59 protein-coding genes (1 of these 59 running past the window's edge) are annotated in these 57,671 nt (G+C 35.2%); 29 read left to right on the top strand and 30 right to left on the bottom strand.

What is annotated here, in order from left to right; all coding sequences use genetic code 11:
• Positions 1-413: the 5' portion of a DUF924 family protein gene (locus ACTJFD_RS08330; protein WP_442260883.1), read on the bottom strand. The gene continues 127 nt to the left of window position 1, outside the view; only the first 413 of its 540 coding nucleotides appear in the window; its start codon is at positions 411-413; the stop codon falls past the left edge of the window.
• A gap of 162 nt (positions 414-575) precedes the next feature.
• Here ACTJFD_RS08330 and ACTJFD_RS08325 point away from each other — a divergent pair, with 162 nt between their 5' ends.
• Positions 576-1,052 carry an RNA polymerase sigma factor gene (locus ACTJFD_RS08325; RefSeq protein WP_442260882.1) on the top strand — a complete coding sequence of 159 codons (477 nt, stop codon included), beginning with the start codon at positions 576-578 and terminating at the stop codon, positions 1,050-1,052.
• A gap of 1 nt (position 1,053) precedes the next feature.
• Complete coding sequence (locus ACTJFD_RS08320) at positions 1,054-2,028, top strand: sigma factor regulator N-terminal domain-containing protein (RefSeq protein ID WP_442260881.1); 975 nt, start codon at positions 1,054-1,056, stop codon at positions 2,026-2,028.
• 49 nt (positions 2,029-2,077) lie between these two features.
• Here ACTJFD_RS08320 and ACTJFD_RS08315 read toward each other — a convergent pair whose 3' ends face one another.
• On the bottom strand, positions 2,078-2,518 hold the full coding sequence (locus ACTJFD_RS08315; RefSeq protein ID WP_442260880.1) for a hypothetical protein: 441 nt from the start codon (positions 2,516-2,518) through the stop codon (positions 2,078-2,080).
• 201 nt (positions 2,519-2,719) lie between these two features.
• Here ACTJFD_RS08315 and mdlC point away from each other — a divergent pair, with 201 nt between their 5' ends.
• On the top strand, positions 2,720-4,339 hold the full coding sequence (gene mdlC, locus ACTJFD_RS08310; protein ID WP_442260879.1) for a benzoylformate decarboxylase: 1,620 nt from the start codon (positions 2,720-2,722) through the stop codon (positions 4,337-4,339).
• Positions 4,340-4,507: 168 nt separating this feature from the next.
• Here mdlC and ACTJFD_RS08305 read toward each other — a convergent pair whose 3' ends face one another.
• Positions 4,508-5,029: a hypothetical protein gene (locus ACTJFD_RS08305; protein WP_442260878.1), complete on the bottom strand. Its 522-nt coding sequence runs from the start codon at positions 5,027-5,029 to the stop codon at positions 4,508-4,510.
• An 88-nt stretch (positions 5,030-5,117) separates the two neighbouring features.
• On the opposite strand from ACTJFD_RS08305, the gene ACTJFD_RS08300 reads away from it, so the two are divergent.
• The 9 genes from ACTJFD_RS08300 to ACTJFD_RS08260 all read left to right on the top strand — a co-directional run bounded on the left by ACTJFD_RS08300 (position 5,118) and on the right by ACTJFD_RS08260 (position 11,476).
• Entirely contained in the window at positions 5,118-5,795 is a 678-nt protein-coding gene (locus ACTJFD_RS08300; protein WP_442260877.1) for a response regulator transcription factor, read from the top strand.
• A complete protein-coding gene (locus ACTJFD_RS08295; protein WP_442260876.1) occupies positions 5,792-7,309 on the top strand; it encodes an ATP-binding protein in 1,518 nt (505 codons plus the stop codon). The genes ACTJFD_RS08300 and ACTJFD_RS08295 overlap by 4 nt, the downstream gene beginning before the upstream one ends.
• A 113-nt stretch (positions 7,310-7,422) precedes the next feature.
• On the top strand, positions 7,423-7,662 hold the full coding sequence (locus ACTJFD_RS08290) for a DUF3955 domain-containing protein (protein ID WP_442260875.1): 240 nt from the start codon (positions 7,423-7,425) through the stop codon (positions 7,660-7,662).
• Positions 7,663-7,735: 73 nt separating this feature from the next.
• Complete coding sequence (locus ACTJFD_RS08285; protein WP_442260874.1) at positions 7,736-8,200, top strand: DUF2975 domain-containing protein; 465 nt, start codon at positions 7,736-7,738, stop codon at positions 8,198-8,200.
• A gap of 14 nt (positions 8,201-8,214) precedes the next feature.
• Positions 8,215-8,427 (top strand): helix-turn-helix domain-containing protein, encoded by a 213-nt coding sequence (locus ACTJFD_RS08280; RefSeq protein WP_442260873.1) that lies wholly within the window; start codon positions 8,215-8,217, stop codon positions 8,425-8,427.
• A 58-nt stretch (positions 8,428-8,485) separates the two neighbouring features.
• The gene (locus tag ACTJFD_RS08275) at positions 8,486-8,977 is read left to right on the top strand and encodes an arginine repressor (protein ID WP_442260872.1); all 492 of its coding nucleotides are present in this window, start codon (positions 8,486-8,488) and stop codon (positions 8,975-8,977) included.
• A 140-nt stretch (positions 8,978-9,117) separates the two neighbouring features.
• Positions 9,118-10,635 carry a helix-turn-helix domain-containing protein gene (locus ACTJFD_RS08270; RefSeq protein WP_442260871.1) on the top strand — a complete coding sequence of 506 codons (1,518 nt, stop codon included), beginning with the start codon at positions 9,118-9,120 and terminating at the stop codon, positions 10,633-10,635.
• Positions 10,636-10,718: 83 nt separating this feature from the next.
• Positions 10,719-11,105 carry a hypothetical protein gene (locus tag ACTJFD_RS08265; protein ID WP_442260870.1) on the top strand — a complete coding sequence of 129 codons (387 nt, stop codon included), beginning with the start codon at positions 10,719-10,721 and terminating at the stop codon, positions 11,103-11,105.
• A complete protein-coding gene (locus ACTJFD_RS08260; protein WP_442260869.1) occupies positions 11,102-11,476 on the top strand; it encodes an LPXTG cell wall anchor domain-containing protein in 375 nt (124 codons plus the stop codon). The genes ACTJFD_RS08265 and ACTJFD_RS08260 overlap by 4 nt, the downstream gene beginning before the upstream one ends.
• A gap of 46 nt (positions 11,477-11,522) precedes the next feature.
• On the opposite strand, the gene ACTJFD_RS08255 is transcribed toward ACTJFD_RS08260, so the two are convergent.
• From ACTJFD_RS08255 to ACTJFD_RS08195, 13 genes are all read right to left on the bottom strand, one after another.
• Positions 11,523-12,980, bottom strand: coding sequence for a C69 family dipeptidase (locus ACTJFD_RS08255; protein ID WP_442260868.1), 1,458 nt, complete (start codon positions 12,978-12,980; stop codon positions 11,523-11,525).
• A 348-nt stretch (positions 12,981-13,328) separates the two neighbouring features.
• Positions 13,329-13,760 (bottom strand): hypothetical protein, encoded by a 432-nt coding sequence (locus ACTJFD_RS08250; RefSeq protein WP_442260867.1) that lies wholly within the window; start codon positions 13,758-13,760, stop codon positions 13,329-13,331.
• Between the two features lie 117 nt (positions 13,761-13,877).
• Positions 13,878-14,585, bottom strand: a complete 708-nt coding sequence (deoD, locus tag ACTJFD_RS08245; RefSeq protein WP_442260866.1) for a purine-nucleoside phosphorylase — start codon at positions 14,583-14,585, stop codon at positions 13,878-13,880.
• 13 nt (positions 14,586-14,598) lie between these two features.
• On the bottom strand, positions 14,599-15,414 hold the full coding sequence (locus ACTJFD_RS08240) for a purine-nucleoside phosphorylase (protein ID WP_442260865.1): 816 nt from the start codon (positions 15,412-15,414) through the stop codon (positions 14,599-14,601).
• A gap of 14 nt (positions 15,415-15,428) precedes the next feature.
• On the bottom strand, positions 15,429-16,601 hold the full coding sequence (deoB, locus tag ACTJFD_RS08235) for a phosphopentomutase (protein WP_442260864.1): 1,173 nt from the start codon (positions 16,599-16,601) through the stop codon (positions 15,429-15,431).
• Positions 16,602-16,666: 65 nt separating this feature from the next.
• Entirely contained in the window at positions 16,667-17,629 is a 963-nt protein-coding gene (locus tag ACTJFD_RS08230; protein ID WP_442260863.1) for an ABC transporter permease, read from the bottom strand.
• Positions 17,629-18,660: an ABC transporter permease gene (locus ACTJFD_RS08225; RefSeq protein WP_442260936.1), complete on the bottom strand. Its 1,032-nt coding sequence runs from the start codon at positions 18,658-18,660 to the stop codon at positions 17,629-17,631. The genes ACTJFD_RS08230 and ACTJFD_RS08225 overlap by 1 nt, the downstream gene beginning before the upstream one ends.
• Positions 18,661-18,712: 52 nt before the next feature.
• Complete coding sequence (locus tag ACTJFD_RS08220; protein WP_442260862.1) at positions 18,713-20,278, bottom strand: ABC transporter ATP-binding protein; 1,566 nt, start codon at positions 20,276-20,278, stop codon at positions 18,713-18,715.
• A 194-nt stretch (positions 20,279-20,472) separates the two neighbouring features.
• Entirely contained in the window at positions 20,473-21,576 is a 1,104-nt protein-coding gene (locus ACTJFD_RS08215; protein ID WP_442260861.1) for a BMP family lipoprotein, read from the bottom strand.
• Positions 21,577-21,602: 26 nt separating this feature from the next.
• The gene (locus ACTJFD_RS08210; RefSeq protein WP_442260860.1) at positions 21,603-22,001 is read right to left on the bottom strand and encodes a cytidine deaminase; all 399 of its coding nucleotides are present in this window, start codon (positions 21,999-22,001) and stop codon (positions 21,603-21,605) included.
• A gap of 352 nt (positions 22,002-22,353) precedes the next feature.
• Entirely contained in the window at positions 22,354-23,655 is a 1,302-nt protein-coding gene (locus ACTJFD_RS08205; protein WP_442260859.1) for a pyrimidine-nucleoside phosphorylase, read from the bottom strand.
• 130 nt (positions 23,656-23,785) lie between these two features.
• The gene (locus ACTJFD_RS08200; RefSeq protein WP_442260858.1) at positions 23,786-24,787 is read right to left on the bottom strand and encodes a LacI family DNA-binding transcriptional regulator; all 1,002 of its coding nucleotides are present in this window, start codon (positions 24,785-24,787) and stop codon (positions 23,786-23,788) included.
• 118 nt (positions 24,788-24,905) lie between these two features.
• Entirely contained in the window at positions 24,906-25,121 is a 216-nt protein-coding gene (locus ACTJFD_RS08195) for a zinc ribbon domain-containing protein (RefSeq protein WP_442260857.1), read from the bottom strand.
• Positions 25,122-25,314: 193 nt separating this feature from the next.
• Between ACTJFD_RS08195 and ACTJFD_RS08190 the strand changes: the two genes are divergently transcribed.
• Complete coding sequence (locus tag ACTJFD_RS08190; protein ID WP_442260856.1) at positions 25,315-26,937, top strand: ABC-F family ATP-binding cassette domain-containing protein; 1,623 nt, start codon at positions 25,315-25,317, stop codon at positions 26,935-26,937.
• 49 nt (positions 26,938-26,986) lie between these two features.
• Here the strand turns inward: ACTJFD_RS08190 and ACTJFD_RS08185 are convergent, their stop codons facing one another.
• From ACTJFD_RS08185 to dnaA, 14 genes are all read right to left on the bottom strand, one after another.
• The gene (locus ACTJFD_RS08185) at positions 26,987-27,859 is read right to left on the bottom strand and encodes a DegV family protein (RefSeq protein WP_442260855.1); all 873 of its coding nucleotides are present in this window, start codon (positions 27,857-27,859) and stop codon (positions 26,987-26,989) included.
• A gap of 67 nt (positions 27,860-27,926) precedes the next feature.
• Complete coding sequence (locus tag ACTJFD_RS08180; protein ID WP_442260854.1) at positions 27,927-29,219, bottom strand: adenylosuccinate synthase; 1,293 nt, start codon at positions 29,217-29,219, stop codon at positions 27,927-27,929.
• A 120-nt stretch (positions 29,220-29,339) separates the two neighbouring features.
• Positions 29,340-30,704, bottom strand: coding sequence for a replicative DNA helicase (gene dnaB, locus ACTJFD_RS08175; RefSeq protein WP_442260853.1), 1,365 nt, complete (start codon positions 30,702-30,704; stop codon positions 29,340-29,342).
• 21 nt (positions 30,705-30,725) lie between these two features.
• A complete protein-coding gene (gene rplI, locus ACTJFD_RS08170) occupies positions 30,726-31,178 on the bottom strand; it encodes a 50S ribosomal protein L9 (protein ID WP_442260852.1) in 453 nt (150 codons plus the stop codon).
• A 122-nt stretch (positions 31,179-31,300) separates the two neighbouring features.
• On the bottom strand, positions 31,301-31,543 hold the full coding sequence (gene rpsR, locus ACTJFD_RS08165; RefSeq protein WP_442260851.1) for a 30S ribosomal protein S18: 243 nt from the start codon (positions 31,541-31,543) through the stop codon (positions 31,301-31,303).
• A gap of 23 nt (positions 31,544-31,566) precedes the next feature.
• Positions 31,567-32,073 carry a single-stranded DNA-binding protein gene (gene ssb, locus ACTJFD_RS08160; protein WP_442260850.1) on the bottom strand — a complete coding sequence of 169 codons (507 nt, stop codon included), beginning with the start codon at positions 32,071-32,073 and terminating at the stop codon, positions 31,567-31,569.
• Between the two features lie 43 nt (positions 32,074-32,116).
• Positions 32,117-32,416: a 30S ribosomal protein S6 gene (gene rpsF, locus ACTJFD_RS08155; protein WP_442260849.1), complete on the bottom strand. Its 300-nt coding sequence runs from the start codon at positions 32,414-32,416 to the stop codon at positions 32,117-32,119.
• A 484-nt stretch (positions 32,417-32,900) separates the two neighbouring features.
• Complete coding sequence (locus ACTJFD_RS08150) at positions 32,901-33,266, bottom strand: hypothetical protein (RefSeq protein ID WP_442260848.1); 366 nt, start codon at positions 33,264-33,266, stop codon at positions 32,901-32,903.
• A 126-nt stretch (positions 33,267-33,392) separates the two neighbouring features.
• Positions 33,393-35,903 (bottom strand): DNA gyrase subunit A, encoded by a 2,511-nt coding sequence (gyrA, locus tag ACTJFD_RS08145; RefSeq protein ID WP_442260847.1) that lies wholly within the window; start codon positions 35,901-35,903, stop codon positions 33,393-33,395.
• 25 nt (positions 35,904-35,928) lie between these two features.
• The gene (gene gyrB, locus ACTJFD_RS08140) at positions 35,929-37,875 is read right to left on the bottom strand and encodes a DNA topoisomerase (ATP-hydrolyzing) subunit B (protein ID WP_442260846.1); all 1,947 of its coding nucleotides are present in this window, start codon (positions 37,873-37,875) and stop codon (positions 35,929-35,931) included.
• Between the two features lie 2 nt (positions 37,876-37,877).
• Positions 37,878-38,999, bottom strand: a complete 1,122-nt coding sequence (recF, locus tag ACTJFD_RS08135) for a DNA replication/repair protein RecF (RefSeq protein WP_442260845.1) — start codon at positions 38,997-38,999, stop codon at positions 37,878-37,880.
• The gene (yaaA, locus tag ACTJFD_RS08130) at positions 38,999-39,244 is read right to left on the bottom strand and encodes a S4 domain-containing protein YaaA (protein WP_442260844.1); all 246 of its coding nucleotides are present in this window, start codon (positions 39,242-39,244) and stop codon (positions 38,999-39,001) included. The genes recF and yaaA overlap by 1 nt, the downstream gene beginning before the upstream one ends.
• 302 nt (positions 39,245-39,546) lie before the next feature.
• Positions 39,547-40,677 (bottom strand): DNA polymerase III subunit beta, encoded by a 1,131-nt coding sequence (gene dnaN / locus ACTJFD_RS08125; protein ID WP_442260843.1) that lies wholly within the window; start codon positions 40,675-40,677, stop codon positions 39,547-39,549.
• 168 nt (positions 40,678-40,845) lie between these two features.
• Entirely contained in the window at positions 40,846-42,189 is a 1,344-nt protein-coding gene (gene dnaA / locus ACTJFD_RS08120; protein WP_442260842.1) for a chromosomal replication initiator protein DnaA, read from the bottom strand.
• Positions 42,190-42,670: 481 nt separating this feature from the next.
• On the opposite strand from dnaA, the gene rpmH reads away from it, so the two are divergent.
• The 16 genes from rpmH (at position 42,671) to guaB (ending at position 57,552) form a co-directional block, all read left to right on the top strand.
• Positions 42,671-42,805, top strand: a complete 135-nt coding sequence (gene rpmH / locus ACTJFD_RS08115) for a 50S ribosomal protein L34 (RefSeq protein ID WP_442260841.1) — start codon at positions 42,671-42,673, stop codon at positions 42,803-42,805.
• A gap of 131 nt (positions 42,806-42,936) precedes the next feature.
• The gene (gene rnpA, locus ACTJFD_RS08110; RefSeq protein ID WP_442260840.1) at positions 42,937-43,275 is read left to right on the top strand and encodes a ribonuclease P protein component; all 339 of its coding nucleotides are present in this window, start codon (positions 42,937-42,939) and stop codon (positions 43,273-43,275) included.
• A gap of 14 nt (positions 43,276-43,289) precedes the next feature.
• Entirely contained in the window at positions 43,290-44,114 is an 825-nt protein-coding gene (locus ACTJFD_RS08105; protein WP_442260839.1) for a YidC/Oxa1 family membrane protein insertase, read from the top strand.
• 33 nt (positions 44,115-44,147) lie between these two features.
• On the top strand, positions 44,148-44,891 hold the full coding sequence (gene jag / locus ACTJFD_RS08100) for an RNA-binding cell elongation regulator Jag/EloR (protein ID WP_442260838.1): 744 nt from the start codon (positions 44,148-44,150) through the stop codon (positions 44,889-44,891).
• Between the two features lie 73 nt (positions 44,892-44,964).
• A complete protein-coding gene (locus tag ACTJFD_RS08095) occupies positions 44,965-45,546 on the top strand; it encodes a histidine phosphatase family protein (protein ID WP_442260837.1) in 582 nt (193 codons plus the stop codon).
• A 145-nt stretch (positions 45,547-45,691) separates the two neighbouring features.
• Complete coding sequence (mnmE, locus tag ACTJFD_RS08090) at positions 45,692-47,089, top strand: tRNA uridine-5-carboxymethylaminomethyl(34) synthesis GTPase MnmE (RefSeq protein ID WP_442260836.1); 1,398 nt, start codon at positions 45,692-45,694, stop codon at positions 47,087-47,089.
• A gap of 15 nt (positions 47,090-47,104) precedes the next feature.
• Complete coding sequence (mnmG, locus tag ACTJFD_RS08085) at positions 47,105-49,003, top strand: tRNA uridine-5-carboxymethylaminomethyl(34) synthesis enzyme MnmG (RefSeq protein WP_442260835.1); 1,899 nt, start codon at positions 47,105-47,107, stop codon at positions 49,001-49,003.
• 372 nt (positions 49,004-49,375) lie between these two features.
• Positions 49,376-49,819: a hypothetical protein gene (locus tag ACTJFD_RS08080; protein ID WP_442260834.1), complete on the top strand. Its 444-nt coding sequence runs from the start codon at positions 49,376-49,378 to the stop codon at positions 49,817-49,819.
• Between the two features lie 146 nt (positions 49,820-49,965).
• Positions 49,966-50,772, top strand: a complete 807-nt coding sequence (locus ACTJFD_RS08075) for a prohibitin family protein (RefSeq protein WP_442260833.1) — start codon at positions 49,966-49,968, stop codon at positions 50,770-50,772.
• 563 nt (positions 50,773-51,335) lie between these two features.
• Positions 51,336-52,055 carry a 16S rRNA (guanine(527)-N(7))-methyltransferase RsmG gene (gene rsmG, locus ACTJFD_RS08070; protein WP_442260832.1) on the top strand — a complete coding sequence of 240 codons (720 nt, stop codon included), beginning with the start codon at positions 51,336-51,338 and terminating at the stop codon, positions 52,053-52,055.
• Between the two features lie 89 nt (positions 52,056-52,144).
• On the top strand, positions 52,145-52,915 hold the full coding sequence (locus tag ACTJFD_RS08065; RefSeq protein WP_442260831.1) for a ParA family protein: 771 nt from the start codon (positions 52,145-52,147) through the stop codon (positions 52,913-52,915).
• Positions 52,899-53,789: a ParB/RepB/Spo0J family partition protein gene (locus ACTJFD_RS08060; RefSeq protein ID WP_442260830.1), complete on the top strand. Its 891-nt coding sequence runs from the start codon at positions 52,899-52,901 to the stop codon at positions 53,787-53,789. Before ACTJFD_RS08065 ends, ACTJFD_RS08060 begins: the two co-directional genes overlap by 17 nt.
• Positions 53,790-53,867: 78 nt before the next feature.
• Positions 53,868-54,053 (top strand): DUF951 domain-containing protein, encoded by a 186-nt coding sequence (locus tag ACTJFD_RS08055; protein ID WP_442260829.1) that lies wholly within the window; start codon positions 53,868-53,870, stop codon positions 54,051-54,053.
• Between the two features lie 44 nt (positions 54,054-54,097).
• Entirely contained in the window at positions 54,098-55,198 is a 1,101-nt protein-coding gene (gene ychF / locus ACTJFD_RS08050; RefSeq protein WP_442260828.1) for a redox-regulated ATPase YchF, read from the top strand.
• 16 nt (positions 55,199-55,214) lie between these two features.
• Positions 55,215-55,937: a DUF1129 domain-containing protein gene (locus ACTJFD_RS08045; protein ID WP_442260827.1), complete on the top strand. Its 723-nt coding sequence runs from the start codon at positions 55,215-55,217 to the stop codon at positions 55,935-55,937.
• 130 nt (positions 55,938-56,067) lie between these two features.
• Positions 56,068-57,552: an IMP dehydrogenase gene (gene guaB / locus ACTJFD_RS08040; RefSeq protein WP_442260826.1), complete on the top strand. Its 1,485-nt coding sequence runs from the start codon at positions 56,068-56,070 to the stop codon at positions 57,550-57,552.
• The last annotated feature ends 119 nt before the right edge of the window (positions 57,553-57,671 follow it).

Raw genomic sequence — 57,671 nt, 5'->3', positions numbered from 1 at the left:
TCTAGAGAAAATTCTAAACCAGGTTGATCAAACAGACGAACTGCCTCTTTATGAATCACCTCTGACTCTGAATGCATATAAGGCATATAAATAAATGCCCGCTCTTCGACACTCAACTCTTGATCCGCCCCACATAAAACCGCTTCTTGTGCTAGGATTAAAGCAAGAATGTCAAAAGCGAAAGATTGAGCTGTCCCCCGAAACATATTTCTTGAGAATTGATCTAAAACAATAATTTCCGCCAAACGTCCCTGTGCTGTCTGACGCCACTCAAACGTTTCACCTTTAGCTACTTGCTGATGGATTGCTAAAAAACGAGTCCTTATTTCAGTATCTAATGCCTCATTTTTTTCAAAGTGTTGTTGCGGTGTTAACTCTTTAAACCAAAAATCTAAAACAGTTTGTGCCTTCATTTCAAGACCTCCTCTTTTACTTAACTCTAGCATATTTCTTTTAAAAATTCTCCCTTCCCCTTCTTCTTTAATTCTTTTATGACAGACTAAAGATAAAAGAATAAAATAGTTGTAACCAATCGTTTAGCTTATTCGTTATATTAGTGAAAGGAGTTGAACAAGGTGCGATTGAATCGCTATGAAGAAACGCTCATTCAATTATCACAAGAATTAGCTTACTATTTAATTAAAACAGGGGCTTCTAAAGAAGATGCTCAAGATATTGTCCAAGATACTTTTGTTAAAATGTTAGAAGCAGATCTCATCCTGCCTTATAAAGAAACGCGTGCTTGGATGTATCGCGTCACCTTGCGCACTTATATTGATCGCTATCGTCGAAAAAAAAGGTATCAAGAATTGCTTGATTTAAATTTCAAAGAAACACAAGTTTGGGAATTCCCAGAAGAAAAAAGAACGGATCTTTACTCTGCTTTACAGCAGCTCAACGTTGAAGAGGCTTCTTTGCTCATCATGAAATATGAACAAGATTTATCAATTAAAGACATCGCTACTATCCTGAATGCGAGCGAAAGTAAAATTAAAACAGCACTTTTTCGTGCTCGTAAAAAAATAAAAAACACTCTTGAAAGGGGTCTATGAAATGGAAAACTTACCTAATTTAGATAATCAATTCAAAAAAATTGCCAAAAAAAACCGAAGAAATCGTTGGTTAATTCCAATAATTGTCACTATAATCACCTTTTTTATCGTCTTTGTCGGTGGCTGGAAGATCACCCAGTTTTTTGCAACCAAACAATATCAAACTTTAAATGAACAACTTATTTTAATTGAAGATATCCAGTCTCCCAATATTCATGCCGATTCCCGTTATATTGAGTATAGTAATTTCTTTGGAGGTACCATCGTGAGTAATCGCTATCGAAACATTGACGGTTATCCCCTTCCTATCGAAGACGCACGTGGAAAATATACCATTTTCCATCATCACCTCCTTAATTTTAACCACTCCCCGACCTTTTTAACTAATGATAAAGGAGAATACGTTGCTAATATCTCTCGTGAAAGTCGACAACTCGTCCCTACTTTTTACAATAGGAATCAGAATACTCCGCGCATTCCTTTAAAAAATGATTTAGCTGTTGTTAATCAACTTAAAGGAAAACTAGCCGAAGTTAGCATTACTTTTGACCAACCTTATACTCAAGCTGAAATCAAAAAAATGATCCCAGATAACCTCTTAATCAATTGGTTTTGGATTGGAACTTATTCCAAATTTGATACGTCTGATTTAGGGCTTTACTTAGGCTTAAATTCAGATCAAAAAACGAATTCTTTTCTAAAAGAAGATTTTGAAGCATTTACAGAAAGTTTAAAAAAAGCAAATCAAGACTTTGGCTATACTATCGAAGACGACAAACAAGAATACTCACTTTATAAAGATGGCGCCCTTTATGCTAAGAAACAAGCAAAATTTGAAGAGGCAAAATTTGGAGGTATTATCATTAGTGGACGAACTAGTGACTTGGCAAAATTAGCAAATGCTAAGTGGATTTACGGTGCCTCAATTGGTGAAAGCGTGGATGAACTCCCTCAAATCCCACCAACTAAGAAATAATAAAATAAAAACAGAGGCTAATTTTTTAAAATCAGTCTCTGTTTTCATTTTATTTAGCAAGTTTAATACTTTCTGCGGTTACTTGTGGTGGTAAAGATTGAGTGACGGGTGCTCCTTCAAGGATTCCCATTTGAACTCGATCACCCTTTTTAAAAGAACTCATATCTAAATTAGCTGTTTCTAAAACTTCAGCTGTTAATTTAACAATAACCCCATCTGTTTGGAACATATTAGCAACATCTTCAGGATCTGTCACGCCTTCAATCGCCGTCAATGTCAATGACTGCTCGCCAACACTTTCGATGGTTCCTTCTAAAATTGAAACCTTTCTTTCTTTGTCTTCACTAGAAGAAGTGCTATCGCTTAATGGTTTAACGTCACTTGTTGATGTTTCAGTCTGAGAGGGAGTGGTCTCTTTCTTTTGATTACCACAGGCTCCAAGCGCAACCATTAATAACCCTAGACTAACGATACTTATTATTTTTTTCATCATCTTTCACTTCTTTCCTCATTATATTATTACCCCCTTTATTATACCACTTCTTTCTTTATTTAACGATTTTAGACTCCTTGTTTTAAGAGTTCCTTATTAATAAAAAAACTGGAAAATAAATCCAACGCGATGATAGCTAATAAATTGAATTAACTTTACAAAAAACGTATAATTCTTATAACAAAAGGAGGAATAATTATGACTACTATCCGAACTGCCACATTTGAACTCTTAAGAAAGTTAAATATCCAAACGATTTTTGGTAATCCTGGTTCGACAGAAGAAACTTTTCTACAGGATTTTCCTACAGATTTTCAATACATCCAAACCTTACACGAAAGCTCAGCTGTTGGAGCTGCAGATGGATATGCTCAAGCAACCAAAACCGTTGGGCTAGTGAATATTCACACTTCGGCAGGACTTAGTAATGCGATGAGTAACATCTTAACTGCCTCGATGAATCAAACTCCATTAATTATTACTGCTGGTAACCAAACACGGGAAATGTTACTTTTAGAACCTTGGCTCACCAATATTCAAGCGGAAGAAGTACCCAAACCCTTTGTCAAATGGAGCTACGAACCCAAAAGAGCAGAAGATGTTCCAGGTGCTTTTATGCGTGCCTATGCCATGGCTGTTCAAGAGCCCGCGGGACCGGTCTTTCTATCTATTCCCTTAGATGATTGGGATAAACCATTTCATGGTGAACTCTCTCAGCGTGACATCGGTCAACGATTTGGTCCAGATCCAGAACGCTTACTAAGTTTTGCTAAAAAACTAAATGAAGCGCAAACACCGGCTTTGATTTTGGGTGCAGACATCGCACGTGACGAAGCTTGGACAGAAGTTGTTCAACTTGCTGAGCAGTTAAATATTCCAGTCTATGCTGCTCCAGCTTCTGAAAGGACACCTTTTCCAGAAAATCATCCATTGTATGTCGGAGGACTTCCTTTTGCGATTAAGCCACTTGCTGATAAATTAAAAGGACATGATGTTGCTCTAATAATTGGTGCTCCCGTTTTCCGTTACTACCCTTACCTTCCAGGGGATTACTTACCAAAAGGTTTAGAATTGTTACACATTACCAATAACCCTGACCTTGCCGCAAAAGCACCTGTCGGGAACAGCTTATTGAGCAATGCTCAGTTAGCGATGCAACAATTAATTCCCTTCGTCAAAAAACATGAACCTCTTCAAATAATAGAAAAAGTACCACACAACATGGCACCACACCCTGTCGCTGTTACGACCCAAGATCGAGGATATCTTGAAGCTCGTGAGGTATTTGCTACGCTTCGAGAAGTCATGCCACAAAACACGATTTTAGTTGAAGAAACACCATCCAATCTAGCAGACTTACATGCGGAATGGCCGATTACTACTTTAGATAGTTTTTATACTTTTGCTAGTGGCTCCTTAGGCTGGGGATTACCTGCTTCTGTTGGGATTGCTTTAGGTGAAAGAGTGAAAAAAAGCCAACGACCTATCCTTTCAGTGATTGGGGATGGTTCCCTCCAGTATGCTATTCAGGGATTATGGACCGCGAGCCAACATCAATTACCCATCATTTATATTGTTCCAATCAATCAAGAGTATGGTATTTTAAAATCTTTCTCAATTGCTCAAAACACCCTACATGTCCCTGGTTTAAATATTCCTGATTTAGACATTGTTTCTTTAGCAAAAGGTTATGGGTGTCATGGTGTTGAAGCACGGTCGTTGTCTGAACTAACCATTCACTGTCAAGAAGCTATTCTTCGACAACAACCCACTGTGATTGCTGTTCCAATTAACCCCAGTATTCCACCTTTGATTTAAAGGACGAAAACCACCATCAAATCCAATCACTGGATTTGAACTTGTGCAAAGTCAAATTGCTCTGCTTTCAGCAATTTCTTTAAAAATAAATATAAAAAGGTAAGCTTAACAACTGCTAAGCTTACCTTTTATTACTTTTTTAATTCCACTCTTTAAAAGTCTCAACTTTTATTCTTGCGTCCATCTTCCTTGACCTGCTCCACGGCCTCCGCCACCATTCATGTGACGACCACCATGACCACGTCCCTCACCATTCATGTGACGACCTTGACCTTCACCATGACAGTAACCAGGTCCATCATAATACTCTTGTGTTTGTTCTGCTTCTTGAGTAGTCGTTTGTGTCGTTTCCTTTTGACTGCTAGTACTTAATTGTTGTTGAGCCTCTGTTTGAGCTACTTCTTGCGTCGCAGCTTCCTTTTCTACAGCTTCTTGACGAGCTGCTCGATGCTCTTCTCTTTGCTTAGCATCTCCAAAACGTTGATTTGCATGTCGTGGAACTTCTTCAATTGTTTCTCTCAATGCAGTGCCACGTTTTGTTTGAGCTACTTTTTGAGTCGTACTCACTTCCCAATCATTCAATGTATTATCCGTCATTGCCGTTGCTGACAACCCCGGTCTAGTAAATACAAAGAGACCACCCAAGACAACAAATGATACCAAAGCACCAATTCCAATTTTTTTCTTCATTCCTTATTTCCTCCTCTATTTATTTGTTATACTTAGTATATAAGACAGATATGGCAAAAGTGTGACATTTTTAATAGGAGGTTTTTAAATGAAAGTTTTAATTATTGAAGATAATTTGCAACTTAGAACGATCTTAGTTAATTATCTAAAACATCAAAATTATCAGGTTAGTGAAGCAAGTTCTGGGGAAGAAGGTCTCGTCCTTTTTGATTCAGAAGCTTTTGACTTGGTTTTGCTAGACATCATGTTACCAGGGATGGACGGTTTTGATGTTTGTCGCCATATTCGATTGACTTCGATGGTCCCTGTCATCATGATTACAGCCAAAAGTGAAGATCACGATAAAATTTTAGGCTTAGATGTCGGTGCAGATGATTATATCGTTAAACCTTTTTCTAACAAAGAAATGGGTGCTAGAATTCGAGCGATTATGCGTCGTTTAGAGGTAACCGAACAGAAAAACATTTCAAATTTAACTGGTTTAGAAATCGATTCTCTTGCACGACAGGTTACGTTAAATCAAAAAGATATTCATCTAACTAAAAAAGAATTTGATTTGCTTTCGCATTTCATACAATATCCTAATCAAGTTTTTACTCGTGATCATCTCTTAGATAGTATCTGGGGATATGATTACCTTGGTGATTTTAGAACAGTGGATAGTCATATCAAGCGCTTGCGCGAAAAAATCAAACGAGAAGAACCAACAAATTGGGAGATTAAAACAATTTGGGGTCAGGGTTACATGTTTGAGGTTAACTTATGAGGAAGTCAATCACACATCGACTCGTTCGAAACTTCTCCTTTATCTTAATTCTTTTTTCAATTGTGGTCTTTTCTGTTTTTGTAATCCTTTTTAATCAACAATCCATGAAAATTTACCAAGAACAAATGATCGAACATGGTGAAGTACTTGCCAATAATTTAACGAAAGATATCGATGAAGCCAATGCTTTACAAACTCAAATTAACCAACAACAGCAAAGTGGTCATGGATACGGTCGAAGAGGTATGGGTGGCATGCATATGGGAAGTACCATGCGAGGTTATGACTCCACAATCCAACTGATTCAACAAATGACAGGAGGGACTCTTTGGGTTGTCAAGAAAGATGGAACTCCTTTTCTTCAAAATAATGGAGGTCATCGAATGCAAATCCAACAAAAAGTCCCTAAAATGACGGAAACTAGTAAAAAACTTTTAAATCAAGTCATTGCAACTGGAGAAAATGCAATTGAAAAAGAACAAACCAAAATTCTCGTGGGAATTCCTTTATTGAATCAGGAAAAAGTCAGCGGAGCTGTTCTTTTAGAATCAACAATCAAACAACGATTAGGTCATCAATTTTCCGATTTCTCAACGTTATTTATCAGTCTTATCGTTGCGCTGCTGTTAACCATGATAATGGCTTACTCCACTGCTAAAAAATTTGTTAAGCCAATTAAACAAATGGAAACGTTTACCCGAAAATTGAGTCAGGAAAATTACTCACAACAACTATTCGTCAAAACTGAAGATGAGCTCAATCGTTTGGCAGACCAACTTAATTTTTTAGGGGAACAGTTACAAATTGCTAAATATGAGCGTGAAAACAAAGAACTTAGCCAAAAACGCTTTTTATCTCAAATTTCTCACGAATTAAGAACACCTGTCATGATTATCAAAAACTCGCTCGAAACACTCGATGATCACTATGAAATTGTTTCTCCTCAACAGCAAGAATACTTAACTTTATTACAAAACGAAGCTGAACAACTTGAGTTTCTACTAAATGATTTACTTGAACTCAATCGGCTACAATCAACCGAATTTTCAATTGAAACTAATCCGGTTGATCTATATGAAGTTATCGAAGATTCACTACGTGCCTATCGTTCTTTCCTAACTGATAAAAAACAAGAAGTTATCTTTCTCAACCAGTTAACCCAACAACAATTAATTATCGGAGATTATCAACGACTAGCTCAGCTTGTTCGCCTGTTACTAGACAATGCCATCAAATATAGTGCTCCACAACAAAAAATTCAACTCGAACTTAGTAAAACAAAACAAGACCTTCAGATTATCCTGAAAAATCCAACACAAGAGACGCTCGAACAACCACAGACACAACAATTGTTTGAAACCTTTAAGCGAGGCCAACATTCAGAAATTCCAGGCCATGGTCTAGGGCTATCTATTGCCCAACAAATCGTTAAACGCCATCACGGAACAATTGAGATTGATCAGCAACAGGAAAACGACTTTGTTGTTCGGCTAACTTTTCCATTAGCTGACTAAATTTTAGTTAAAACGATATTTAATTATCGTTAAACAATATTATATCAATTGTATTACGTTAGTAACCGTGCTATATTGAACATAGACTTAAAACTTAGAAAGTTGGAACTCCTATGACATCTTCCAAAAAGAAAACATCAAAAATAGTCCCTGTTGCTATCGTGTTTTTAATCCTTGGACTTCTTTTCATTTTCGGTAATCTTTTACTACCTGAGACTAGTTATCTCAACAAAAATAATATTTTAGTGGAACCCTATTTTTTCATGATTCCTTTAGGCTATCTCTTCCTTTTAGGGAGTATTATTTTAGGGACCCTTGCTTTTGTTAAGAATATGATTGGAAAAAACCAATAAAACAGCTTATTGGCTTTTTTCTTAGGCGTTTTTTTTATATAATGAAATTAAAGTGCATAAAGGGGAAACATGAATGACTATTAAAAATATTAATCGAATTTTTCGGGTTATCATCATTGCAATGGCTACTTTAGGGCTCTTTTTTTTAATAAGAATAGCTCCTCAAGTTAGTAGCTATATTCAATTGTCACGCTATCAATTATTAGTTCAGCTTTTTTTCTGGATAACGGCATTACCCGTGTTCTATATTCTTTATCGTTTATGGAAAATGAGCTCTGAATTTAAAAAAGATCAGTTTTTTTCTGCGAAAATTGCTAAGCAATTGAAACACATCGCTTATGCAGGAATTATCGAAAGTATCATTTACGCGATTGCTAGTATTCTAGGGATTATTCTCTTTCCAAGCAATCCTCCTTTCTTTATTCTGACGGGTTTGTTTTTCAGTCTCGGCATTATCATTGCCATCATGGCTTCACTACTATTTCATCTCTTTAGTCTAGCAGAACAACTTAAAGATGAGCATGATTTAACGATTTAAAGGAGGGAAGCACCTTGGCAATTAGAGTAAATATCGACGTCATGCTAGCAAAAAGAAAAATGAGCGTTACAGAATTAGCCCATCATGTTGGTATCACGATGGCTAATATTTCAATCTTAAAAAATGGCAAAGCTAAAGCTGTTAAATTTTCAACTTTAGAAAAAATATGTGAAGCTTTAGAGTGTCAACCAGGGGATATTTTGGAGTATGTCTCTGAAAGTAAGTAATCGATTATTTATAAAAATTAAGTTCTAGATTATTTGATAAATGGAGGCTTTAGACAATATGAATAAAAGGAATCGGCAAGCAATTATTAGGCGGTTAGTTAGCGAACATAATATTTCTAACCAAAATGAACTAATGGCTCTCTTAAAAAAAGAAAAAGTTAATACCACACAAGCCACTATTTCTCGCGATATTAGAGAATTAAACATCATTAAACGTCACCGTCCTAATGGCAAATCGAGTTATCATATTTTTAACCGTGCTTTATCAGAGATGAAAAAAAATACTGATAAAGAACGCTTGATGAATGCTGTTAATGATACTGGGGTATCGATCAGCCAGATTGAATTTATGAACCTTTTAAATGTACTGCCCGGAAATGGTCCTTCAATTGGGGTATTGATTGACCGTTTACGCGATGAAATTAAGGAAGTCGTTGCCTGTGTAGCAGGAGATGACACTATTTTAATCCTTTCCTACACACGTGAGGATGCAGAAAAAGTAAATAAATATTTTCAAAACTTTCTGTATGAAGCACATTCTTCCCATTAATCTTCATTTTGTTTAGCGAAATAGCCTTGATTCGAATTTTTTTTCGAATCAAGGCTATTTTTTGGCTAAATTTTTGATATGTTTAATAAATGAAGGTAAACTAAAAATAGATACTATAATTAGAAATGAGGGGAATATAATTGGATAAACGTATTTTCAATTTACTTGATCGTCGCAATCAAGCAGTTTTAAACATTATTGAAATTATTTCAGATACAAACCAATGGTACTCAATGAATGAACTCAGCTTATGTTTAAATGTTTCTGACAGAACCGTTCAACGTTATGTGCAACAATTAAAAGAATTTGTAGATGATTACAATCTACAAACAGATCATAAGATTGAATTATTAGTTGAAAAATTTAAAGGGATTAAATTAATCATTGACCGTGGGAGTAGCTATATGATTTTTAGAAACTATATCTTAGAAAAAGATGACACTTTACTTTTATTAAGTGACTTACTTTTAGGTCGGGTTTCCTCTGCTAGAAAATATGCTGATGACCATTTTGTTAATGAAGATACTGTTCGCAAACAAATTAGAAAAATCCGTGAATTTCTAAATGTTTATGATGTTAGTATCGCCAATCAGTCTCTTGATTTAACCGGTGAAGAAAAACAAATACGCTTGGTTACCTTTGTCACTTTTTGGTTAGTTTTTAAAGGGGTGAATTGGCCTTTTAAAACCATTGAACAGTATAAAATTAACCAGACGATCGAACAATTAGAAGACGACTTACAAATGAATCTCTCTGAAATCAATCGGCGACAAATCAGTTACATGATGGCTGTTGTTTCGATTCGTGCCCATAAAGGACACATTATTGAAATCGATCCTGAATGGAATAATTATTTAAATATCAAAGAATTGCTAGGTAAAATTTCCTTTCTAAAAGCGATACGCGAAGAACATCATATTTTTCAAGATTCAGAGATAGCTTTTTTAGCTCTTGCTCTTTTAGCAAAACCTAAGTTTTATGAGTCGTCTGCAATTCGTCAGCGGATTTTTGATTACCAAGAAAAAACACAATCCGATGTCTACTTAGTAACCCAAACCTTCGTGACACAATTTGAGAAGATGATTTCACCCATCCCAGAAAATATTAAAACTCGTTTTTTCTACACCTGTTTTTGTACACATTTATTTGCTAAAATCTTTCAAAATATTCATGTAGATATTGATGGTCATGATATCTATCATGACTATGATGATGACTATCCGATACTACAATTAAAAATAGAGTCTTTAATCGATGTGCTTGCGAACCAGACCAAAAGTACTATCTTTGCTGAAAAAAATTATCTCACCCAAAAATACATGTTACTTTTCTCTTCAATTTTACCCCTGACTTATTTTGAACCAACAATTTCTTTATTTTTAGATTCTGATTTACCTTTTTTTCTAAAAAATACGATGACAGAAAAACTAACAGGTTACTTTAAATTTGATTTTAATCTAAAAGTTTTAGAGAATAATGAAGATGAATCTGCAGATTTAATCTTAACTAATATTCCTAATCTTTTTGAAGAAGAACATCGTTTTTCATATAGTATTCATCTTTTTGATTATCCTTTCAAACCACGTGATTTTTCTGATATCGAAAAAAAGTTAAAAATTATCATTCAACGGAAAATGGAAAAAATAGCTAATAATTAATATTACAGATTGTTGCTAAATTATCGCTATAACGTTACAAAAATGTTAAAATAATATTACATAAACGCAAAGGAGTTTTTTAAATGAAAAAAATAGCTGTTTTACTCTCTACTCTTTTTTTACTTACTTTACCTTCAACAATTACCCTAGCAGATAGCTTAGATCAGACGAAAGATACAACACCAACAAGTACCGATGTCGTTGAAAACCAAAAAATGGAAACACAATATTTAAGTTTTCGCGCTGCTAAAAAATACAACTTGAGAATTCTTTTTGCCAATGGGTTTATTACCGAAGGACAATACAATACTGCACTTACCGAACTCGATAATGCAACAACCCGTGAAGAGATGCAAGCGATTATTGATCAATTAACAGGAATAAACACCAAAGCAAGTGGTTATCTCTTCTCATTCTTTGCAATGTTAATATTATTGTTAATATTAACATTGCAAAGAATGAGAACTTGATTTCTGAACAACAGGCTGCCGATTTTCTGAAACAAACAGAAGAAGCAACCACCAAAGAAGAATTAATGAAAATCCATCAAGAATTCATGGCCTTTCTCGAACCAGAAGAAACAAATACCAGTGAAACAGTGGAAACAACACAAACAAAAGAAACAAAAGAGACATCACAAACAAAAGAAACAAGCTCAACTCAGACAAGCCCGACAACACAAACATCTGATAAAAAGATAGAAACTGGCAAAAAGCTACCACAAACAGGTGACAATAAAAGTATAGTCCTCCCGATTATTGGAGGAATCATTATCTTAATTATCATTATCATTTTATTTAAAAAAAGAAAAAATGATACTGATGTTGAAGATATTGAATAAACAAAAAAGCAAGACTAACTTTTTAGGTTAGCCTTGCTTTTTTTATTTATAGTTTTTTATTATGTTTCGTTGGTGTTTTCTTTGTTAATTCTGTAATAATTCGTTGTTGCATTTCCTTATATTCTTTTATCGTATAATCTGAAAACTCAACAGCTTTTTTATTATAAAATTCGGTTAATTTACTTGGATCTGATTTGATTAAAACTTCTGCTTCTTTATCCGCTTTAGCTAATTCTTCCGTCAAGTGTTGGCGTACTTTTTGACGAACTGGTAAGATTTCTTTTTTCTTAAACTCTTTGTAGTAAGGTTTCACTAAAACATCTGTCATTCGATAAGTCCAGTATGCAGATTCTGTATCTGGAGTATCCGTTCCTTTTACATAAATATCGGGTGTTTTTGTAATTCCGCTATAAAATGGAATGAAACTACTCGTATCTGTCACACCTAGCGCTAACCAATGAAGACCACTGATTTCTTCTGGTACATCATTTCTAAATTGCAGAATATGAGCTTCGATTGTATAAGGAACACTGATTGGACGGTATTTATCTGGTTCACTACCTGTCATTGTATCGTACTTAGTTCCATTAAAATGTGATGATAAAACATAACCCACTTTAGCAATCGTTATTGGTTTGTCTGGTTTTAAAAATAGTTCAAATTTTTCATCTGTAATTTCTCTTTCTTGAGAAGGCGTTATCGCCCGTTGTCCATCCCAAAGACGTGGTAAATTATACTTAGCATCCTCTTTCTTATCTGCGAAAACATCACGAATCGAGACTTTTTTTACATCATCTGCTAATTTATTCTTTTTAATAAATTCTGGTAATCCTTCTGAATAGAGATAATTTTCTTTATCATCCCAATCAATTTTTCCTGTCGCAATCATGTTTGGAACCACTGCATATTTATCATCTGGAACACGACTCGCAACCCATTGATGCCCACTCACGATTTCCATATACCAAACATTATCTTTATCTGAAAATAATACTCCATTTGTTTCAGCCGAACCGTGTTCATCAACTATTTTTCCTAAACGCTCCACCCCATCCTTAGCACTTGTGATATAAGGTAAAACAACTGTGACAATTGCATCTTCTGCAACCCCATCTTCAACATGTGGGTCTAATTTTAAAATTGATTTTTTGGTTGTCCCTGATTCGGTTCCACTCATTGCAACATTCTTACTATTAATTCCATCTTCTTCAAAAGCCCCTTCAGAAACATCCCATTCTGGCGTTGCCGTATATTTAAATTGCTCCTTCGGTAACTCTATCTTAAATCCATTTCCCTTTGAGACGAAGTCTGTCGGATTACTATTCGCTTGTCGAACAACGAAATGCTTAGCCCAAGCAGTCCCCATATCTTCCGCTCTAGCAATCATTGTTGACCCATCTACTGTCGCCTTTTTACCAACAACGACTGTCGTACAGGCCTCTACTGAAACTCCGCCTACCAACATTAATAACGCTGCCGAACATCCAAACCATAATTTTTTCATCCTCTAGACAGACTTATTTTTTTTGATCTTAATCTCCCCCAATAAGTCTGTCTTTCACATCCTTCCTCTTCTTTTAAGATTAAGCAAATAAAGTATAACATTCACAAAGAAAGCATTTTCTGTAAATGTTAAATGATTTAGAATCGTCTCATACTCTTATTATAGAGTCTAAATCTCTTTGTTCGATATGTTACCTTGGTCACAATATTTTTGATACTTTCATCACTTTTGCTCTTAAAAAGGGGTAAAAGGATACATTGCTCTTCTATTTTCATCACCATCTTACATCGACGCCATCAAATACTCAGTTACTACTTAGATAAAAAAAATAGTCCCTTCTCACCTTTTTTAGCCATAACCCAAAGTTAATATTTTCCAGTCATTATCCAGCTTTACCAAAATCCATTGAAAATCAGTATACGTTTGATAAGGTGCATATACTTCTGGCTTTGATCCTGTTCTAAAACTACTCATAAATGCAACACAATCGGTCATCTTTGTACCAGGATACTTTTCTTTTAATGTATTTTTAAAACTTGATACTATCTTTTTAGATTTTTTTTCATCAAATGTTAACGTTAAAAGATGCGAATCTCGTTCCCAATGCCGGCGATAATTTCCTTTAATCAAGTCAACAGCTTCCAGCAGTTCCTCTTTTGAAAATTCTTGAGACTCTCCTAATTTAACCTTAACATTCTTAGTTGAATCTTTTTCTAAAAAGATTAATCCAACGATGATGACGACTGTTAAACTAAGAAAAACGTAGATTATTTTTTTCATGAACAAAAACTCCTAACCGGTATTATTTTATTATTTTGTCCATTATACGCTTATTTAAATAAAAAAAACATAAAAAAAAAGAAGTAATAAAAAATTACTTCCTTTTAACCTACTATTTTATTCTTTAATTAATGTTTCTAAACCAACAATCATCATTTCATTAAACGTTGATTGGCGTTCTTCTGACGTCGTTTCTTCACCAGTAATCATATGATCACTGACCGTCATCAAAGCTAAAGCTTGAACACCATATTTCGCTGCCAAATAATAAAGGACAGCAGCCTCCATCTCAACACCCAATACTCCATACTCACCTAGACGGAAAGTGTCACTCATATCATCTTTATAGAAAACATCATCAGATAAAACATTTCCCACATGCGTTGTAAAGCCTTTTTCAACCGCAATCGTATAAGCTTTATATAATAAATCAAAATCAGCAATTTGTGGAAAATCATGTTTAGGGAAATCATGACGAATAACTGCTGAATTTGTTGCTGCTGCTTGAGCTAATACTAAGTCACGAACATGAACATCTTCACGTAACGCCCCACAAGTTCCAACACGAATTAATTTTTTCACACCATACTCACGAATTAATTCATTCGCATAAATTGCAGCAGAGGGTATTCCCATCCCTGTTCCTTGAACAGAAACACGATGACCTTTATAAGTACCAGTATAACCAAGCATACCACGAACTTCATTGTAACATTTCGGATCTTCTAAAAAAGTTTCAGCGATGTATTTTGCTCGTAACGGGTCACCAGGTAATAAAATCTTATCTGCGATTTCGCCTTGCTTTGCACCAATATGAACACTCATTTTATACTCTCCTTTAAATACGTTCTAACGTTTGTTTGATTAGTTCTTTAAAGTCTGCTTTAACACGTTCTGTTGTTTCAACAACCTCTTCATGATTTAAGTTCGCTTGCATACCTGCTGCAAGGTTAGTCACACAAGTAATTCCTAATACTTTCATTGACATATGATTAGCTACAATAACTTCTGGAACAGTCGACATTCCAACTGCATCAGCTCCCATTAAACGAGCCATGCGCACTTCTGCCGGAGTTTCGTATGTAGGACCTGAAAAGCCCATATATACACCTTTTTGTAAGGTTATTTTTAACTCTTGGGCTACTTTTTTAGCTACTTCACCATAAGCGTGGCTATAAGGCTGTGACATATCAGGGAAACGAGGACCTAACTCATCTTCATTTAATCCCATTAATGGATTATCCCCCGTATAATTAATTTGATCGGTAATCAGCATCAAATCTCCAGGTGAAAACGAGGTATTAACGCCACCAGCAGCATTTGTCACAATCAATGAGTCTGCTCCCAATGCTTTCATCACACGTACTGGGAAAGTCACGGTTTGCATGCTATGACCTTCATAATAGTGGAAGCGACCCTGCATTGCTAAAACTTTCTTTCCTGAAAGTGTTCCATAGACTAATTGGCCCGCATGTCCCACAACCGTTGAAACGGGAAAGTTAGGAATATTACCATAAGGAATAATAACTTTATCTGTGATTTCTTCTGCTAATTCACCAAGACCTGATCCTAAAATCAGCCCAAAATCAACTTCCTTAACCCCTTGTTCTTGAATATATTTTTTTGTTTCGGTTAACTCTTGCATTAATGTCATCTTATTTTGACTCCTTATTTTAATTGATTTAAAAAGCTAGTTCCATTTTCTGTTGCTGGCACACCAAAGTTTTCAGCAATCGTTGCTGAAATATCTGCATAGTGACCTTGTTTTAAAGATCCTTGACCCGTCATTTTTTTACTATAAGCTAATAATGGAACATATTCACGAGTGTGATCTGTCCCTGGGAAAGTCGGATCATTACCATGATCAGCAGTAATTAATAATAAATCATCTTCACCCATCGCTGCATAAATCTCTGGTAAACGAGCATCAAAATCTTCTAAAGCTTTAGCATACCCCTCAACATCTCGGCGATGACCATATAAAGCATCAAAATCAACTAAATTAGTAAAACTTAAACCAGTAAAATCTTTTTTCATGACGTTTAATAATTGATCCACACCATCCATATTAGACTTTGTACGAACTGATTCTGTCACACCTTCACCATTAAAAATATCATTAATTTTACCAACAGCAATGACATCTTTACCATTATCTTTTAACGAATCTAGAACGGTTTTTCCAAATGGAGCGAGTGCATAGTCATGACGATTGGGTGTTCTTGTGAAGTTACCTGGTTCACCAACATAAGGGCGAGCAATAATACGACCAATCATATAAGGATCTTCTTTTGTGATTTCTCGTGTATACTCACAAATACGATACAGTTCTTCTAAAGGAATAACACCTTCATGAGCAGCTATTTGTAAGACGGGATCCGCTGATGTATAAATTATCAAATCCCCTGTTTTCATTTGCTCTTCACCAAAATCATCGATTACTTTAGTCCCACTATAGGGTTTGTTAGCTCCCATAATAATACCACGACCAGAAAACTCTGTAATTTTATCTAATAAATCTTGTGGAAAACCTTCTGGGAATACTCTGAAGGGCGTTTGAATATTCAACCCCATAATTTCCCAATGACCAGTCATTGTGTCTTTACCAACTGAAACTTCTTCCAGTTTTGTAGCATAACCTTGATGATCACTTACAGAAGCAACTCCCTTTAAAGGAGCGATGGTTCCTAAACCTAATTTTTCCATTTGAGGAATAGCTATACCTGCTGTCTCAGCGATATGTCCAAGAGTGTCACTACCTACATCACCAAATTTTTCAGCATCTGGAGCTTCTCCAATCCCTACTGAATCTAATACGATTAAATGAACTCTTTTAAACATCTTATATTCCTTCTCTCATTATAATTTTATGAACGCTCCCGCATCTCAATGCGGGAGGAACATGATTATTTAGACTTAATATATGTTTTACCGTTTGCTTTAGGACCTGTAGATTTACCAATAAATAAAACTAAAACAATAATCGTTAAAACATAAGGAGCAATTTCCATATAAACTTTTGGAATACTTGAAATGATTGGTAATCCTTCACCCACGATACTGATATTTTGAGCAAAACCAAAGAATATCGCTGCTCCCATCGCACCTAGTGGATTCCATTTACCAAAAATCATTGCTGCCATCGAAATGAAACCTTGACCTGAAATAGTTGTAATTGCAAAACGACCTGCGATTGATTGCGCAAAAACCGCTCCACCCATACCACCTAAAAACCCAGAAATTAGAACGCCGGCATATTTCATGCCATATACATTAATTCCTAATGTATCTGCGGCTTGAGGATTCTCACCCACAGAACGTAACCGTAAGCCAAATGTTGTTTTAAAAAGAACAAACCAAGCGATAATTGCTACCAAAATAGCGACAAATGCTGGTGCTGTCGTATTAGTAAAAAGTAAAGGACCTAAAATCGGGATTTTACTTAACCCTGGGAAGTTAAAGTATCCAAACGTTTCAACCACTTGATCCGTTTGACCTTTACCATAAATAATTTTTACTAAGAAAATACTTAGTGCAGGTGCCATTAAATTAATAACGGTACCACTAATAATGTGATCGGCACGTAAATTAATCGTTGCCACTGCATGAAGTAAAGAGAAAACCATTCCAACAACTCCACCGACTAAACAAGCAATCCACGGAGTCCAAGCACCTAATGTTGAAGCAAAGGTCAAGTTAAAAACAATTGAACTAAATGCTCCCATTACCATAATACCTTCTAAACCAACGTTAACCACACCACTTCGCTCAGAGAATGTTCCACCTAACGCGGTGAAAACAAGAGGTGTTGAGTAAACTAATGTCTGTGCAATTAAACTACTGATTGTTGATAATGTATCTGCACTCATTATGCTTGACCTCCTTCAGCTTTAACGGTTTTTTTAGCTTCAATTTTTTTCAAAATAAATTTAATCAGATAGCTAATTCCAACAAAGAAGATAATTGACGCTATCACGACATCAACTAATTCTGTTGGGACGCCTGCTTTCAATGGCATACCTTGTCCACCTAGTTTTAAGATACTAAATAGAATAGCTGATAAGAGAATTCCAATCGAAGATCCTCCTCCTAATAAGGATACTGCCATCCCATCAAATCCAATACTTAGTGAGCTACCTTGAATGAAGAAGTTACCAAACGTACCTAATCCATAAACAACGCCGCCTAGTCCAGCTAATGCTCCAGAAATAACCATTGATAAAACAATAATACGTTTACTGCTCATTCCTGCATATTCAGAAGCAAATGGGTTTAAACCAACCGCTCTGATTTCATAACCTAACGTCGTTTTCTTCATTAAGAACCAAATTAAAACCAAGAAAACAGCGGCAAGGATAATTCCCATATTTAAACGAGAACCATTACTAATTGAACTTAAAAATTCAGTTTTAAGTGATGCCGCTTCTACCATTTTTGTTGTTCCTTTAGTACTAATGTACTTTTGAGCAATAACATTGTTCACAATATGTGTACTAATATGTAATAAAATATAGTTCATCATAATAGTTACAATTACTTCACTTGTTCCAAAATAAGCACGTAAAAAGCCTGGTATCGCTGCCGCTACAGCACCTGCTAGAATACCTACTATTACAGCAGCTAAAATAGCAACAATCCGTGGTGAGTCATTTAAAATCAAGCCGACCCAAACACTTGAAACCCAACCAGCTAATGCTTGACCTGATAACCCAATATTAAAGAAACCTGCTGAGTTAGCGACCGAGAAACCTAAGGCTGTAAAAATCAAGGGTGCTGCCATAACGAAAATTTCACCAATGCTTTTTGATGATTGAAAAGCCGTATCTAACATGGCTTGATATCCATAAATCGGATTATAACCAAAAACAATCATAATAATTGCACCTAACACAAATCCCATAAGAACAGAGAGTACGGGTACCAAAATACTATTTAATTTAGAAAACTTGATATTACTCAACTGTTTCACCCACTTTCGCATTTAATTCTTTGCGAGCTTCTTCTAAAGAATAACCAGCCATCAACAAACCTAATTCATTTTCAGTGGTTTCTTTAGGATCAACGATACCGACAATTTCACCTGCATGAATAACAGCAATTCGATCTGAAACATTTAAAATTTCATCTAATTCAAAACTAACAACTAAAACGGCTTTTCCATCATCACGTTGCTCAATCAAACGTTTATGGATGTACTCAATCGCTCCTACATCTAAACCACGAGTAGGTTGAGAAACAATTAGTAACTCAGGATTACGGTCCATTTCACGAGCAATAATCGCTTTTTGTTGGTTACCACCTGAAAGTGACGCTGCAGTCGCTGTTTCGCCTGTCGTTCGAACATCATATTCAGCAATCAATGTCCGTGCGTATTCATCAATATACTTTTGATTTAAAACACCATTTTTACTAAATGGCTCATGATAATAACTTTGTAACGCAATGTTATCTGCTAAGGTCATTTCCAAAACTAAACCATATTTATGACGGTCTTCTGGTACATGTCCCACTCCCGTTTCAGTAATTTGACGAGGTTTAAGGTTTGTTACCTCTTTTCCTGCAATACTCACTGTTCCACTTTCAACTTTGCGTAATCCTGTAATGGCTTGAATCAATTCTGATTGACCATTTCCATCAATTCCTGCAATTCCTAAAACTTCACCCGCGCGAACTTCCAAACTTAAATGTTTAACCGCTTCTAACCCACGACTTTCTTTTACAACTAAATCTTTAATTTCTAAAACAGGTTGTTTTGGATGAGCAGCTTTTTTATCTGTTTTAAATGAAACAGAACGCCCTACCATCAAATCCGCTAATTGTTGCGAAGAAACATCTTTTACTGTAACCGTATCAATACTTTTACCGCGACGGATAACAGTACATCGGTCCGCAACTTTTTTTATTTCATCTAATTTGTGAGTGATAATAATAATTGATTTTCCTTCTTTAACTAACTCTTTCATTGTTAAAATTAAATCATCAATTTCTTGTGGTGTCAGTACAGCCGTTGGTTCATCAAAAATCAAAATGTTTGCCCCACGGTAAAGTGTTTTCAAAATCTCAACACGTTGTTGCATGCCGACTGAAATATCACTTACCAATGCTTTAGGATCAACTTCCATTCCGTATTGTTTAGAAATCTTTTTAATATCTTGAGCTGCTATCTTTTTATCTAAAATACCTGCTTTAGCAGGCTCATCACCTAAAACAATATTTTCGGTAACCGTAAAGGCATCAACTAACATAAAATGTTGATGCACCATACCAATACCACGACGACTTGCATCTGTTGGCCCTGTGAAGTCAACCGCTTTACCATCCATATAAATTTGACCGCTTGTTGGTTGCAATAGTCCGGATAACACATTCATTAGTGTTGATTTTCCCGCGCCATTTTCACCTAATAGTGCATGTATTTCACCTTTTTTTATTTGAAGGTTGATATTATCGTTTGCTTTAAATTCACCAAATTGTTTGGTTATATCACGCATTTCAATTACATAATTATCTTGAGTCATGATTACCCACCCTTTTTTATCAATACTTTCTCTTCAAAGTTTAGACTTTGAAGGAAACAGAAACATCCATCACTTTTTACTTAATGTTTAGTACTTCCTTTAAAGCCTAAAAAGAAAAAAACTTTATGGGCTTTAGCATACCCACTGCAGGATAGTCCTGTCCCATAAAGTTTTTACTTAATGATATCTTTTGTTTATTTTTTTTCTGGTTTTTCTGGAACTTTTACGTCACCGTTAATCACACGTTCACGTGCTTTGTCAACTGCTGCTTTTACTTCATCTGTCATATTACCAGGTACTAATTCAACACCGCCATCTTTCAAGCCATAAACTAAGTGTTCGCCACCTGGGAATTTGTCTTTCATTGCTTTTTCAGAAATATCTTTAACAGCTTCGCCTACACCTTTAACTGTTGATGTTAACGTTAGATTGCTTTCTTTACCATCTTTATCTTTGTAGTTACCATCATCTTGTTGGTCACGGTCAACACCGATAACCCAAACTTTATCTGCTTCAGATTTTTTCTCGTTAATATTTTTAGCTTCTTGGAAGACACCAGGTCCAGTACCACCAGATGCGTGATAAATAACATCTGCGCCATCTTGATAAATCTTAGCTGCTAATGCTTTACCTTTGGCTGGATCACCAAATGATGCTGCATATTTAACATCAATTTTGATATCTTTTTTAAGATCTTTAGAAGCATCTTGAACCCCTTTAACATAACCAGCTTCAAAACGGTCAATAACTGGGCCTTCTTCACCACCAACAAATCCTACTCGGTCAGTTTTAGTTGTATAAGCTGCTGCATAACCAGCAAGATAAGCCGCTTCATTATCCATAAATGTTGCTGATACGACATTGTCTTGTCCTTCAATTACAGCATCAATTAAACCAAATTGAGTATCTTTATTTTGTTCTGCCGCTGCTTTGATTGAATCAGTTAATAAGTAACCAATCCCAAAAATTGTTTTAAATCCACTTGAAACTGCTTGGTCAATATTTGTTGTATATTCAGATGCGTCATTTGATTGAATGTAATCATAACCATTCGCACCTTTTTTAAGATCATTTTCTTTACCCCATGCTGTTAAGCCTTCCCATGCTGATTGGTTAAATGATTTATCATCTACCCCACCAACGTCAGTCACGATGGCTACACTATGAGCAGCATCTTTTCCTGCTTCATCTTTCTTACCACCTGAATTTTCAGGAGTTTTACTTCCACCACATGCTGCAAGTCCTACTAATAAACCTGCTGTCAATACTGTTGCGCCAAATTTTGTTGACTTCTTCATTACGAAAAACCTCCAATAATATATTTTTAAATTTCTACTTCCACAAAAGAATAAGGTAATAACTCTTGGATCGTTGTTTCTTTTATCTTTCCATCCAAGTTACACAGCGTGACCGGCATATCCGGTGCACAAAACTCAACTAAGACTTGACGACAAGCTCCACACGGTGATATAGGTTCTTTCGTTCGACCTGTCACTACTAAATGTTTAAACTCTGTCACGCCCTCAGATACTGCTTTAAAAATAGCGGTTCGTTCTGCACAATTTGATAAACCATAAGAGGCATTTTCGATATTACATCCTTGATAAATTTGACCATCTTTAGCAACCAATGTAGCACCTACTGGAAATTTTGAATAAGGAACATAAGCTTTTTCTGTTGCCTCATTCGCTAATTTAATCCATTGTTTCTTTTCATCAGTCATACGTATTCAACCCCTAAATTTCCTTAAGTTTTTACAGATAGACCAATAATGAACCTTTGGAAGAAAAAGAAGACTTCCTCCTCTCATTTTTATAAAATCACTCCTCCGAAATACATTTTACTATGTTTTCAGATAAAAAGAAGCTATTTTAAAAAATTATATCAATCTTTTAACTGTAAAGCTCTTAAAATGTTAACATTACCTTGTTTTTAAAAACACTTTATTTTACAAAAAATAAAGTGTTTTTAACTTTTATTCTCTAAATACCCTTATATATAAAAGAATACTACGTTTCAATTCATAGAGCAAACCCTTACAACTTAAACAGACAATATTCTTTTAAAAACACTTATTATTCGGTTATTACTTTGTGAATTAACTTGGGCTCTGTTCCAGTTTCGGAAATCAGAATATTTTCATATAAAACAGCTTCAACATCTTTAATCTCTTTCCGATTTGAATAAATCGTAACCAATGATTCACCTTTTTCGACTGAATCGCCCACTTTTTTATTCAAGTACAAACCAACAGCATAATCAATCGCTTCTTCTTTCGTACGACGACCTGCGCCTAAAAGCATTGCCGCTACACCGATTTGGTCCGCTACCATCTTAGAGATAACACCAGATTCTTTGGCTGGTAATTCAAATTTATATTTAGCTTGAGGCAATAATTCGGGTTGATCAACTACTCGAGGATCGCCTCCTTGATTTTCTACCATCACCTTAAACTTCTCTAGCGCTGCGCCAGAAGCAATACTTTCTTCTAACATTTTTCTTGCTTCGTCTAAAGTTTCTGCTTTTTCAGCTAAAACAACCATTTGACTACCGAGAACATAGACCATTTCCATTAAATCAGCTGGGCCATTTCCTTTCAGTGCATCAATTGCTTCTTGGATTTCATTAGCATTACCTATTGCATTTCCTAAAGGTTGTGACATATCAGAAATAATCGCCATCGTTTGACGATTGGCTAATTTGCCAATGCGAACCATAGTGTGAGCCAATCGCTCAGCATCTTCCAGATTTTTCATGAAAGCACCATCGCCTGTTGTAACATCTAATACGATGGCATCTGCTCCAGATGCTATTTTCTTACTCATAATGGAACTTGCAATCAACGGAATTGAATCCACTGTTTCCGTTACATCTCTTAAAGCATAAAACTTTTTATCAGCAGGAGCTAAATCACCAGATTGACCTGCAACAGCGACATGACTTTTATTAACCAATTCAATAAAACGATCATTTGTCATCTCAATTTCAAATCCTGGTATCGCTTCCAATTTATCTAACGTACCACCCGTGTGACCTAAGCCACGACCACTCATTTTAGCAACAGCTGCCCCAACAGAAGCAACCAAAGGAGCAAGAACTAATGTGGTTGTATCTCCGACACCACCTGTTGAATGTTTATCAACTTTAATTCCTTTAATTTCGGATAAATCAATCGTATCACCAGATTGACTCATTGCCATCGTTAAATGGGTAATTTCTTCATCGGTCATATCTCTAAAAAAGATAGACATTAATAGAGCACTTACTTGGTAATCAGGAATCGAACCCTCTGTATATCCAGAAACGACAAATTCAATTTCCTCTTTTGATAACACTTTACCATCGCGTTTATTCTTAATAACATCAACCATTCTCATCTTAAAATAACCTCCGTTTTCTCTGTTAAGTAAAGCGATTTACTTGAGGTTAGTCAAATACGGTAAATCGCTTTACGCTTAACAGAAAAGAGTTAGTAGCGCTTACATTTATAATATAGCACTCCGCTCTTTATCTGTCAAACACTTTTACACTATCTCTTAAAATAAACTGTGTTTCAAACATCTTGTTTGGAATCGCTTCTTGTGGAAACTTAATCGCATGTAATAAAAACTCAGCCGCAGTATAACCAATATCAAAAGCAGGTTGTGCAACTGTCGTCAAAGGTGGTGATAAATAAGCAGTAATTTCCAAGTTATCAAAACCAAAAATAGATAAATCTTCTGGGATCGAAAGCCCTCTTTCAAAGGCCGCTCGATAAGCTCCAATCGCCATTTGATCATTTCCACAACACAATGCCGTTATCTCATCAGCACGCTCAAGTAAACGAGTCGCGGCTTGATAACCGCCCTCAATAGTTACCGGTCCATCCTCTACATAGCTTTCTTGATAGGTTATCCCATGATTCGTTAAACAATTGTAATAGGCTTTATGACGATCCGTCATTTCATAATAACCTCTTTCATTGGTTAAAATCCCAATTTTTTTATGCCCTGCATCAATTAAATACTCAACAGCCGCATAATATCCTTCATATTCACGAACTAAGATATTACCTTGTTCACGAGTATTAAGACCACGGTCAATTAAGATATAAGGAAATTGCTTCATCCTTTTTTCTAAAGCTAATGAATTAGGACTCGCTAAAATAATCCCTGCAACTGATCGATTTTGTAACTGTTTTATAAATTTTTTTTCCATCTCTGCAGAATGTTTTGAGTTACATAACAATAACATATAATCTTTTTTATTTAGATACGTTTCAATTCCTTCAATTACTTTTGAGAAAAAAAGATCCGTTACATCAGGTACAATCATTCCCACTGTTTTTGACTCTCGTTGTACCATATTTTTAGCAAAATAATCAGGACTATAATCATACTCCTCAACTGCTTTTAAAACTTTTTGTCTCGTTTCTTCACTAAAACGTTGACCTTTATTATTTAAAATTTGAGACACAGTTGTGGTTGAGACCCCCACGATATTAGCGATATCTTTAATGGTGATTTTCATTACTATATCTCCTTTATTTTTTTTATCAGTCTCATAATACCAAAGATTAACTTAAAAGGCACTCTAAAAAAAGAAAAAGATGAGTCAGTATCTCTCATCATCCTTTTCTACTATTAAATTAACCGCCACCCAGTAAGAAATCTAAGACATTCCAACCATCTGATGTTTTAGAACGATACATCTCTGTATAACCACACTTTGTACAACTAATCGTAATAAATTTTTTGTTTTGAACATCAAATATTTTAGCAAAGTTTCCACCTGTTGCTTGTAACTGATCTGCTTCATAGTGTTCACAACCACATTTTTCACAAACATATTGCATTTTTTCCATTTTACTAACCTCCTATTTGATTCCATTTTATCAAGAGGATTAACCACAAGCATCCGACTAAAGTACCCTTTCTACCTCCATTTTACGTCTGATTTTTTAGATTGTCTGCTCAAAGTTACTTGCTTTCCATCTCTATCCTAGATATAATCGGAGAGATATCAAACAATCGATAAAAAGAAAGGAATTTGTATATATGATTACCGTTTCAAATGTTAGTTTATTACTTCCAGAAAAGAAACTTTTTGAAGATGTTAATATTAAATTTACTCCCGGAAACTGTTACGGTCTGATTGGGGCTAACGGTGCTGGTAAATCCACTTTTTTAAAAATTTTATCTGGAGATTTAGAGCCTTCAACAGGTTCAATTACTTTAGGTCCTGACGAACGTCTAGCTACTCTAAACCAAAACCATTTTGATTATGAAGATGACTTAGTTTTAGATACTGTCATGATGGGTCACAAACGACTTTATGAAGTGATGATGGAAAAAAATGCTGTTTATATGAAAGAAGATTTTTCTGATGCTGATGGGATTAAAGCAGCTGAATTAGAAGGGGAATTCGCTGAACTGAATGGTTGGGAAGCAGAAGCAGAGGCCGCAAGCTTGCTACAAGGCTTGAACATTTCTGAAGACCTTCATCAGTTAAAAATGAGTGAATTAACAGCGGGACAGAAAGTTAAAGTGTTACTCGCACAAGCTCTTTTTGGACATCCTGATGTTCTTTTACTGGATGAGCCTACCAATGGTTTAGATCGTGATTCAATTGCGTGGCTAGAAGAATTTTTAATCAATTTTGATAATACCGTTATCACGGTTTCCCATGACCGCCACTTTTTAAATAAAGTTTGTACACACATGGCTGATTTAGACTTCGGTAAAATTCAACTTTATGTTGGTAACTATGATTTTTGGTTAGAATCTAGCCAGTTAGCCGCAAGACTACACGCTGACCAAAACTCTAAAAAAGAAGAAAAAGTTAAAGAATTAAAAGATTTTATCGCACGTTTTAGCGCGAATGCTTCTAAATCAAAACAAGCAACCTCTCGTAAGAAAATGCTTGAAAAAATTGAATTAGATGATATTCAACCTTCTTCTCGTCGTTATCCGTTTGTTGGTTTTAAATCGGAACGTGAAATTGGAAATGATTTATTACACGTCGAAAATATTTCAAAAACAATTGATGGTAAAAAAATCTTAGACAATGTTTCATTCACTTTAAATAAAGAAGATAAGACCGCTTTTGTTGCTAAAGATGATATCGCAACATCAACGCTTTTCAAGATTATTATGGGCGATATGGAACCTGATTCTGGCTCTGTTCGTTGGGGGGTTACAACGACACAAGCCTATTTACCTAAAGATACCTCACAAGAATTTGATACAGAGCAACCTATCTTGGACTGGTTACGTCAATATGCTTCAAAAGAAGAAGATGACAATACCTTCTTAAGAAGCTTCCTTGGACGAATGCTATTTTCTGGTGAAGATGTTATGAAACCAGTCAACGTTTTATCCGGAGGAGAAAAAGTCCGTTGTATGCTTTCTAAATTAATGCTCTCTAAAGCAAATGTTTTAGTTTTAGATGATCCAACTAATCACTTGGATTTAGAAGCGATTACAGCTTTGAATGATGGTCTAATCGCTTTCAAAGGTGCCATTTTATTCACTTCACATGACCACCAGTTTATTCAAACTCTAGCAAACCGTATTATTGCTGTTTCTGATAAAGGTGTGGTTGACCGTGCGGAAACAACTTACGATGAGTTTTTAGATAATGAGACTGTGAAAAAACAATTAGATCATTTATTTAAATAAAAAAGATAAAAAGAAAGTTTGGTGCTAATAAAGCCTCAAACTTTCTTTTTTATCTTTTTTTACCAAATGAAAAAACAGCAATCGTTCCTGTCCCCGTATGACTCATGATTGTCGGCCCCATTGGAAAGAGTTTTACTTCAGCAACTTTTAATTCCCGTTCAATAATTTGTTTCGTTTCTTCCGCGGCTTCTAAATCATCTGCATGAGCAACGTAAATAATATCATGTTGGTCAATAACACTATGTTTCTTAGTTTCTGCGATTACTTTTTCTAATGCTTTATGTCGACCACGAACTTTACCAACATTAACTAGTTTCCCTTGGTCATCGACATGAATAATAGGTTTAATCTTCATTAACCCACCAATGGTAGCACTTGTTTTAGAAATTCGTCCGCCACGTTCTAAATGTTCTAAATTATCTACCGTTACCCATGATTGTAATGAATCAACGTGTTGCTCTAACCATGCTACAACATGGTCCAAAGTATGACCTTTCTTTCTTAAATCGCTAACACAAGTAACCAATAAGCCTTGTCCTAAACACGCAGCCTTCGTATCAACAATTGTAATCGGAACGATATCATGTTCCTCTTTCAATAAATTAACAGCACTCATTGCATTTTGATAAGAACCACTTAATCCCGATGAAAAAGCCAAATAAAGGAGTGGTATGTCTTGATTAACATAAGGCTCAAAAGCTTCAAGATAAGTTCCAATATTAATCTGAGAAGTGGTTGGCATTGCGCCTTCTTTTAAATGCGTAATAAATTCTTGATAATCAAACGTTTTACCTAAATCATCTATGTATTCTTTGCCATTAATATTAACGGTCATACTAACAAATTTTATTTCTTCTTCTTCCATCAATGCAGCAGGTAAGTCACAACATGAATCTGTCAATAAATCAAACTGTTGTATCATCTTTTTCACTCCCATTCTAACTTTAGTATAACAAAAAAGGAGTCAAATGACTCCTTTTTTACTTTATTTATACTTGGTCCCAAACATTCTCTAAAACATTTGTTTGAGTACGATCTGGTCCTACAGAAAAAGTTGAAATCCGGACACCCACTAATTCTGAAACACGGTGAACATAATCACGAGCATTCTCAGGTAATTCTTCTAACGTTCGACATTGAGTGATATCTTCTGTCCAACCTGGTAATTCTTCATAAATTGGTTTACAACGTGATAATTCTTTTAAACTGGCAGGATAATGATAAATTTCTTGACCATCGAGTTCATAAGCCGTACATATCTTAACTACCGGTAATCCTGTTAAAACATCAATCGAGTTTAATGAAAGATTGGTCAGTCCAGATACTCGTTTTGAATGGCGCATCACAACAGAATCAAACCAGCCAATTCGACGCGGACGACCTGTTGTTGTTCCATACTCGCGACCCACTTCACGAATTTGATGACCTATTTCATCAAACAGTTCTGTTGGAAAAGGGCCATCTCCTACACGAGAAGTATAAGCCTTACAAACACCGACTACTCGGTTCACTTTTGATGGACCGACACCTGTCCCAACCGTCACTCCACCAGCAACTGGGTTCGATGACGTCACAAAAGGATACGTGCCTTGATCAATATCTAGCATAACCCCTTGTGCTCCTTCAAATAAAACAGACTGCCCTTGTTCCAGTGCTTCATTCAAAATGACAGAGGTATCCGTCACATATTTTTTCAATTGTTGTCCATATTCATAATACTCTTCGAAAATTTCTTCAAATAAAAGGGCCTCTGTTTCATAAATCTTAGTAAATAGAGCATTTTTTTCCTCTAAATTTAATTTTAAGCGTTCAGCAAATGTTTCTTTATCTAAAAGATCGGCTACACGGATGCCGACACGTGCGACTTTATCCATGTATGCTGGTCCAATGCCTTTAATAGTAGTTCCAATTTTATTTTCACCTTTAGCATTTTCTTGAAGTTGATCTAATTTAATGTGATAGGGAAGAATCACATGGGCACGATCTGAAAGTCTTAGGTTATCAGTATTTATTTTATGATCTTTTAAATACTGTAACTCTGTTACTAACGCTTTTGGATTAACAACAACACCATTTCCAATAATACTTATTTTATCCTTATAAAAAATACCAGATGGGATAAGATGTAACTTATAGGTAACCCCGTCAAATTGGATTGTATGGCCTGCATTGTCTCCCCCTTGGTAACGAGCAATCACTTCTGCATGTTCACTCAAAAAATCAGTGATTTTCCCTTTACCTTCATCGCCCCACTGCGTTCCAACTACTACTACTGATGACATATGAACACTCCGTTCTATGATGTTTTTTTACTTAACTATCCTATCAAAAAGATTGCTCAACTGCAACTATTTTCGAACAATAAATATAAAAAACTTAACATCTATAGCAAAACACGAACTTTAAAACTCTTCTCGATTGGAAACAGAGGAAAATTTATTATATTCTTTAATAAAAAGTAACTCTACCGTTCCACGAGCTCCACTACGGTTTTTCTCAATAATGACTTCGATGACGTTACTTGGTTCACTTTGATTACCATCTTCATCTTCACCATCGCGTTGATAATAATCATCTCGGTAAAGAAAAGCAACAATATCAGCATCTTGTTCAATTGAACCCGATTCACGGATATCACTTAAAACCGGCCGCTTATCCTGACGTTGTTCCACTCCACGTGATAATTGAGATAAAGCAATCACAGGCACTTTTAACTCTTTTGCTAATTTTTTTAATTGACGAGAAATTTCAGAAACTTCTTGTTGACGATTTTCACGTCCCGTTCCTTCAATTAATTGTAAATAATCGATTAAAATCAAACCAATTTCACCTTGCTCTTGTGCTAGCTTACGACACTTTGCTCGTATTTCAGAAATTTTAATTCCTGGTGTATCGTCGATGAATATATTAGCTCGAGACAAACTTCCCATAGCAATAATTAAATTGTCCCATTCTTCGTCTGTTAACTGACCCGTTTTTAAGTGACTCGCGTCAATGAGTCCTTCAGAACAGAGCATCCGATTAACGAGTGACTCTGCTCCCATCTCTAAACTAAAGATAGCAACGGCCTTATCCGTTTTCGTGCCAATATTTTGGGCAATATTTAAAGCAAATGCTGTTTTCCCAACCGCAGGACGAGCAGCTAAGATAATTAATTCTTCTTTTTGTAGACCAGCGGTCATCTTATCTAGCTCATGATATCCCGTTGGTAATCCGGTGATTGCTTCTCCTTGCTGTGACAGTCGTTCAATTTGATTGATTGAATCACCAAGAACATCTGCGATTGCTAGGAAACCACTTCGATTTCTTTTTTCTGAAACTTCTAAAATCCGCCGTTCGGCTTCATCCAAAATAGATTCAACAGCATCTCCTTGTTCAAAACCACTCGTTACAATTTCGGTTGCCGTCTGAATCAGCGAACGTAACAATGCCTTTTCTTCGACTAATTTCGCATAATAACCAACGTTCGCTGCTGTAGGAACGCTTAAAGCCAATTCAGAAAGATAGCTCGTTCCACCAATGTCCTCAATTAGATCACGTTGCTCTAAATCATCTTTAACCGTAATCACATCTATCGGTTCATTACGATTGTTAAGTTCAACCATCACTTGAAAAATCAATTGGTGTGAGCGTCGATAAAAATCTTTTGCTTCAATATATTCCATTGCCTCAACAATTGCATCTGATTCTAAAAATACAGAACCTAAAACAGCTTGTTCAGCTTCTATGTTTTGTGGCGGTATTCTATCTTGTTGGATAAGCTCCATTTACAATCTCCTATCCTCTGATTAATCTGTTATAACATGAACTCTTAATTTAGCCATAACTTTGTGATGTAACTTTAATGGAACCGTAGTATAACCTAAAACTTTAATCGGTTGTCCTAATTCCATTTTCCGTTTATCAACTTTAATTTTATGTTGTTTTTCTAATTGTTCGGCAATTTGTTTAGAAGGAATCGAGCCGAATAAACGACCATCTTCCCCTGCTTTAGAATAAATCGTCACTTCAAATCCTTCAGCTTCTATTTTTTCTTTCACTAGTTCTGCTTCTTTAAAATTTTCTTCTTCTTCTTTTTCTTTTGCTTTAGTTTTTCCTTTTAGCTCACTTAAAGCTTTAGGTGTCGCTTCTACAGCTAAACCTTTTTTCAAAAGAAAGTTTTGTGCATAGCCAACTGCAACCTCTTTCACTTCACCTTTTTTACCTTTACCTTTAACATCTTGTAAGAAAATAACTTTCATTATTTGGTCACTCCTTTATGATTCTATCATCTTATTTTACCATAGTTTTATAATCGTGCCTAATGTCCTGTCACGATTATAAAAAAACAAGCATCCACTTTTAGTGGATGCTTGACTTAACTTTATTGTTCTTCGCCAACGAATGGTAATAACCCCATAATACGCGCGCGTTTGATTGCAATTGTTAAACGACGTTGGTGTTTAGCACAAGTTCCTGTAACACGACGAGGTAAAATTTTACCTCTTTCTGATACAAAACGTGATAATAAATCAACATCTTTATAATCAATATGATCAATATGATTAGCTGTGAAGAAACATACCTTACGACGTTTCTTTCCGCCTCTTCTTTGTTGAGCTGCCATTGTTTCGCTCCTCCTATTCTAATTTAGAATGGTAAATCGTCATCCGAAATATCAACTTGTGATGAGTTTCCAAAAGGATTGGCATCACGGTCGAAATTTGGAGTTTCATTACTACTTGAAAATGAAGATTGTTCAAATGATTGGTTATTTGTATTACCAGAAAATTGATTGTTCGTATTATTCGGTTGTTGTTGTCTTTGTTCCGAAGAACCTTTAGATTCTAACAACTGAAAATTCTCACAAACGACTTCTGTTACATAAACACGTTGACCTTGTTGATTTTCATAATTACGTGTTTGAATACGTCCAGTGACACCTAACAAAGTACCTTTGCGAGCATAATTTGCTAAAGTTTCTGCCGGTTTTCTCCAAATAACACAATTAATAAAATCTGCTTCTCGTTCTCCACTTTTATTAGTAAAATTACGATTAACAGCCAAATTAAACGTTGCAACAGCAGACCCATTTGCTGTAAATCTCAAATCTGGATCTCTGGTTAATCTTCCTACCAATACAACATTATTAATCATTCGTAAATCTCCCCTCTCGTTTTAATGTTTCACGTGAAACATTTTAGTTTTCTTCTTTAACGATCATGTGACGTAGAATGTCACCACTGATTTTAGCTAAACGAGAAAATTCGTCAATTGCTTTTGAATCAGCTGAAGAAACTTTAACGATTTGGTAGATTCCTTCACGGAAGTCTTCGATATCGTAAGCTAAACGACGTTTTTCCCATAGCTTAGATTCTAAAACTTCAGCGCCGTTTTCTTTCAAGATTGAATCAAAACGATCTACTAGAGCTGTTTTTGCTTCTTCATCAATGTTTGGACGGATAATGTATAAAATTTCATAATTTACTGTCTGGTTCATTGATTTTCACCTCCTTATGGACTTAAGGTTCCTAAAATTTATAGGAACAAGGAAAGTAAACACTTGTGCTTACTCACATTAGAACATTATACCCGTTTTAATCCAGTAAATCAATAGTTTCAATATTTTTTATGCCTATTATTATTTTTATTATTTTAAAAAGGTGATTTTAGACAATAAAATAACCTAGCAGCTCTTAGCTTAACACACCAGTTTATGTGTGTTACCTTCCCTTAGGCTAAGTCTCTGCTAGGTCCCCTTCATTACGTAAGGAATATGACACCTTCCCCACTCTCCTCACTTATTTTCTTTTTGCAAGGTATATGTAAATGAATACATATGTCTATGAATTTTACCACGTGCGACCTTTTACTCACGAATGATTATTTAGCGCAGTTTTCATAGAAGATTAACATCCCTTACACTTCGTATTATACCATGATTAAATGAAAGTTAAAAGACGAGCAACTTATTTCATTCTTTTTTAACTTTTTTGCCATATATACTCTTGATAATAGCGTTCTATCACGTCTTCTACCGTTGTTTTAGCAGGCATTTCTAAAAAGCGACTATAAATTTCAAACATTTCATAAGGTAATTTTAAATGCTCATCACAGGGATAAATATCAATGATTTTAGCCACTTGCCACGCTACTATTTCTCCATACCCATTATAATACGTCGGTTGTTCAACATTTAGTTGTTCAATAATAAATTGGCTTAATTCACTTGAATGCTGAAAAGCATCAAGATTAATAGTCGTTAAATAAATTGCCTCTTCAAAGAGCTTTGTCTCGAGTTTGTCTGTTGAATGGACGGTTGATTGAATTAAAACTTTAACAGCATGCATTTTCATTCCTCCTAAAATATAAACGTTTTTTTCATTTTAGTATAACATCTGCCATAAAAACGTCAATCTGAAACAAAAAATAACGAGTATAGATTTTTAATCTACGCTCGTTATTTTTTTTACAACTTATTCTTCTTCGGGTACTTCTGCTGTTTCTATGTTTTCTGGTGATTCAACTGTTTTGATTTCTTCAATCTCTTCTTCTTCTTCAGCTTCCACTTTTGCCATTGTCGATACAAAAGCTTCTTCCTCTAAACGAATTAAGCGAACACCTTGAGTTGAACGACCCGTTTGCGAAACATTATCCACATTAAAACGAATAATCACACCACGATTCGTAATAATCATAATATCTTCCTCGCCAGTCACTGTGGTTAATCCAGCTAATTTACCATTTTTCTCCGTAATATTAACTGTTTTAATTCCTTTACCTCCACGACCTTTAACAGGATATTGCGTCGCTAGTGTTCGCTTACCATAACCATTCTCAGTAATGACCAAGACTTCACTTTCTGGAGTAATGATATCCATACCAATCACATAGTCTTCTTCACGTAAACGAATACCACGCACACCAGCTGCTGTCCGGCCCATTGAACGAACATCCGTCTCTCTAAAGGTAACAGAGTATCCTCGATGTGTTCCAATGATAATGTTTTGTTGCCCATCTGTTAGAGCCACGTTGATTAGCTGATCGCCATCACGTAAACTAATCGCTCTCAAACCATTCGTCCGAATATTAGCAAACTCTGTTACAGCCGTTCGCTTCACTGTTCCTAATTTTGTTGTGAAGAATAAATAGTGGTCCGCTTCAGCTTTACCTTCAATATTAATGATGGCTTCCACTTCTTCTGAAGAATCAATCCCTAATAAATTAATCACAGGAATTCCTTTTGCTGTTCGGCCATATTCAGGAATCTCATAACCTTTAGCACGATAAACTTTACCAGCATCTGTAAAGAATAATAGCGTATCATGTGTTGAACAAGAAACTAGATTTTCAACAAAATCATCGTTATGAACGCCCATCCCTTGGACACCACGGCCCCCACGATTTTGTGTTCTAAATTCTGTACTTGGTAAACGTTTGATATAACCGTTATTCGTTAACGTAACGACAATATCTTCTTCTTCGATTAAATCCTCATCTTCTAGACTTAAGACTTCACCGATTAACAATTCCGTTCGACGTGCATCGCTATATTTACGTTTAATTTCTTCAAGCTCCGTACTTATAATTTCTAAGACACGGTCATGATTAGCTAAAATATCTTTCATATCTTCAATAAATGCTAATAATTCTTGATATTCTTTTTCAATTTTTTCACGTTCTAAACCTGTTAAACGACGTAAGCGCATGTCTAAAATAGCTTGTGCTTGACGATCAGACAATGAAAAATTCTCAATCAATCCCGCTTTTGCAACATCATCTGATTTTGATGAACGGATTAAATGAATAATCTCATCGATATGATCTAAAGCGATCCGTAACCCCTCTAAAATGTGCGCACGCGCTTCTGCTTTACTTTTATCAAACTCTGTCCGGCGAACGATAACTTCTTCTTGGTGGACAAGATAATGCTCTAAAATTTGTTTTAAACCTAAAACTTTAGGAACACCATCCACAATCGCTAACATATTAAAGCCAAAACTAGATTGTAAGGCTGTTAATTTATATAAATTATTTAATACAACAGTAGCACTAACGTCACGACGTACTTCAATAACAATTCGCATCCCTAAGCGAGAAGACTCATCACGCAATTGTGTGATACCCTCTACTCGTTTTTCACGATGTAATTCAGCAATCCGTTCGACTAATTTTGCTTTATTAACCATGTAAGGAATCTCAGTAACGATGATTCGTTCCTTACCACTTGCTAACTCTTCAATATCGACTTTAGCGCGGATAATAATTTTTCCCTTACCCGTTTCATATGCTTTTCTAATTCCGGATTTCCCCATCACAAGAGCACCCGTTGGAAAATCTGGACCCGGTAAAACTTCCATTAAATCAGCGGTGGTTGCCTCTTTATTTTCCATTATTAATTGGACAGCATCAATTACTTCACCTAAATTATGCGGTGGAATATTAGTTGCCATTCCAACGGCGATTCCCGTTGTACCATTGACTAATAAATTTGGAAATCTTGCTGGTAAAACAGAAGGTTCTCTCTCTGTCTCATCATAGTTTTTTTGAAAATCTACTGTATCTTTATTGATATCACGAAGCATTTCGACAGCAATTTTACTCATGCGAGCTTCTGTATAACGCATCGCCGCCGCTCCGTCACCATCGACAGAACCAAAGTTACCATGCCCATCAACCAGTAATTGACGATAACTAAAGGGCTGAGCCATACGTACCATTGCTTCATAAATAGAACTATCACCATGGGGATGATACTTACCCATGACATCCCCTACAATACGGGCTGACTTCTTATAAGCTTTATCAGGTGTTACACCCATTTCATTCATTCCATATAGAATACGGCGATGAACAGGCTTTAAACCATCTCTAACGTCTGGTAAAGCACGCGATACGATCACACTCATGGCATAATCAATAAATGATGTTTCCATTTCTTCTGTCAAATTGACATCTGTGATATTTCTAATCATTTCTTCTGACATGAACGATTCTCCTTATCTTATTGATTTAAATATCTAAATTTTTAACATAGTGCGCATTCGCTTCGATAAATTCACGACGTGGCTCTACTTTGTCTCCCATTAACATTTCAAAAACAGCATCAGCTTTTTGAGCATCATCAACGCTAACACGCAATAGACTACGACGCTCAGGATCCATAGTAGTGTCCCATAACTGGTGATCGTCCATCTCGCCTAGCCCTTTATAACGTTGAACCCCTACTTTAGGTGATACTGGTAGGTTAGCAATGGTAGCCGCTAAACGCTCATCGGCATCTTTACCTGGTTGAACATAAGTGATGTTCTTTCCTTGTTTAACACCGTATAAAGGTGGCTGTGCAATATAAACATAACCCGCTTCAACAACTGGGCGCATATAACGATAAAATAAAGTCAATAATAAGGTTCGAATATGAGCACCATCGACATCCGCATCGGTCATAATGACTAATTTATGATAACGAGCTTTTGCTACTTCAAAATCTTCACTAAATCCTGTTCCCATGGCTGTAAAAAGAGAACGGATTTCTTCATTCGCTAAAATTTTATCCATCGTTGCTTTCTCAACATTTAAGATTTTCCCACGGATCGGTAATATCGCTTGAAATTCACGATCTCGACCTTGCTTAGCCGATCCTCCAGCGGAATCCCCTTCGACAATGAAAAGTTCGCATAGTTCTGGATCTCGACTAGAGCAATCCGCTAACTTACCAGGTAAATTACTGATTTCTAAAGCACTTTTACGACGAGTAACCTCGCGCGCGCGTTTGGCTGCTAAACGAGCTTTAGACGCTAAAATCCCTTTTTCAACTACTTTTTTAGCGACTTCTGGATTTTCCAATAAAAATTTATTGAACGCTTCTGAGAACAGACGATCGGTGACTGTTCTAACTTCTGAATTCCCTAATTTTGTTTTGGTTTGTCCTTCAAACTGTGGTTCTGGATGTTTGATTGAAATAACCGCAGTCATTCCTTCTCTCACATCATCACCACTCAAATTATCTTCATTTTCTTTAATTAATTTTTGACGTTTGGCATAGTCGTTGATGACACGAGTTAAAGCTGTTCTAAAACCAAACTCATGCGTTCCACCTTCATAGGTATGAATATTATTAGCAAAGCTCAATAAATTAGTGTGGTAACCATCTGTATATTGAATCGCTACTTCAACTGTAATTCCTTGCTGTTCACCTTCTGTATAAATTGGCTCATCAAAAAGAACATTTTTATTTGTATTTAAGTATTCAACATAACTTCGAATACCACCTTCATAATGATATTCTTCATAAATTTCAGGTTCAACACGTGCATCGCGAATACTTATTTTCAAGCCCCTATTTAAAAAAGCGAGTTCTCTAATTCTTGTTTTTAATTTTTCAAACTCAAAAGAGGTTGTTTCTGTAAATATTTCTGGATCCGGTTTAAAATTAACAACGGTTCCTCTATGTGTTGTATCTCCAATTATTTCTAACGCTTCGCCTACTTTACCACGTCGAAAGACTTGACCATGAATTTTGCCATCCACATGGACTTTTACGTCTAAATATTCTGATAAAGCATTAACAACCGAAGAACCAACCCCATGAAGCCCACCGGATACTTTATAGCCGCCTCCACCAAATTTACCGCCCGCATGTAAGATAGTAAAAACAGTTTCAACTGCTGAACGACCCGTTTTTTCTTGAATCCCTACAGGAATACCACGTCCATTATCCGTAACCGTCACACTTTCATCTTTTTCGATCACAACATGAATCTCTGAACAGAAACCGGCGAGAGCTTCATCAATTGAATTATCGACGATTTCCCATACTAAATGATGCAAACCTTGTGGGCCTGTTGAACCAATATACATCCCTGGTCTTTTTCTTACTGCTTCTAATCCTTCTAGGACTTGAATTTGACTGGCATCGTATTTTTGTGCTGCTTCTAAATTATTATTTTCTTCTGTCAACGCTAATCTCCATCCCTTTCTACACTACCTTGAGTAATTTGATACACTTCAGGCTTAATTTTTAATTTATTCTCTAGATGATTCAAACTAGTTGTTGTTAAAAACGTTTGAAGCTTCATTTCGATTAATTCTAAAAGTTGAACTTGACGCTCGTCATCTAACTCACTTAACACGTCATCTAATAATAAAATAGGATATTCGCCTATTTCTTCATTAATTAATTCTATTTCTGCTAATTTCAAACTCAAAGCCGTTGTTCGTTGCTGCCCTTGCGACCCATAAGTTTGAACATTTTTTTCATTTACAAAAAAAAGTAAATCATCACGATGTGGCCCTATACTTGTTGATTGCTGATGCAAGTCCTTGGCTTCATTTTTTTTCAAATCCGTATACAAAAGTAAGTTCAACTCTTGCGCAGATTGTTCTGATGTTAATTTTTGATAGCTTTTATAGGCAATCGTTAAATTTTCTTTAGAATAAGAAATTTTTTTATGAATCTCATTTGCCCATTTTTCCAATTTTTTTATAAAATGAAGGCGATAAAATAAAACATGACTACCCGCTTGAGCCAGTTGTTCTGATAAGACATCTAAGTAAATCAGATCTTTTGTTTTCATTTGCCCAATTTTTTTTAAATATTGATTTCTTTGTTTTAAAACAGATTGATAAGTACTTAAATAGTGAAGATATTGTGGATTGATTTGTCCAATTTCCATATCAAGAAATTTACGACGATTTTGAGGAGAACCTTTAACTAAGGTTAAATCTTCAGGAGCAAATAAAATGACATTTAGTTGACCGATATAATCACTTAAACGTTGTTGTTCCAGGTGATTAATTTTAGTTTTTTTTCCTTTATTAGAAATAATCATCGTTAAGTCAACTTCACTATGTTGTTTAACCACTCTTCCCTCGATGCGGGAAAATTCTTTTGACCATTCAATTAGTTCTTTATCATTCGTTGTTCGATGACTTCTGGCTAGAGCTAGCATATAAATACTTTCTAAAAGATTAGTTTTGCCTTGCGCATTTTCACCTAAAAAAACATTTAAGCGTTGTGAAAAATCTAAACTTAGTTGATCGTAATTCCGATAACTCGTTAATTCAATATTTTTTAAATACATTATTCTTCACGAGATTGCTCATTTTTTAGCGAAGAAGTCATAAAAAAAGTCCCTACTTCAGGTATTTCAATCATCATTTCTGGGTATAATTTACGTCCACGGCGATTTTCAATTTCACCATCAACATAAACAACATTTTCTCGTAAATACCATTTCGCCATACCGCCACTAGAAATGACATCAATTTCTTTTAAAAGTTGACCTAAAGTCATGTAATCTGTTTTTAAAATAAAAGTTTTTTTCACAATTCCCACCTATTCTTTCCATTTATAGACTCCTCCATTATACCTTTTTTGAAGGACAAAAACAAATTATCTTTCATATAAACCCTTCTAACCGGTATGGAGTATTTTTAGATAGATTTATCATATTCTATTCAAACTGGCTAGAATGTAAAAATAAGTTGTTTTTTTAAATTTTAGATTTTATTGAAAATTTTCTGATTATTGTTTTGTTTAACTATCAATTTTGGTGAATAACTTAAAAAACGAGCAATCATTTTTAGATTGCTCGTTTTTTAGTCTCGAGAAGGATCTGAAATCATCCATTAATTTGTTCGAACGGGAGTTATTAATTGAATAAAATCAATATCACCATCCGATGGTTGTAAAGTAAATGGACGAATTGGAGATATAAATTTAATTGTAATATCAATTCCACTAAATGATTTCAATGAATCTTTCATATAATCTGGATTAAATGAGATATCAATCGGATCACCTGTTACAGAAACATAACTTAAATCTTCTTCAACATTGCCAATTTCTGGTGAATTACCATAAATAGTAACCTCTTCAGAATTGATGGATAATCTTACTATATTGTTACGACCTTCATGTGACAGTAAAGAAGCTCGATCGATTGCCGACAGAAGTTCCGGTACGTTAAACGTTATTTCTGTATTAAAACTAGTTGGTATTAGACGGTCTGTGTCTGGATAGTTCCCTTCTAGCAGACGAGAATAAAATAACATGTTCTCTGTTTTAAATAACACTTGGTTATCCATCATTAGAATAGAGACTAAATCTTCTTCGTCTTTAAAGGTTCTTGATAGCTCTTGTAAACTCTTACCAGGAATCACAACATCAAAATCTTGATTATCTCCTTCAACTTCAATCATTCGTTGACTTAAACGATGACTATCAGTTGCTACCGCTAATAATTGATTGTTTTTCAATATCATATGAACACCAGTCAAAATTGGACGACTTTCATGCATTGAAACAGCAAAAACAGTTTCATTAATTAATTTGTTTAAAACTCGAGCAGGTAATTTAAAAGCCTGATCATGTTCAACGATTGGTAAATGAGGATAATTTTCTGCATTTAAAGCATTAACGTTAAATAAAGCCTTGCCTGATGTAATAATGACTTGATTATTGTCAACTAATTCTAAAGTTAGTGTAGCTTCAGGAAGTTTACGAATAATATCATTAAAGAATCTTGCTTGTAAAACAATAGATCCTGTTTTTTCAATTAACATATTTGCTTTTTCATCAGTGGCACTTAAAAAAGTTTCAATTGAGATATCTGCGTTGCTTCCTGTTAGAGTCAATCCCATCTCTGTTAATTTTATTTTTACCCCCGTTAGAATAGGAATAGTTGTTTTTCCAGAAATAGCTCGTTGAACAGTCGCTAATTCTTCAAGAAAAGAGGCACGATTTAAAGTGACTTTCATATGTGATTCTCCTTTTAATTAATAATATAAATAGATAGTAATAGTAGTAGAGCCTGTGAATCATGTGGATAACTAAGCTTTGTGGATAAGTCTCAAGGTTTTTAGCATGTGGACAACCTGTGGATAAGTTAATGGTTAAGTTAAAAGTTTTCCACAGGTCTGAAATTTTTAATTTGTAAGTAATTGCTTTAAATCTCCAATTTCTTTTTGAAGTGTAGCGTCGGTCTTTAGTAATTGTAGAATTTTTTCATGAGCATGGATGACAGTAGTATGATCTTTTCCACCAAATTCAGCACCAATTTTGGGTAAAGAGTTATCAGTTATTTCACGAGAGAGATACATCGCAATTTGCCGAGGCACAACAATCGTTTTAACTCTTTTTTTCCCTTTTAAATCTTTTAATTTTATATGGTAGTATTTACAAACTTCCTCTTGAATTAAAAGAATAGAAAGTTCTTTTCTTTTTGAAGCAGGCTTGAGACTTTTTAAAGCGTCTGCGGCTAAACTTGTTGTAATTTCATTTCCACTCATTGCTGAATAAGCTTGAACTCTAACCAAAGCCCCCTCAAGCTCTCGAATATTTGAATCAATTTGTCCAGCAATATAGCTTAGAGTATCATCAGGAATTTCTAAATTTTCAGCGTCTGCTTTCTTTCTTAAAATAGCAATTCGTGTTTCCAAATCTGGAGGGGTAATATCAACGGATAGTCCCCAGGCAAAACGGGAAACGAGACGTTCTTGTAGTTTAGGAATTTCATTAGGTAAGCGATCACTGGTTAAAACGATTTGATGTCCATCATTATAGAGTGTATTGAAGGTATGGAAAAATTCTTCTTGGGTCCCCTCTTTATCAGCAAAAAATTGAATATCATCCACAAGTAATAAATCAACACTTCGGTATTCCTGTCTAAAAGCTTCGGATGTCCGATTTTGGATGGAGTTAATAAAATCATTAGCAAAAGATTCACTAGTAACATATTTTATTTTTGCATCGGGTTGATTTGTCAACATTTGATGACCAATTGCGTGCATTAAGTGAGTTTTTCCAAGTCCAACGCCACCGTAAAAGAAGAGCGGATTATAGGTTGCACCAGGATCTTCAGCGACAACTAAAGCCGCTGCATGAGCCATTTGGTTTCCTTTTCCAATAACAAAAGTATCAAACGTATACTTCGGGTTTAATAGAGCTTTTTTGCTATTTTGGATAACAATATCAGGAACAGCGGCTTTTTTTTCAGCGACTCTTTTTTCAGGTGCAGGTTGTTCATTTTGAATAATAAAGACCGGTGATATTTCACCTCCGGTTAATTTGAAGCCTGTTTCGACAATTTTACTTGCGAGGTTTTTCTCCCAGTACTCTTTATGTAAAGAAGAGGGTACTTCAATAATTAAAATATTATCTTCAAGACTAATCGGCGTTGCTTGTTCAATCCAAGCATTAAAACTAGGAGGGGTTAAGATTTGGCGATAGTCATCTTCTAATTCTTTCCAAATAAAATCAATATTGGGCATGTCTATCCTCCTTTTAAAATAGTTTGCTTGTTCATTCTAGCATTAAATAAAAAAGTTTTCCACTGATTTTATAGGATGTGGATAACAAAATAACAAAATTAACAAAAAGTTTTCCACAGACAATGTTCAAGTTGTGGACTATTTTTAAATAAAAGAGAAAGATAGACAGTTATGCACAGACTCGTAGATTGTTAGGACAAGCTTTCTAACAGTTATCAACACCTTATTTTAAAAATGTGGATAAGTTTGTAACAGCTGTTAACTTGTGGATAACTGAATGTTAAGTTTGAGGATGACTAAAATTATTTTTTCGTCTTTAAACAGTAATGTGGATAAGTTTAGAGGGATTGTTAACTCTTTTATAAGAATCTTTTGAAAGTATTTTAAAAAGAATAGTTGACAAAACTGGTATTCTATTTGTATACTATTATAGTCTGTCTAAGTGATTTAGAAATAGACTGTTTTATAGGAGGTGGATTTCATGAAAAGAACATATCAACCAAAAAAACGTAAGCGCCAAAAAGTGCATGGTTTCCGTAAACGCATGAGCACTAAAAATGGTCGTCGCGTAATAGCTAGTCGACGTCGTCGAGGAAGAAAAGTATTAGCTGCATAAATCACTGAGTTTAATAATCAGTGATTTTTTTTTATAACTTTTTTTATTAAAAAAGAGATAAATAAACTTACTTTATGCTATGATTAGAGTATTGCTAAGTCATAAACTAAGTAGAATTAAAGGGATGTTACATGAGAAAATCTTATCGGATAAAAAGAGAGGTAGACTTTCAAACGATTATTAAGAAAAAACAGTCATTTGCAAATCGTAATTTTGTCGTCTATTTCAATCAAAACGAGCAAAATACTCACTTTCGTGTGGGAATTTCTGTCGGTAAAAAAATTGGTAACGCTGTTAATCGAAATCGTGTAAAGCGTTTAATTCGACAATCATTATTTGAGTTAAAAGATGAAATCAAACCGACTCATGATATCATTATAATAGCACGGCCTAATATAGTAGGCTTATCATTTGATGAAGTGAAGCAAAACACTCGACACGTATTGAATTTAGCAAATTTAATAAAATAAGCGAGGGCTAATTAGTGAAGAAATACAAAAAAATAATACTTTTAATGAGTATGCTAGTTTTAGTTTTTGTTTTGACAGGTTGTGGTGCGACAGGTAGTGTTACTGCTGATAGCACAGGTCTTTGGGATCGGTATATTGTTTATTACTTTGGTCAGGCTATTAAAAGTCTATCGTTCTTTGGTAATAAGGGAATCGGAATTATTATGTTTACTTTAATTATTCGTGTGTTGTTGATGCCTTTAATGCATTTTCAAACGAAAAGTATGCGTAAAACTCAAGAGTTACAACCAAAAATTAAAGCATTGCAAGAAAAGTATTCATCAAAAGATCCAGAAACAGCACGATTGTTACAAGAAGAGACACAACGTCTATATGCCGAAAATGGAGCGAACCCACTAACGGGATGTTTACCTTTATTGGTTCAGCTACCAATCATGATGGCGTTATGGCAATCCATTTCTAGAATACCTGCTTTGACAAATGGTCATTTTTTATGGTTAGCACTAGGCGATCCAGATCCGACTTATATTTTGCCGATTTTAGCAGCAATCTTTACATTTATTAGTACGAAATTAACATCAATGGGACAAACTGAAACCCAAGGTGCTATGAAAATTATGAATTACACGATGCCAATTATGATTTTAGTAATGGGAGTTAATTTAGCTAGTGGTTTATCTTTATATTGGGTAATATCTAATGCTTTCCAAGTGGTTCAAACACTGATTATTAATAATCCATTTAAATTAAAAGCGGAACGTGAAGCAGAAGAAAAACGTAAACAAGATTTAGAAAAAGCATTGCGTAAAGCAAATTTGTCTAAGAAAAAACGTAAATAAAAACGACTATATTACTATGAGGAGGTTTGTGTGATGCCGAATTTTAAAGGTGAAACAGTAGAGCAAGCAATAGAATCTGGTTTAAAGTCATTAAACATTAGTAAGAGTGAAGCGATTATTAGTGTATTAGAAGAGGGAAAACGTGGTTTTTTAGGAATTGGTAAAAAAGCAGCTGAAGTATCAATTGACGTGGTTCCTTTTGTTAAAGAAGAAGCCGTTAACGAAGTTGTAGAAGAACCAGACTTAAAAGGACCAACTGAAGTAAAGGAGTCTTCAAAAGAAGCTCATTTAGAAACAAATGAAGTCATCTATGAGTCGGATTTACCAGATGATGAAGCAATTGAAAAATTAGCCATTTATTTAACTGAAATTACACGTGAACTTGATGCACCTGCATTAGTTAAAGTTAAACGTCACAAGCAAGTCGTGGTTTTTGACTTAGAAACGTATAAAAAAGGGTTATTGATTGGTAAGCACGGTAAAATTTTAAATGCTTTACAATATTTAGCTCAAGTTTATATTCATCGGATTGCTAAAAACCGAATAGCTATTATGGTTAATATCGGTGATTATCGCGAGCGTCGCGAACAAATTTTACAACGTTTAGCTCGAAGAACTGCAAAAGAGGTTCGTCAAACAGGACAACCTGTTTTTCTAGAACCGATGCCAGCTTTTGAGCGTAAACAAGTTCATGCGATTTTAGCTAACGAAAGTGATATCAGCACTCATTCAGAAGGGCACGAACCTCATCGTTATCTAGTCGTTGAATTAGCTTAGTTAATAAAAGCCATCAAGAAATTAATTTCTTGATGGCTTTTTGTTATACTTAAAAAAAGGGAGGTTGAACTTAATGAAACGTACGGTTTATTTTATTCGTCATTCACTTAGGGATGAAACCATTCATCATGAGCAAGCACCTCTAAGCTCAAAAGGTCTAGCATTAGCACAAAAATTAGTTTTATTTTTTGAAGATAAGAAGGTAGAAGCAATCTATGTGAGTCCTTTTTTAAGGACGCTACAGACGGCGCAACCCTTAGTTGAATTATTTGAATTATCGCTTCAGATGATTCCGGAGTTTAGGGAACGGAAAATTGGAGAATGGTTGTTTAATTTTAATGAGTTTGCGAATAAGCAGTGGTCTAATTTTGATTTCAAACTTTCTCATGGAGAGAGTTTAAATGAAGTCGCTCAAAGGGTTTATCCAGCGTTTCAAAACATTTTAAAAACAGCACCAGAAAATTTGGTTATCGTTGGACATGGGACAGCTTTTTCAGTTCTTTTTAAGGAGTTAACAGAGGGAGAGTTTGATTATTTAGACTTTTGTTTACTAAAAATGCCAGATGTTTTGGTAGGAACCTTTCAAGAAGACCAGTTATTAGAACTTGAGGTTAATGTTTTAGAAAAACAAATCCTAGAATTTTTCGTCAATTAAAATTGTCATCAAGTTTAGAATATGCTATTATTTTTGTGACATACAAATAGCGATAGCAGTCAAAGTGCGTGTCCATTTCTTTTTAAAATAAAAGGGGTGGAGTGGGCGCTTTTTTATATGTAAAAAAAGAAAGAAGAGGGAATAGTTGATGAATATCACAAAAGAATTCGATACGATTGCTGCCATTTCGACACCTCCTGGAGAAGGAGCTATTAGTATAGTCCGCTTGAGCGGAACAGAGGCAGTTAAAATCGCCAATCAGATTAGTCATTATCAAAAAAAATCATTAGAGGAGGTACCGACCCATACTATTCACTATGGCCATGTTAAAGATCCTGAAACCAAAGCTGTTTTAGATGAAGTCATGTTCGCTGTCATGCGTGCACCTAAAACCTTTACTCGTGAAGATATCGTAGAAATCAATTGTCATGGTGGAATGGTCGTTGCCAATCAGATATTACAACTCTTATTACGTCAAGGAGCACGTTTAGCGGAGCCAGGTGAATTTACCAAGCGGGCCTTCTTAAACGGCCGTATGGACCTGTCACAAGCGGAAGCTGTGATGGATTTAATCCAAGCTAAGACGGATGAGTCGATGAAGTTAGCGTTAAATCAACTGGATGGTAAGTTGTCACACTTAATTCGTGAGTTACGTCAAAAGATTTTGGAAGCCTTAGCACAAGTAGAAGTCAATATTGATTATCCAGAATATGATGATGTTGAAGAAATGACATCTATTATTTTGGTAAATAAAGCTCGTGAGGTTCAACAAGATGTGGCTCATCTTCTACAAACATCACGTCAAGGTAAAATCCTAAGAGAAGGATTATCGACAGCTATTATCGGTCGTCCTAATGTTGGAAAATCAAGTTTATTGAACTATTTATTGCAAGAAGATAAAGCGATTGTTACTGAAATAGCAGGCACAACTCGTGATGTGATTGAAGAATATGTAAATGTTCGAGGGGTTCCGTTAAAGTTGGTAGATACGGCAGGTATTCGTGAAACGGATGATGTGGTTGAAAAAATAGGTGTTGAACGTAGTCGTCAAGCGATTGTCGATGCAGATTTAATTTTACTTATTTTAAATCAAAGTGAAGCATTAACAGAGATGGACAAAGAATTATTAACGTTGACGAAAGGAAAACACCGAATAGTCTTACTAAATAAGGTCGATTTACCAAGAAAACTGGAAGAAGGGCTTTTAAAAGAATACTTGGAAGAAGAAACAGTCTTACCTATTTCGGTTATTTCCAGTCAAGGGATTGATGCTTTAGAACAGGCGATAAAAAATACGTTTTTCAATCAAGAAACATCGGGTAAGGATGCCACATATTTATCTAACAGTCGTCATATTGGACTTTTAGAAGAAACAAACCGAGCCTTACAAGAAGTAATCGATGGGATTGAGCAAGAGATGCCAGTTGATTTGGTTCAAATTGATATGACTCGTGCTTGGGATTTATTAGGTGAGATTATTGGGGATAGTGTACAAGATGAACTAATTACACAATTGTTTAGTCAATTCTGTTTAGGTAAATAGAGAGGAATTAAAGAGATGATACAAGTAAGTGAGTATGATGTGATCGTTGTTGGTGGAGGTCATGCCGGTGCGGAAGCGTGTTTAGCATCTGCGCGTATGGGGATGGAAACATTACTCGTGAGTTTAAATTTAGATATGATTAGTTTTATGCCTTGTAATCCTTCCATTGGGGGACCGGCTAAGGGAGTTGTTGTTCGCGAAATTGATGCTCTTGGTGGCGAGATGGGTCGAAACATTGATAAAACATATGTTCAGATGAGAATGTTAAACACCGGTAAGGGGCCCGCAGTCCGTGCCTTACGTGCGCAGGCAGATAAACATCAATATCACACTGAAATGAAGCGTACGCTTGAAAATACGCCGAATTTGACCGTTAAACAAGGTATCGTTGAAAAATTAATTATAGAAGATGATCATTGTCACGGTGTTGAATTAAGTACAGGGACACGCTATCATTCAAAAGCAGTGATAATTACTGCTGGTACGGCTTTACGTGGTGAAATCATTATTGGTGAATTGAAATATTCCTCAGGTCCTAATAATTCATTACCATCAATTGGTTTAGCTGATAACTTAAAAGAAATTGGATTAGAAATCGAACGTTTTAAAACGGGAACGCCTCCTCGAGTTAATGGACACAGCATTGATTACTCTAAAACAGAAGAACAACCAGGTGATACGATTCCGAATCATTTTAGTTTTGAAACACCAGATGCAGCATACGTCCAAGATCAAATGTCTTGTTGGTTAACGTATTCAAATTTAAAAACACATGAAATTATTCGAGAAAACTTACACCGAGCTCCGATGTTTACTGGAATTGTTGAAGGAGTGGGCGCGAGATATTGCCCCTCGATTGAAGATAAAGTAGTTCGTTTTAGTGACAAACCTCGCCATCAAATATTTTTAGAACCAGAAGGACGTAACACGCAAGAATACTATATCCAAGGATTGTCGACTTCATTACCAGAAGATGTGCAATATGATATGGTTCGTAGTGTAGAGGGCTTGGAGAATGCAGAAATCATGCGGAGTGGTTATGCGATAGAGTATGATGTAGTTGTCCCTCATCAATTACGCCCAACGCTTGAAACAATGAAAATTACAGGTCTTTACACAGCGGGACAAACAAATGGGACTTCTGGTTATGAAGAAGCTGCTTGTCAAGGTTTGATGGCTGGAATTAATGCTTCACTTAAAATTCAAGGAAAAGATCCTTTAATTTTAAAACGTAGCGATGCTTATATCGGTGTTTTGATTGATGATTTGGTAACAAAAGGAACGAGTGAACCTTATCGTTTATTAACATCAAGAGCGGAATATCGTTTATTATTACGTCATGATAATGCGGATTTGCGCTTAACTGAGTTTGGTCACCAAGTTGGTTTAGTTGCAGAAGAGCGTTATAGAGAGTATCAAGAAAAGCAAACACAAATTGAGGCTGAGATGAAACGTTTAGGGAAGTTGAGATTACGTCCAACAGAGGCTTTACAGGCTTTTTTGACGGCCCATCAATCGGCTAATTTAAAAGATGGAATTTTAGCAAGTGACTTGTTAAAACGTCCAGAAATTAATTATCATGATTTAATCCCGTTTTTAGAAATAACGAAACCTTTACCTCGATATGTAATTGAACAAGTTGAAATCCATACAAAATACGAAGGTTATATTAAAAAAGCACAAGATAAAGTAGAAAAACTGAAGCGTATGGAAGCTAAAAAAATTCCAAGTTATATTGACTACAAAGCAATCAATAGCTTAGCCACAGAAGCTATTCAAAAGCTAGAAAAAATACGTCCAGAAACCATTGCTCAAGCTAGTCGTATTAGTGGTGTTAATCCATCCGACATCAGTATTTTGATGGTTTATATCGAACAAGGAAAAATAACAAAAAGAGATGAGGAAAAGGCTTAGTGATAAGCCTTTTTTTGTTTCACATGAAACATTTTAAACTTAAAATTTGGTTCTTGATATAACTAATTGTTTTTTTGTTAGCTTTATCAAAACAAACTGGTCTTGACGGAACTTGATATTTTAGATACTCTGGCCTTTAAAGTAAATTTTGTATTTGTGCTTGTTGGATGAGTACAAGCTAACTATTGAGAGCTGGTAGGTAGGAATTAAAACAGGTTTATATCCATGTGAAACGCTGATTTTAGTGCATTTTTAATTATTATTGGCTAGTGGTTGCCTCATTCTAAAGACAAATATTTAGATTTTAAAATTTACATTCTTTATTTTTGAATCCATAGCAGTTTAAGGGCTGTAAAAAAAAGGAGGTATTTGATGAGATTGAAATATGATTTAAAAAAAGGCAGGAAATTCAATGATAGTAATGAAAAAAAAATCGTGCTATATCTTGATGATGAAGTGGTGGATGAAGAAGGTGTCGGTAAAATTGACATGTATAAAGAGAATGATGTTGTCATTTTAGAACGTATTTATGTCAATCAAGCCTATAGAGAAATTGGGGTAGCAGGCTATATGATCTCAGATTTTTTATTATTCTATCTCAACTTGTATAAAAAAGGTTTTTTATTTAAATTGACTCCTTCAGTCAGTTCAGTATTACATGAAAATAAAACAGAATATGATATTTATCGTAATTTCGTAGATAAGCCTATTTCTTATGGAATAGAATTAAGTCGGCAATATTCTATCAGTAGTATCGAAAAATTAGAAGATTTAAAAGCTTATTATTCTAATAAAATTATCGAAGGTATTCCATAGCTGTTTATTCGTTCTGATTGGATGAATCAAAAAGAAACAAAAGTCTTTTTAGTCTTTTGTTTCTTTTTTTGTTTAATTTATTCATCTATAAATGTTAAGTAACTCGTGGTATAATTTAAAAATATCAAAATAAGGAGTTATACATAATGAAAAGTATGAAAAGTATCAAATATTTAGTTGGTTTCATTGGTTTTATCATCATCGCAATCATTGCAGCATTTATCTTTTTTGAGAAAATTGATAATGGCTATGTGGGGGTTCGTTATTCAATGAGTGGTGGAGTTAAAGATAACACACTCAGTCAAGGGGTAAAATTCGTGGGTCTAGATAAAGTGACACAATATCCGATAAGGCTTCAAACGATTCAAGCAAAAGATGTTTCAGTTTCTACATCAGATGGTAAAAAAACAACGGTAGATGTGAAGTATGATTATAAAGTGGATTCTACTAACGCTTCTAAAATGTATAAAGAATTTGGTAATATTACCAGTGAAGATATTGAAAATGGTTGGTTAAAATCTAAATTACAAAAAGAAGCGCGTGAAGTTTACTCAAAATATAGTTTACTAGATGTCCTCTCGGGTAAATCATCAGAAGTTGAAGCAGCATTGTTAGATAGTTACTCTAAATCAGTCGAGCCTAAGGGCTTTGTTGTTGAGGATGTTACAGTCGGCGTTCCAGAAGTGGATGCGGAAACACAAAAATCAATCGATTCAATTATTAGAGCAGGTCAAGAAAATGAAAAAGCAAAACTTGATGCAGAAACAGCAAAAACCAATGCAGATAGTCAGGCTTATGCAAAAATAAAATCGGCAGAAGCTGAAAAAGAAGCAAATAAAAAGCTATCAGAATCAATTACGCCAGAACTTATTAAATTAAAAGAAGCCGAAGCAAGATTGAAGCATGGTTGGGTTGAAGTTCAAACTGGCGAAGCGATTGTAAATAAGGAATAATGAGATGATTTTTTTTATTCGTAAATTATTAATTGCCTGCGTACTGCTCATTGGATCTTTGACATTAGTAAAATTAATTTTATCAAAGACAAAACAAGATAAAAAAACAAAAAATCAAGAGGATGATGATTTAGAGTTTTAAAAAAAGTAAGAGCGTCAAAAGTTATCCACAGTCGAAAAAGAGAGTGGAGATAAGTGCTTTCTCTATCGGTTGTGGATAACTTTTTTGTTTTAAATCATCCAGTTATTTGGATTTATTTAATTGAAATAACATATAAATAAGTTAAAAAACATTCAGAGACAACGTTAAGACTTATGTTACAAGGTTACGAACAACGTTAAATAACGTATAAAGAAAACGTTATTTAATTCTTTGTGTTTTTGTTTTTTATTAATGTTTCACGTGAAACATTGAAATAGATTGCAGTTTTTTTAAGATAGGCTAAAGTAAAGCTAGTTAATTTAATCTCTGAAGAATTTGGTTTTATTTGTTGGGAAATAGGTTCGTTCTATTTTATAGTTAGCAAATGAAATTAATTAAAAGAGAGATAGAGGAGAATAAGATGAAACCAGAATTATTCAAAGAAATATTAAAAGAACAGGGCATTCATTTAACAGATTATCAAATGGAACAATTCGGTATTTATTTTAAATTGTTGAATGAATGGAATGAAAAAATAAATTTAACAGCCATTACAGAACTGGAAGAGGTTTATTTGAAGCATTTCTATGATTCGATTACATTAGCATTTTCAGAAAACTTGAATACCGGGAAAATAAGCTTGTGTGATGTTGGTTCTGGGGCTGGATTTCCAAGTATTCCTTTAAAAATTGTTTTCCCGGAATTATCAATAACAATTGTTGACTCGTTGAATAAAAGGATTAATTTCTTGCAATTGTTAGTTGATTCTCTAAAGCTAGAGGATGTTGAATTGTATCATGATCGTGCGGAAACCTTTGGACAAAACCCTGAATTCAGAGAAAGTTTTGATTTCGTGACGGCACGTGCGGTCGCTCGACTATCCGTTTTAAATGAGTTGTGTTTACCATTAGTTAAATTAGAAGGTTCTTTTTTAGCATTGAAAGCTGCGAAAAGTGATGAAGAATTAGTGGAGGCTAAAAAATCAATGACAGTTTTGGGAGGTAAGTTTGTCAAAGAGACAGAAGTCTCTCTACCAATTACACAAGATCAACGTTATATCTTAACGATTAAAAAAGTGAAGACAACTCCGAAAAAATATCCTCGCAAACCAGGAACGCCAAATAAAAAGCCGATAATTTAAGAAGCTTCACAAAAAAATGAGGTTAGGTGTGTTACAATATATAAGCAGAAACTGAAAAATTATCAGGTAAAGTAAACGGAGGAAGACTTATGACACGGGTCATTGCAGTTGCAAACCAAAAGGGTGGTGTTGGTAAAACAACAACAACCGTTAATTTAGGAGCAAGTTTAGCATTAGCAGGGAAAAAAGTATTATTAATCGATATGGATGCCCAAGGAAACGCAACAAGTGGAATGGGCATTCGTAAGTCAGATGTTGAAAAAGATATCTATGATGTTTTAGTCAATGAAGTACCATTAAAGGAAACAGTTTTACCGTCCTCTCGAGAAGGAATGGATATTGTGCCAGCTACAATTCAATTGTCAGGAGCAGAAATCGAATTAACTTCAATGATGGCTCGTGAGTCTCGTTTAAAAACAGCATTAACAGATGTCGTTGCCGAGTATGATTATATTCTAATTGATTGTCCACCGTCATTAGGTCATCTAACGATTAATTCTTTTTCAGCAAGTGACTCTATTTTAATACCAGTCCAATGTGAGTATTATGCATTGGAAGGGTTAAGTCAGTTGTTAAATACAATTCGTTTAGTTCAAAAACATTTTAATCCCGAATTACAGATTGAGGGAGTACTGCTAACGATGTATGATGCCAGAACCAATTTAGGCTCTGAAGTGGTTGAAGAAGTTCGTAAATATTTTAGCGAACGTGTGTACGATACCATCATTCCGAGAAACGTTCGATTGTCAGAAGCACCAAGTCATGGTCAGTCGATTATTGATTATGATTTACGTTCTAAAGGAGCAGAAGTATATCAAGCACTAGCAAAGGAAGTGATGACACGTGACGAAAGCAAATAAGACTGGTTTGGGACGAGGAATTAATGCTCTATTCGAAGATTTTTCAAAAATAGATGAAGTGAATCCGCAGTTAGAAGAGGTAGTCAATCTACCGCTGACGGAATTACGACCTAATCCTTACCAACCACGTAAAACATTTGATGAACAAGCATTAGAAGAATTGGCTAAATCAATTAAGCAATCGGGTGTTTTCCAACCCATTATCGTGAGAGTATCGAGTATTAAAGGCTATGAAATTATTGCAGGTGAACGTCGCTATCGTGCGTCTAAAATCGCAGGTAAAGCAACAATTCCAGCCATTGTTAGAGTTTTTGATGAAACTCAGATGATGCAAGTGGCGGTTTTAGAAAATCTTCAAAGAGAAGATTTAAGCCCGATGGAAGAAGCTGAAGCCTATGATATGTTGATGAAAAATTTAAAACTAACGCAAGCTGAACTGTCAGAACAACTAGGTAAAAGTCGTCCATACATCGCTAATTATCTGCGTCTGTTGACCTTACCAGCAGTGGTTAAAGAATTAGTCCAAAATGAATCTTTATCAATGGGGCAAGCTCGAACGTTATTGGGATTAAAAGATGAAACGGCAATTGTTTCTTTGGCTAATCAAGCGTTGAAAGAAGGGTTAACGGTTCGTCAATTAGAACAAATGGTGACCGAAATCAATGAGCAAGGAACGTTTAAGAAACCTAAGAAAATTAAGTTAACAAAAGACGTACCAACCTATGTAAAAGCGAGTGAAGAATCATTGATGGATAAATTTGGAACGACTGTTTCTATTAAAGATAATGATGGTAAAGGTAAAATTGAAATTGAATATCTTTCAGAAAAAGATTTAACGCGGATCTTGGATATTTTAGAAATTCAATTTGATTAAAAAAGCCCAACTTTTTTTAAGGGAGATATGGTACTATATATCATGTATCTAAATTAGTAGGATGGAGGAACATTCAGTATGTATGATTTAGGTGATATCGTTGAAATGAAAAAACCTCATGCTTGTCAGACTAATCGATGGGAAATTATTAGGATGGGAATGGACATTAAGATTAAATGTTGTCATTGCCAACATATTGTCATGTTACCTCGGCGTGAGTTTAATAAAAAATTAAAAAAAATATTAGAAAAAAAAGAAGCTTAACATTTAAAGTTAGGGTTTAGATTGATAAAGGAAGAGTGAATAAAATGTCTTTAACAGCAGGAATTGTGGGTTTACCAAACGTAGGTAAATCAACCTTATTTAATGCGATAACAAAAGCTGGTGCAGAAGCAGCCAATTATCCTTTTGCGACAATTGATCCAAATGTTGGAATGGTAGAAGTTCCAGATTACCGATTGGATGAATTAACAACGTTAGTTAAACCTAAAAAAACAGTTCCAGCAACTTTTGAATTTACAGATATCGCTGGAATTGTAAAAGGTGCTAGTAAAGGTGAAGGTTTAGGGAATAAATTTTTAAGTAATATTCGTCAAGTAGATGCTATTTGCCATGTGGTCCGTTGTTTTGATGATGATAACATCACCCACGTTGAAGGCCGAGTAGATCCTTTATCAGATATTGAAACGATTAATTTAGAATTAGTTTTAGCCGATTTAGAATCAGTGGATAAACGGTATTCACGTGTGGCTAAAATTGCAAAAACAAAAGATAAAGAAGCGGTTGCAGAGCTTGCCGTCTTAGAAAAAATAAAGCCTGTTTTAGAAGCAGGTCAATCAGCACGTTCGATTGAATTTACAGAGGAAGAATTACCCATTGTCAAAGGCTTATTCTTACTAACAACTAAACCCGTACTTTATGTTGCTAACGTTAGTGAAGATGAAGTATCAGACGCTGAAAGCAATGATTATGTGAAACAAGTTCGGGCTTTTGCAGCAACGGAAAATGCAGAAGTGATTGCTGTTTGTGCCCGTGCGGAGGAAGAAATTGCTGAATTAGAGGATGAAGATAAAGCAGAATTCTTAGAAGCTTTAGGGATTGAAGAATCAGGATTAGATAAATTAATTCGTGCAGCTTATCATTTATTAGGACTAGCAACCTACTTTACAGCAGGTGAACAAGAGGTTCGAGCATGGACATTTAAAAACGGAATGAAAGCACCACAATGTGCGGGTGTTATCCATACTGATTTTGAACGTGGTTTCATTCGCGCAGAAACCGTTTCGTTTGAAGATTTAAAAGAAAATGGTAGTATGCAAGCGGCAAAAGAGATTGGTCGAGTACGTTCGGAAGGGAAAGAATATGTCGTTCAAGATGGTGACGTCATGTTATTCCGTTTCAACGTTTAATTTGGGGGCAGAGTAGATGAAAAAAACAGCAGAAGAACTTGCAACAGAATTAGAACAAAAAAAAGTGGAAAATAAACAATTAAAGTCAGAGTTAACTAAAAAAAATGATCAATTTATGTTTGATTTGAAAAAGGTGTTAACGGAATATCAAGTATCAGAAGATAAACAAGTAATAGCGTTAAATAAGATGCTACATTCTTTAGTGGACGGTCAAAAAACCGGAACAACTGCAAAACAAATATATGGAACGCCGACAGAAGCAGCAAAAGAAATTGCGGAAGCACCAGATAAGCTACCAGAATCTTCATTTGCTATTCTTTGGTTAGATAATTCCTTGGTTCTGTTTACATTTTTAACAGTTGTCACGAGTTTATTCTCAATGATGTCTAAAAATAAAGAGGCTGCTTTAACACAAGGAATAACCAGTTTATTAGTTGGTGCAATTTCAGGAGGACTTTCTTTCTATTTTATTAATAAATATGTGTATGTGTATAATTTACCAGGAGCAGACCAAAGTAAAAAACCAAGTTTCTTAAAATCAACAGGGATTATGGCCTTGTGTTTTATCCCATGGTTATTTTTCTTTTCAATGGCACAATTGTTACCCGCGACAGTCAATCCATCGCTAGACTCAGTCATCACCCTTATTTTAGGAGCGATTGCCTTTGGGGGGCACTACTTATTGAAGAAAAAATTTGATTTACAAGGAAGTTTATTTTCCAGGCCACCACAAGCTTAATAGAAAAAAGACAGATTGATTCAAATAACTTGATGAGATTTGTCTTTTTTTCTATTTTGTTCATTGACGAACGATATTATTTTTGGTAAGTTTGTTAGTAAAAATAAAACTAAAGGAGTGCTTTAAACTAATGTCGAATTGGGAAACAAAATTTGCGAAAAAAGGCTATACATTTGATGATGTTTTACTTGTACCAGCGGAAAGTCATGTCTTACCGAATGATGTGGATTTATCAATTGAGCTGGCTAAAGGAATAAAATTAAATATTCCAATTATGAGTGCAAGTATGGATACTGTAACAGATAGTAAGATGGCGATTGCAATGGCGCGTCAAGGTGGATTAGGTGTCATTCATAAGAATATGTCGATTGAACAACAAGCTGATGAAGTTCGTAAAGTCAAACGTTCTGAAAGTGGTGTGATTATCGATCCTTTCTTTTTAACACCAGAACACTTAGTAGCAGATGCAGAAGCATTGATGTCAAAATATCGTATTAGTGGTGTTCCGATTGTTGAAACATTAGAAAATAGAAAGTTAGTAGGGATATTAACGAATCGTGATTTACGTTTTATTACCGACTATAAAGTACTCATTGATACCGTTATGACTAAAGAAGGTTTAGTAACCGCTCCTATTGGTACCTCTTTAAAAGATGCGGAAAATATTTTACAACAACATAAAATCGAAAAATTACCAATCGTTGATGAAAATTATCGTTTAAGTGGGTTAATTACAATCAAAGATATTGAAAAAGTCATTGAGTTTCCAAGTGCTGCTAAAGACGAGCATGGTCGTTTGTTAGTTGCCGCTGCTGTTGGTGTCACAAATGATACCTTTGACCGTGCAGAACAGTTAATTGAAGCAGGTGTTGATGCGATTGTGATTGATACCGCTCATGGACATAGTGCGGGAGTCATCCGTAAAATTAAAGAAATCAGAGAAACATTTCCAGAAGCAATTTTAATTGCTGGAAATGTCGCGACAGGTGAAGCGACTCGTGCCTTGTATGAAGTAGGGGTTGATGTTGTTAAAGTAGGGATTGGACCTGGTTCAATCTGTACGACGCGTGTGGTTGCAGGGGTTGGTGTTCCTCAGTTAACTGCTATTTATGACTCAGCTGCCGTAGCTAGAGAATATGGACGTACAATTATTGCAGATGGTGGAATTAAATACTCTGGTGATATTGTTAAAGCATTAGCTGCAGGTGGTTATGTCGTGATGCTTGGTTCAATGTTAGCTGGAACGGATGAATCACCTGGTGAATTTGAAATTTATCAAGGTCGTCGCTTTAAAACATATCGTGGAATGGGTTCTCTTGGTGCGATGGAAAAAGGATCAAGCGATCGTTACTTCCAAAGTAGTGTGAACGAAGCAAACAAACTAGTTCCAGAAGGTATTGAAGGCCGCGTTGCTTATCGAGGAAGCGTTCAAGATATCATCTTCCAAATGGTTGGTGGTTTACGTGCAGGGATGGGTTATGTTGGTGCCGGTAACTTGCAAGAGCTAAGAGATAATGCTCAATTTATTCAAATGAGTGGTGCGGGTCTACGCGAATCTCATCCTCATGATGTTCAAATTACAAAAGAAGCGCCAAACTATTCAATTGAATCTTAATTAATAAAAAGTCGTGGGGTTTTAGTTGTTTACCGTTTAAAAAAACGAAATTTTTTGTTTTTTTTTATTTTAATTATAAAAAACAAAAAAAGAAAAAATTGCGAAGGAAATGTTTAAAA

The organism is Vagococcus sp. (assembly GCF_052102835.1).
Taxonomy (GTDB): Bacteria; Bacillota; Bacilli; order Lactobacillales; family Vagococcaceae; genus Vagococcus.
This window is presented reverse-complemented; position numbering and strand designations above follow the sequence as displayed.

Coding starts and splice junctions, on each gene's coding strand:
- ACTJFD_RS08320 (WP_442260881.1), top strand. CDS start 1,054: ATGGAAAACTTACCTAATTTAGATAATCAATTCAAAAAAATTGCCAAA.
- ACTJFD_RS08315 (WP_442260880.1), bottom strand. CDS start 2,518: ATGAAAAAAATAATAAGTATCGTTAGTCTAGGGTTATTAATGGTTGCG.
- mdlC (WP_442260879.1), top strand. CDS start 2,720: ATGACTACTATCCGAACTGCCACATTTGAACTCTTAAGAAAGTTAAAT.
- ACTJFD_RS08305 (WP_442260878.1), bottom strand. CDS start 5,029: ATGAAGAAAAAAATTGGAATTGGTGCTTTGGTATCATTTGTTGTCTTG.
- ACTJFD_RS08300 (WP_442260877.1), top strand. CDS start 5,118: ATGAAAGTTTTAATTATTGAAGATAATTTGCAACTTAGAACGATCTTA.
- ACTJFD_RS08295 (WP_442260876.1), top strand. CDS start 5,792: ATGAGGAAGTCAATCACACATCGACTCGTTCGAAACTTCTCCTTTATC.
- ACTJFD_RS08290 (WP_442260875.1), top strand. CDS start 7,423: ATGACATCTTCCAAAAAGAAAACATCAAAAATAGTCCCTGTTGCTATC.
- ACTJFD_RS08285 (WP_442260874.1), top strand. CDS start 7,736: ATGACTATTAAAAATATTAATCGAATTTTTCGGGTTATCATCATTGCA.
- ACTJFD_RS08275 (WP_442260872.1), top strand. CDS start 8,486: ATGAATAAAAGGAATCGGCAAGCAATTATTAGGCGGTTAGTTAGCGAA.
- ACTJFD_RS08265 (WP_442260870.1), top strand. CDS start 10,719: ATGAAAAAAATAGCTGTTTTACTCTCTACTCTTTTTTTACTTACTTTA.
- ACTJFD_RS08255 (WP_442260868.1), bottom strand. CDS start 12,980: ATGAAAAAATTATGGTTTGGATGTTCGGCAGCGTTATTAATGTTGGTA.
- ACTJFD_RS08250 (WP_442260867.1), bottom strand. CDS start 13,760: ATGAAAAAAATAATCTACGTTTTTCTTAGTTTAACAGTCGTCATCATC.
- deoD (WP_442260866.1), bottom strand. CDS start 14,585: ATGAGTGTTCATATTGGTGCAAAGCAAGGCGAAATCGCAGATAAGATT.
- ACTJFD_RS08240 (WP_442260865.1), bottom strand. CDS start 15,414: ATGACATTAATGCAAGAGTTAACCGAAACAAAAAAATATATTCAAGAA.
- deoB (WP_442260864.1), bottom strand. CDS start 16,601: ATGTTTAAAAGAGTTCATTTAATCGTATTAGATTCAGTAGGGATTGGA.
- ACTJFD_RS08230 (WP_442260863.1), bottom strand. CDS start 17,629: ATGAGTGCAGATACATTATCAACAATCAGTAGTTTAATTGCACAGACA.
- ACTJFD_RS08225 (WP_442260936.1), bottom strand. CDS start 18,660: ATGGGATTTGTGTTAGGTGCAATTATTATGATTGTTTTTGGTTATAAT.
- ACTJFD_RS08220 (WP_442260862.1), bottom strand. CDS start 20,278: ATGACTCAAGATAATTATGTAATTGAAATGCGTGATATAACCAAACAA.
- ACTJFD_RS08215 (WP_442260861.1), bottom strand. CDS start 21,576: ATGAAGAAGTCAACAAAATTTGGCGCAACAGTATTGACAGCAGGTTTA.
- ACTJFD_RS08210 (WP_442260860.1), bottom strand. CDS start 22,001: ATGACTGATGAAAAGAAACAATGGATTAAATTAGCGAATGAGGCAACA.
- ACTJFD_RS08205 (WP_442260859.1), bottom strand. CDS start 23,655: ATGAGAATGGTTGATGTTATTAAGAATAAACGCGATGGTAAAGTGTTA.
- ACTJFD_RS08200 (WP_442260858.1), bottom strand. CDS start 24,787: ATGAAAATCACCATTAAAGATATCGCTAATATCGTGGGGGTCTCAACC.
- ACTJFD_RS08195 (WP_442260857.1), bottom strand. CDS start 25,121: ATGGAAAAAATGCAATATGTTTGTGAAAAATGTGGTTGTGAACACTAT.
- ACTJFD_RS08190 (WP_442260856.1), top strand. CDS start 25,315: ATGATTACCGTTTCAAATGTTAGTTTATTACTTCCAGAAAAGAAACTT.
- ACTJFD_RS08185 (WP_442260855.1), bottom strand. CDS start 27,859: ATGATACAACAGTTTGATTTATTGACAGATTCATGTTGTGACTTACCT.
- ACTJFD_RS08180 (WP_442260854.1), bottom strand. CDS start 29,219: ATGTCATCAGTAGTAGTAGTTGGAACGCAGTGGGGCGATGAAGGTAAA.
- dnaB (WP_442260853.1), bottom strand. CDS start 30,704: ATGGAGCTTATCCAACAAGATAGAATACCGCCACAAAACATAGAAGCT.
- rplI (WP_442260852.1), bottom strand. CDS start 31,178: ATGAAAGTTATTTTCTTACAAGATGTTAAAGGTAAAGGTAAAAAAGGT.
- rpsR (WP_442260851.1), bottom strand. CDS start 31,543: ATGGCAGCTCAACAAAGAAGAGGCGGAAAGAAACGTCGTAAGGTATGT.
- ssb (WP_442260850.1), bottom strand. CDS start 32,073: ATGATTAATAATGTTGTATTGGTAGGAAGATTAACCAGAGATCCAGAT.
- rpsF (WP_442260849.1), bottom strand. CDS start 32,416: ATGAACCAGACAGTAAATTATGAAATTTTATACATTATCCGTCCAAAC.
- ACTJFD_RS08150 (WP_442260848.1), bottom strand. CDS start 33,266: ATGCATGCTGTTAAAGTTTTAATTCAATCAACCGTCCATTCAACAGAC.
- gyrA (WP_442260847.1), bottom strand. CDS start 35,903: ATGTCAGAAGAAATGATTAGAAATATCACAGATGTCAATTTGACAGAA.
- recF (WP_442260845.1), bottom strand. CDS start 38,999: ATGTATTTAAAAAATATTGAATTAACGAGTTATCGGAATTACGATCAA.
- dnaN (WP_442260843.1), bottom strand. CDS start 40,677: ATGAAAGTCACTTTAAATCGTGCCTCTTTTCTTGAAGAATTAGCGACT.
- dnaA (WP_442260842.1), bottom strand. CDS start 42,189: ATGCCCAATATTGATTTTATTTGGAAAGAATTAGAAGATGACTATCGC.
- rpmH (WP_442260841.1), top strand. CDS start 42,671: ATGAAAAGAACATATCAACCAAAAAAACGTAAGCGCCAAAAAGTGCAT.
- rnpA (WP_442260840.1), top strand. CDS start 42,937: ATGAGAAAATCTTATCGGATAAAAAGAGAGGTAGACTTTCAAACGATT.
- jag (WP_442260838.1), top strand. CDS start 44,148: ATGCCGAATTTTAAAGGTGAAACAGTAGAGCAAGCAATAGAATCTGGT.
- ACTJFD_RS08095 (WP_442260837.1), top strand. CDS start 44,965: ATGAAACGTACGGTTTATTTTATTCGTCATTCACTTAGGGATGAAACC.
- mnmG (WP_442260835.1), top strand. CDS start 47,105: ATGATACAAGTAAGTGAGTATGATGTGATCGTTGTTGGTGGAGGTCAT.
- ACTJFD_RS08080 (WP_442260834.1), top strand. CDS start 49,376: ATGAGATTGAAATATGATTTAAAAAAAGGCAGGAAATTCAATGATAGT.
- ACTJFD_RS08075 (WP_442260833.1), top strand. CDS start 49,966: ATGAAAAGTATGAAAAGTATCAAATATTTAGTTGGTTTCATTGGTTTT.
- rsmG (WP_442260832.1), top strand. CDS start 51,336: ATGAAACCAGAATTATTCAAAGAAATATTAAAAGAACAGGGCATTCAT.
- ACTJFD_RS08065 (WP_442260831.1), top strand. CDS start 52,145: ATGACACGGGTCATTGCAGTTGCAAACCAAAAGGGTGGTGTTGGTAAA.
- ACTJFD_RS08055 (WP_442260829.1), top strand. CDS start 53,868: ATGTATGATTTAGGTGATATCGTTGAAATGAAAAAACCTCATGCTTGT.
- ychF (WP_442260828.1), top strand. CDS start 54,098: ATGTCTTTAACAGCAGGAATTGTGGGTTTACCAAACGTAGGTAAATCA.
- ACTJFD_RS08045 (WP_442260827.1), top strand. CDS start 55,215: ATGAAAAAAACAGCAGAAGAACTTGCAACAGAATTAGAACAAAAAAAA.
- guaB (WP_442260826.1), top strand. CDS start 56,068: ATGTCGAATTGGGAAACAAAATTTGCGAAAAAAGGCTATACATTTGAT.